Source organism: Thermus sp. (genome assembly GCF_039793865.1).
In the GTDB taxonomy this organism is placed as follows: domain Bacteria; phylum Deinococcota; class Deinococci; order Deinococcales; family Thermaceae; genus Thermus.
In genome coordinates, this window is record NZ_JBAMMI010000046.1 from 1 (window position 1) to 40,468 (window position 40,468).

The window sequence follows — 40,468 nt, forward strand, 5'->3', positions numbered from 1 at the left end:
GGCAAGCCCGGGGTTTCTTGACGCCTTCTGGGCCCTCTGGTATAGTGCTCTCTGCGGTCGGTCCGCGGTAGCTCAGCAGGTAGAGCGGCCGGCTGTTAACCGGTTGGTCGCAGGTTCGAGTCCTGCCCGCGGAGCCAGGCGGGGGCCCCTAGGGGCCCCTCGGGTCTTTTCTTTGACCAGGAAAGGGGGTATAATCTTCCCTCGTGCGGCCTGCCGGGCCCGGAAGGGAGGTGGAGATGCGCAAGTACGAGGTGAATATCGTCCTGAACCCCAACCTGGACCAGACCCAGCTCGCCTTGGAGAAGGAGATCATCGCCAAGGCCCTCGAGGCCCACGGGGCCAGGGTGGGGAAGGTGGAGGAGTGGGGGATGCGCCGCCTGGCCTACCCCATCGCCAAGGACGCCCAAGGCTACTTCCTCTTCTACCAGGTGGAGATGCCCGAGGACCGGGTGAACGACCTGGCCCGGGAGCTTCGCATCCGCGACAACGTGCGCCGGGTGATGGTGGTCAAGGCCGCCGAGCCCTTCCTCTCCAAGGCGTAGACTGTTCTCATGGCAAGAGGCCTGAACCAAGTATTCCTCATCGGCACCCTTACCGCCCGCCCGGACATGCGCTACACCCAGGGGGGACTGGCCGTATTGGACCTTAGCCTCGCGGGCCAGGACCTCCTCACCGACGAGTCTGGCCAGGAGAAGGAGGTGCCCTGGTACCACCGGGTGCGCCTCCTGGGCCGCCAGGCGGAGATGTGGGGGGATGTCCTGGAGAAGGGCCAGCCCCTCTTCGTCGAGGGGCGGCTGGAGTACCGCCAGTGGGAGAAGGACGGGGAGAAGCGGAGCGAGCTCCAGGTGCGGGGGGAGTTCATTGACCCCTTGGAGGCCCGGGGGCGGGAGACCCTCGAGGACGCCAAGGGCCAGCCCAGGCTCCGCCGGGCCCTGAACCAGGTTCTCCTCATGGGCAAGCTCACCCGCGACCCCGACCTCCGCTACACCCCTCAGGGGACGGCGGTGGTGCGGCTCGGCCTCGCGGTGAAGGAGCGCCGCTCCCGCACGGGGGAGGGGAAAACCCACTTCATAGAGGTTCAGGCCTGGAGGGACCTTGCCGAGTGGGCCGGGGAGCTCAGGAAGGGCGACGGGCTTTTGGTCATCGGCCGTTTGGTGAGCGACTCCTGGACGAGCTCCAGCGGGGAGAGGCGCTTCCAGACCCGCGTGGAAGCCCTCAGGCTGGAGCGACCCACCCGTGGGCCTGCCCAAGCCGGCGGAAGCAGGCCCCAACCTGTCCAGACGGGTGGGGTGGACATAGAAGAAGGGCTAGAGGACTTCCCGCCGGAGGAGGATTTGCCGTTTTGAGCGCGAAAGAGGCCAAACCCAAGAAGGAGGCGCAGAAGCGCCCCTCCAGGAGGGCCAAGGTGAAGGCCACCCTGGGGGAGTTTGACCTGAGGGACTACCGGAACGTGGAGGTGCTCAAGCGGTTCCTGTCGGAGACGGGGAAGATCCTTCCCCGCCGCCGCACGGGGCTTTCCGCCAAGGAGCAGCGCATCCTGGCCAAGACCATCAAGCGGGCCAGGATCCTGGGGCTTCTGCCCTTCACGGAGAAGCTGGTGCGCAAGTAGGGGGTGAACGGTGAAGGTCATCCTGCTAGAACCCCTGGAGAACCTGGGCGACGTGGGCCAGGTGGTGGACGTGAAGCCGGGCTACGCCAGGAACTACCTCCTGCCCCGGGGCCTCGCGGTCTTGGCCACCGAGAGCAACATGCGGGCCATGGAGGCCCGGATCCGCGCCCAGGCCAAGCGCCTGGCGGAAAGGAAGGCCGAGGCCGAGCGCCTCAAGGAGATCCTGGAGAACCTCACCCTCACCATCCCGGTGCGGGCGGGGGAGAACAAGATCTACGGCTCCGTCACCGCCAAGGACATCGCCGAGGCGCTTTCCCGCCAGCACGGCATCACCCTTGACCCCAAGCGCCTCCAGCTGGCCAAGCCCATCAAGGAGCTTGGGGAGTACGTGGTGCCCTACAAGCCCCACCCCGAGGTGCCCATCCAGCTCAAGGTGAGCGTGGTGGCCCAGTAGGAAGGGACCCGGCAGGCCGCTCCCCGCCCTCCTCGGGCGGGGCGTTTTCCTTCCCTCTCATAAAACGTAGGGCCGGCCTGGGAAAGGGGCTTTAGGGCAGCGAGGTTCCCGTTCAAGCTGGGAGCACCCCAGGGGGTAAACTGGGCCCCAATGGGAAGGGCGGTCCTGGTCACGGGGGCGGGGAGCGGCATCGGCCTGGCCACGGCCCGGCTCCTCGCGGCTAAGGGGTACCGGGTCTACGGGGGCGTGCGCCGGGAGGAGGACGCGGCGCGCCTGGCCCGAGAGGGGGTGGCGCCCCTCCTTCTGGACGTGACCCGGGAGGAGGACCTCCTCCGGGCCCGGGAGCGCCTGGAGGGGGAGGGCCTTTTTGGCCTGGTGGCCAACGCCGGCATCGCCGTGGCGGGGCCCTTGGAGCTCGTGCCGGTCCCGGCCTTCCGGGAGGCCTTGGAGGTGAACGTCCTGGGCACCTTCGCCGCGGTGAAGGCCTTCCTCCCCCTCCTTAGGGCCTCCCGGGGGCGGGTGGTCCTCATGGGCTCGGTCTCCGGCCTCCTCGCCCTTCCCCTTATGGAGCCCTATTCCGCGAGCAAGTTCGCCCTCGAGGCCCTGCCGGATGCCCTCCGGGTGGAGCTCCTCCCCTTCGGGGTCAGGGTGGCCCTGGTAGAGCCCGGCTCCGTGGCCACCCCCATCTGGGAGCGCTCCTTGCGGCGGGCCGAGGGCTACCTGGAACCCCCGCCCCCCGGGACCGAGGGGGTCTACGGTCGCTACCTGGAGGTGGCCCGGCGCTTGGCGGAGAGGAGCGCCAAGAGGGGCCTTCCCCCAAAGCGGGTGGCGGAGGCGGTCTACCGGGCCCTCACCGAGCCTAGGCCAAAGGCCCGCTACCTGGTGGCCCATCCCGCCAGGGCCCGGGAGACCCTCCTCCTCAGGCTTCTTCCCGCCCCCTTGCGGGACCGGCTCGTGGCCCGGTTCCTCACCTAGGGCCTTTGTGCCCTCGCCTTTGGACAGGGAGGCTTCGGGGGCGTATCCTTAGGGCGTGGAGTTCCTGGTGGAGGACCTCGGTCTTCTTCCCTACGGGGAAGCCTGGGCCTACCAGAAGCGGGTGCACCGGGAGGTGGTGGCGGGAAGCCGCCCTCCTACCCTCCTCCTCCTGGAGCACCCCAGGGTCATCACCCTGGGCCGCAAGGCCACGGGGGAGAACCTGCTCTTCCCCGAGAGCTGGTACCGGGAGCAGGGCTTTGAGCTCTACTGGGTGGAGCGGGGCGGGGACGTGACCTACCACGGCCCTGGGCAGCTCGTGGGCTACCCCATCTTCCCCGTGGGGCGGGAGGTGCGCCGCTTCCTGAGGCAGATTGAGGAGGCCATCGTCCGGGTGGCGGCGGGTTACGGGATTTCCGCCTACCCCACCCCGGGCTACGCCGGGGTCTGGGTGGGGGAGGACAAGCTCTGCGCCATCGGCGTGGCGGTGAAGGAGGGGGTGAGCTTCCACGGCTTCGCCCTGAACGTGAACACCGACCTCAACGACTTCTCCGTCATCGTCCCCTGCGGCCTCAAGGGGAAGGGGGTTACCTCCTTGGAGAAGCTTCTTGGCCGGAAGGTCCCCATGGAGGAGGTCAAGGACCGGGTGGTGCGGGCCTTCGCCGAGGTCTTCGGCCTTAGGCCCGTAGAGGGGAGTGCCCATGAAGCCCAAGTTTGAGACGGTGGAGCTCCTCTCCCCCACGGGGGAGGTCATTGAGCTCAAGGTGGTGAAGCGGGGCCTGGCCCAGGCCCGGCCCGAGCCCGTGGACCGGAACAAGCCCGCCTGGATCAAGGCCCCTTTGCCCAACGGCCCCAGATACCAGGCCCTGAAGGGGATGGTGCAGGAGCTTAGGCTCCACACCGTCTGCCAGGAGGCCCTTTGCCCCAACATCGGGGAGTGCTGGACCCACGGCACCCTCACGGTGATGCTCCTGGGGGACATCTGCACCCGGGCCTGCAAGTTCTGCGCCGTCCACACCGGAAACCCCCAGGGCCTCGTGGACCCGGAGGAGCCCAGGCGGGTGGCCGAGGCCATCGCCCGCATGGGGGTGCGGTACGTGGTCTTGACCAGCGTGGACCGGGATGACCTAGAGGATGGCGGCGCCTCCCACTTCGCCGCCACCATCCGGGCCATCAAGGAGAAGGCCCCCGGGGTCTTGGTGGAGGCCCTGACCCCCGACTTCCAGGGGGACCTTAAGGCGGTGGAGACGGTCCTCGCCGCGAACCCCGAGGTCTACGCCCAGAACCTGGAGACGGTGCGCCGCCTCACCCCCAAGGTCCGCGACCCCCGGGCGGGGTACGAGCAGACCCTGAGGGTCCTCGCCCACGCCAAGAGGGTGCGGCCGGATATCCTCACCAAGAGCAGCCTCATGCTGGGCCTGGGGGAGGCGGAGGAGGAGATCCTCGAGGCCATGCGGGACCTGCGGGAGGCCGGGGTGGACATCCTCACCCTGGGCCAGTACCTGAGGCCCACCCCCGCCCACCTCCCCGTGGCCCGCTACGTTCCCCCGGAGGACTTCCAGAAGTACGCGGCCTGGGGGTACGAGCTGGGCTTTAGGGAGGTCTTCGCCGGGCCCTTGGTGCGGAGCTCCTACCGGGCGGACCGGGTCTTCCTGGAGGCAACCCAAAGATGAGGCTTTTCCTCCCGGACCTCCTCGCCCTCCTCCTCTTCGCCGGGGCGGGGCTCCTTTCCCACGGCCAGCCCCTGAGCCTTGCGGGGCTCGCCCGGAACGTACTCCCCGTCCTCTTCGTCTGGCTCCTCCTGAGCCCCTTCCTCGGCACCTACCGCCGCCCCACCTGGAAAAACCTCCTCCTCACCTGGCTCTTCGCCTTCCCCGCGGGGCTATGGCTTCGGCAGATGGCCCTGGGCGGGAGCTTCGGGGCGGGGTTTTTCGTCTTTTTGGGGGTGGCCATGGGCTTCAGCCTCCTTTTCCTCCTTCTCCTAAGGGGCCTCGCCAAGGCCTTTCGCCTCTGGTAAAAAGGAGGCATGGAAAAGGTAGCCTTCCTCGGTCTTGGGGCCATGGGCTACCCCATGGCGGGGCACCTGGCGCGGCGCTTTCCCACCCTGGTCTGGAACCGGACCTTCGCCAAGGCCCTAAGGCACCAAGAGGAGTTCGGCTCCGAGGCCGTGCCCTTGGAGCGGGTGGCCGAGGCCCGGGTGGTCTTCACCTGCCTCCCCACCACCAAGGAGGTTTCCCAGGTGGCCGAGGCCCTCCTGCCCCACCTCCGGGAGGGCACCTACTGGGTGGACGCCACGAGCGGGGAGCCCGAGGCGAGCCGGAGGCTCGCCGAGCGCCTGAAGGAGAAGGGCGTCACCTACCTGGACGCCCCCGTCTCCGGGGGCACCTCGGGGGCCGAGGCGGGCACCCTCACGGTGATGCTGGGGGGCCCGGAGGAGGCGGTGGAGCGGGTCAGGCCCTTTCTCGCCTACGCCGAGAAGGTGGTCCACGTGGGCCCCGTGGGGGCGGGGCACGCGGTGAAGGCCATCAACAACGCCCTCCTCGCCGTGAACCTCTGGGCGGCGGGGGAGGGGCTTTTGGCCCTGGTGAAGCAGGGGGTTTCGGCGGAGAGGGCCCTCGAGGTCATCAACGCCTCCTCGGGCCGCTCCAACGCCACGGAGAACCTCATCCCCCAGAGGGTCCTCACCCGTGCCTTCCCCAAGACCTTCGCCCTGGGCCTTCTGGTGAAGGACCTGGGCATCGCCATGGGGGTTTTGGACGGGGAGAGGGCCCCAAGCCCCCTCCTCCGCCTCGCCCGGGAGGTGTATGAAATGGCCAAGCGGGAGCTGGGCCCGGATGCGGACCACGTGGAGGCCCTGAGGCTTTTGGAGCGCTGGGGCGGGGCGGAGATCCGCTAAACCTACCCCATCCCGGCTTAGGCCGGGATGGGGACCCCGGGTTAGCGGTTCAGGATGTGGATGGCCTGCTTGTGGAAGGCCTCCGCCGCCTCCATGAGGGTTTCGGAGAGGGTGGGGTGGGGGTGGACGGTGAGGGCGAGGTCGGTGAGCGTGGCCCCCATCTCCAGGGCCAGGGCGGCCTCGGCGATGAGCTCCCCCGCCTGGGGGCCTACGAGGAAGACCCCGAGGAGGAGGTCGGTTTCCTCGTCCCCCACCACCTTGACCATCCCCTCGGCCCCGCCCAGGGTGAGGGCCCGCCCCGAGGCGGCGAGGGGAAACTTCCCCACCTTCACCTTGTAGCCCGCCCGCCTCGCCTCCTCCTCGGTGAGGCCCACCCCGGCCCACTCGGGGGAGGTGTAGACCACGCTCGGGACCTGGTAGTCAAAGGCGCTGTCCCTGCCCGCGGCGTTCTCCGCCGCCACCAGGCCCTCCTTCATGGCCTTGTGGGCGAGGAGGGGGGGGCGGGCCACGTCGCCGATGGCGTAGACCCCGGGGGCGGTGGTCTCCATCTTCCGGTTCACCCGGACGAAGCCCTTCTCGTCCACCTGGACCCCGGCCCTTTCCAGGCCGAGGCCCTCCGTGCGGGGCCTGCGGCCCACGGCCACCAGGACCTTGTCCACCACCAGGGTCTCCGGCTCGCCCCCCTCGGCGGGCTCGAGGCGCACGTGGAGCCCGTCCCCTTTCTTCTCGTAGCCCACCGCCTTGGTCCGGGTGCGGACCCTTATCCCCTCCTTCTCCAGGGCGCGCCTGAGGAGGCCCGCGGTCTCGGGGTCCCCTTGGGGGAGGATCTCCGCCATGTACTCAATGAGGGTGACCTCCGCGCCCAGGCGGCGGTAGACCTGGCCGAGCTCCAGCCCCACCGCCCCGCCCCCGATGACGAGAAGCCTCTTCGGGACCCCCTCCTCCACCTTCAGGGCCCGGGTGGAGTCCCAGACGTCCTCGCCGAAGGGGAAGCCCTTGAGCTCTATGGGCTCGCTTCCCGTGGCGAGGATCAGGCTTTTCGCCCCGTAGCGCTCGCCCCCCACCTCCACCTCCTTTGGGCCCGCCAAGCGGGCGAAGCCCCGCACGAGTTCCACCCCGTTCCCCTTGAGGAGGGTGCCCACGCCCCCGGTGAGCTTTTTCACCACCTGGTCCCGCCAGGCGCCGAGCTTCTTCAGGTCCAGCTCGGGCTTGGCCTTCAGGCCGAAGCCCTCGGCCACCTTCAGGTGGTGGAGGGTCTCGGCGGCGTGGAGGAGGGCCTTGGTGGGGATGCAGCCCACGTTGAGGCAGACTCCCCCCACCTCGCCCGCCTCCACGGCCAGCACCCTGAGGCCGAGCTGGGCGGCCCTGATGGCGGCGTGGTAGCCGCCCGGGCCGGTGCCGATCACGATGAGGTCGTAGGTCTTCATAGGCGTCATCCTACATTTCCAGAAGGAGCAGGTCGGGGTTTTCCAGGAGCCTTATGACCTCCCGGGTGAACATGGCCGCCTCGGCCCCGTCCACCAGCCGGTGGTCAAAGGAGAGGGAGAGGAACATGATGTCCCGCGCCCTTATGGAGCCATCCGGCATGACCCAGGGGCGCTTCCTTATGGAGTGCACCCCGAGGATGGCCGCGTCCGGGAGGTGGATGATGGGGAAGCTCAAGGTGGCCCCCACGGAGCCGATGTTGGTGATGGTGAAGGTGGAGCCCGAGACCTCCTCCGGGGCGAGGCGGCCTTCCCGGGCCTTTTGGGAGAGCTCGGCGATCTCCTGGGCGAGCTCCAAGACGCTCTTCCGGTCGGCGTCCTTCAGCACGGGCACGATGAGGCCCCTTTCCGTGGCCACGGCGAGGCCGATGTGGTAGTAGCGCTTGTAGACGATTTCCTGCCTCTCCTCGTCCAGGCTGGTGTTCAGCATGGGGAACTTCTTCAGGGCCCGCACCACCGCCTTGACGATGAAGGGCAGGTAGGTGAGCCTGACCCCCTGGGCCTCGGCCTCGGGCTTGAGCCGTTCCCTAAGGGCCACGAGCTCCGTGAGGTCCGCCTCGTCCACGTTCAGGGTGCGCACGGTGTAGAGGTGGCTCTGCCAAAGCCCCTGGGCGATGCTGCGGCGGATGCCCCTAAGGGGCACCCGCTCCTCCAGGGCCTCGTACCCCTTGGGCGGGGCGTACCGGGGCGGGGGCGGGAAGCCGGGGGCCGGCGCCTCGGGCTCCCGGGTGGCCTCGGCGGGGGCGGGTGGGGCCTTCCTCCGCTCGGCGTAGGCCCGCACGTCCTCCACCCGGACCCTCCCCAAGGGCCCCGAGCCCGGCACCTCCTCAATGGGGATCCCGAGCTCCCGGGCGAGCTTCCGGGCGGCGGGCACCGCCAGGACCCGTCCCGGCCTCGCCCCCTCCTGGGGCTTTTCCCCGGAGAGGAAGGGGTTTTTCACCGCTACCTGGGTGGGGTCTGGCTTGAAGAGGGAGAGGTCCTCCTTCTCCTCCTTCGCGGGCAGGCCCGGCTCCACGATGGAGCGCTCCTCCACCGCCTGCACCGGGGGGGCCTCCTTCGCGCCCTCTACCGCCTCGCCAGGCTCGGCGAGGAGGGCGATGGGGGCGTGGACCTTCACCACCTCCCCCTCCTTGGCGAGCTTTTTCAGGAGCACCCCCTCGTAGGGCGAGGGTAGCTCCACCGTGACCTTGTCGGTCATGACCTCCACGAAGGGCTGGTCCTTCTTGAGGTAGTCCCCCTCCTCTACCAGCCACTTCAGGATCTCGCCTTCCACCACGCTTTCCGCGAGCTCGGGCATGAGGATTTCCTTGGGCATAGCTCTCCCTAGATCAAATCTAAAAACTGCTCGAGGGGAAGCTGAGCATCCTTAAGGATGTGGGCCAGGGTGGAGCGTTTGATGGGGGTATGCGCGGGCACAATGACGATGATCCGTTTTTCCCCCAGCCGTTTCTCCATCCGGATATGGCTTCCCCGTTGGCGCACCACTTGAAAACCTGCCCTTTCCGGCGCCCTGACCACCCGCTTGTAGGACAAGGAGGGCACCTTCAAACTTCTACCTCGGCCAGCTCGGCGTCCTCCGGGAGTTCCTCCTCTATGGGCTCCAGGTAGAGGGCTATAGCCTCGCGAATGTTGGCCAAAGCTTCTTCCAGAGTGTCCCCCTCGCTGATGCAACCGGGAAGGGCGGGTACGTAAACGGTATATCCTCCTTCTTCGCTTTTTTCCAGAACCACCTTTAGGCGCATACAGCCCCCTTTTGTTAGTAGTCTAGCGCCCGCTTGGCGGCGTTCAGGATGCGGGTGACGGTGGGCAGGTAGAGCTTGTCCTGGGCGTAGGGGTAGGGGGTGTCGAACCCCGCCACCCGGAGGGGCGGGGCGAGGAGGGTGTCCAGGATGTCCTCGGCGATGGTGGCCGCCACCTCGCTGATGAAGCTCGCGTGCTGGGGGGCGTCGGCCACCAGGACCACCCTCCCCGTCTTGGCCACGGAGTTCATCACCGCCTCGTGGTCCCAGGGCATGAGGCTCCTTAGGTCCAGGACCTCGGCGGAGACCCCGGCCTTCTCCAGTTCCTCCGACGCCTGCAAGACCTCGGGCATCACGGCGCCGTAGCCGATGAGGGTGAGGTCCTTCCCCTCGCGCCTTAGGGCCGCCTTGCCGATGGGAAGGGTGTAGTCCTCCTCGGGCACCTCCTCCTTCACCGAGCGGTAGAGCCTCTTGGGCTCCAGGAAGACCACGGGGTCCTCATCGCGGATGGCCGCCTTCAAAAGCCCCTTGGCGTCGTAGGGGGTGGAGACGGCCACCACCTTGAGCCCGGCGGTGTGGACGAAGTGGGCCTCGGGGCTTTGGGAGTGGTGGTGCCCGCCCTTAACCCCGCCCCCTGAGGGCATCCGCACCACCAAGGGGGCGGCGAACTGGCCCCCCGAGCGGTAGCGGAGCTTGGCCACCTGGCTTGCGAGCTGGTCAAAGCCCGGGAAGACGTAGTCGGCGAACTGGATCTCGGCCACGGGCCTCAGGCCGTGGACGGCCATGCCCAGGGCGGCCCCGATGATGGCCGCCTCGGAGAGGGGGGTGTCCAGGACCCGGTCGGGGCCGTACTTCTGGAGGAGCCCCTCGGTGACCAAGAAGACCCCGCCCCGCTTTCCCACGTCCTCCCCCAGGACCACCACCTTGGGGTCTTTGGCCATCTCCTCGTCCAGGGCCCGGTTCAGGGCCTGCACCATGGTCATGAGGGCCATACCCACCCCCTAGAGCTCCTCCCTGAGAAGGGCCTCCTGGCGAAGGAGGTGCCAGGGCTTCTCGGCGAGGACATCGTCAAACATCCACTCGGGGGGCACGGGCCCGGCCTCCTCCGCCTCCTTGAGGCCCCGTTCCAGCTCGGCCCGGATCTCCGCCTTGAGGTCCTCCTCCCACTCCTCGTTCCAGAGGCCCCTGGCCTCGAGGAAGCGGCGGAAGCGGGGGATGGGGTCCTTCTTCCGCCAGGCCTCCACCTCCTCCTTGGGCCGGTAGCGGCTGTCGTCGTCGGCGGAGGAGTGGGGGCCGTAGCGGTAGACCCGTAGCTCCAAGAGGCTCGGCCCTTCCCCCATCCTGGCCCGCTCCACCGCCTCCTTGACCACGTAGTAGCTCGCCAGCACGTCCATCCCGTCCACCAGGTAGCCGGGGATGCCGAAGGCGCGGGCCTTGTCGGCGAGGGTGGGGCTGTGGGTCTGGCGGCGGTAGTCCACGCTGATGGCGTAGAAGTTGTTCTCGGCGATGAAGACCGCGGGTGCGCCCTGCACGGCGGCGAAGTTGATCCCGGCGTACCAGTCCCCTTCGCTGGTGGCCCCGTCCCCGAAGGTGCAGACCGCCACCTGCCCCGTGCGGAGGAGTTTCATGCTGATGGCGGCCCCCGCGGCCGGGGGCACGTGGGAGGCGATGGGGCTCGCCACGGTGAAGTAGTTGAGGCGCTTGGAGCCGGGGTGCTCGGGCATCTGGCGGCCCTTGTTGGGGTCGGCCTGGGTGGCGAGCATCTGGCCGAAGAGCTCCTTGAGGGGGATCCCCAGGGCCAGGGCCAGGCCGTGGTCGCGGTAGTAGGGGAAGACCCAGTCAAAGCCCGGCCTTATGGCGTGGGCGATGGCCACCTGGGCGGCCTCGTGCCCCGCGGCGGGGGCGATGAAGCTGGTCTTGCCCGTGCGGATGAGGATGGTGTAGCGCTCGTCCAGCATCCGGGCCGCCAGCATGTCCCGGTAGAGCCTCCTTAGCTTGGCCTCCTCGAGGTCCAAGGGGAAGTCCCCGAGCCACTCCCCTTCCTCCCCGATGAGCCTTATGGGCTCCTCGGTGAAGGGTCGGAACCGATGGGTTTCCTTGACCATGACGCCCTCCTTCTTGGCGCTTGTGGCGCCGGGAAGCCCGCCCTGGGTAAGGGCCTCGGGCCTCCTTTTCGGGGGTGGGGCTGGATCCCACTTTCCCTTCGCCCCGAGTATACCCCTTCCGCGATAGCATGGGCCTGTGCGCCTTAGGGTGGTGGCGGTGGGCAGGCCCCGGCTGGCCTACGCCCGGCTCGGGGTGGAGGAGTACAGGAAGCGCATCCAGAGGTACGCCCCCCTGGAGCTGGTTTTCGTGCGGGAGGAAAAGGAACTCCTCCCCAAGGCGGGAGGGCACCGGAAGGTGGTCCTGGACGAGCGGGGGAAGCTTTTGACCACCGAGGAGCTCTACCGGAGGCTCCTTTCCTTGGAGGGGGAGCGGGTGGCCTTTTTGGTGGGGGGAGCGGAGGGGCACCCGGAGGCGGTGCGGGAGGAGGCGGACCTCCTCCTTTCCCTCTCCCCCCTAACCCTCCAGCACGAGCTCGCCCTCCTGGTCCTCATGGAGCAGCTCTACCGGGTCCTCACCCTGAGGGCGGGCCACCCCTACCACCGGCCATGACCTACGAGGCCTTCGTGAAGCTGGTGGAGAGGCTTTGGGAGGAGATCCCCGAGGACTTCAAAAGGGGCCTCCAGGGGGTGCACGTCTTCCCCGAGGCCAGGCCGGAGCCGGGGCTTGAGGGCGTCTGGCGCCTCGGGGAGTACCTGGACCCCGGGCCACCCTCGGCCTTCGGGGGGTTTGAGGGCCTGGGGCGGCACATCGCCCTCTACTACGGCTCTTTCCAAAAGGTGGCGGGGGAGGGGTTGGACTGGGAGGCCGAGGTGTGGGAGACCCTCCTCCACGAGCTCAGGCACCACCTGGAGTCCCTGGCGGGGCGGGACGACCTAGTACGGGAGGACCTCAGGCGCCTGGCCGCCTTTCGCCGGGGCGGGCCTCCGGGGGAAGGGTAGGGCCTTCCCCATAGAGGGGCCTCCTCTCCGCGAAGCCCCCGGAGAGGGGGTGGTAGTGGGCCACCTCGGGCTCCCCCTCCTGCCAGCAGAGGAAGACCACCTCGCCCCCTACCCGGCCGGGGAAGTCCACCAGGCCCCGGTCCAGGTCCTTGAGGAGGACCCCCAGGGAGGCCAGGTAGCGGGCATCGGCCTCGAGGGTGCCGAGGAGGAAGCGGGCCTCCTCCTCGAGGGCCCTTCGCTCAAGCCCCCGGGCCTCGGGAAGGCGCCTCTGCGCCTCCTTAAGCTCCTCCCGGGCCTGGCGCATCTCCGCCAGCACCCGCCTGACTTCGGGAAGGAGGGCATCGGCCTCTTCCTTGGTGAAGATCCGCGCGAACATACCCACCCTCATCCTAGCAGAGGCGCTGAGGAAAATCTAAGCCCAGCTCACTCAAGAAGGGGCAGGAGCTCCACCTCCCCCGCCCCCACCCGCACCCCCCCCACCAGGAGGCTCCCGTCGGGAAGCACCTCCTCGGCGGGGCCCTCCACCACCCCCCTTGGGGTGCGCACCCGCACCCTTCGGCCCAGGGTGCAGGAGGCCTTTCGGTAGCGCTCCAGGAGGGCCTCGGGGGTTTGCAGGAGGGGGAGGAGGGCCTCCAGCCTCAGGAGGAACCCCTCCAGCACCTCCCGCCGGGAGAGGGGGACGAACTCCCCTAGGAAGGCCGCCCCTTCCGGGGCCCAGGCCACGTTCACCCCCACGCCGAGGAGGGCGTAGCTCACCTCCTCCCCCTCGGCCTTGGCCTCCAGGAGCACCCCGGCGAGCTTCCTCCCGTCTTCGGTGAGGAGGTCGTTGGGCCACTTGAGCCCCCCCACCCCCACGGCTTCCCGGAGGGCGAGGCCCGCGAGGAGGGGGAGGAGGCTTAAGGAGGGGAGGGGGAGGTGGGGCCTAAGGAGGAGGGAGAAGGTGAGGCTCGCCCCGGGACGGCTCTCCCAGGGCCTTCCCCGGCGGCCCCGCCCCCTTTCTTGCCCCTCGGCGAGGACCAGAGCCCCCTCGGGGGCCCCTTCTTCCGCCCAGGCCCTCAGGACGTCCTGGGTGCTCCCCACCCGGCCCAGGTAGCGGTAGGGCCTCCCTAAGCGCCCCGGGGGTCGGAAGAGGTGGGGGAGGGGGGTCCCGGGGAGGATGCGGTAGCCCTGGCGGGAGACCTCCACGGGGTAGCCCTCCGTCAAAAGCCTCCGCGCCTCCTTGGAGACGGCGGCCCGGCTCACCCCGAGGGCCCTCGCCAGGGCCTCGCCGCTTTGCCAGGACTCCGTGAGGAGGTCCAAAAGCCTGGGCATCCCTCAGGCCAGCTCCACCTGGGAGAGGTCCCCGAGGACCAGGCGGTGGGCCCGGGGGAGGCCGTTTCGGCTCTTCACCTCCGCCCCCACCCCCAGGATGCTCTCCTGGAGGCGCAGGGCCACGTCCTCGAGGACGGCCTGGTCCTCGAGGATGGAGTACTCCACCTCCGAGCGCACCACCCGCGCCCCCGGCCCCAAGGAGGTGAAGGGACCGATGTAGGCTCCTTCCACCACCGCCCCCTCCCCGATGAAGGCCGGGCCGATCACCGTGCTTCCCACCACCCTGGCCCCCCTCGCCACCACCACCCGGCCCGTGAGCTGGCTCTCCTCCACCTCCCCTTCCACCCGGGGAGAAAGCTCCTCCAGGAGGAGGCGGTTGGCGTCCAGGAGGTCGGCGGGGCGGCCCGTGTCCTTCCACCAGCCCTCCACCTCCACCCCCACCACCTTCTTCCCCCGGTCAATGAGGCCCTGGATGGCGTCGGTGATCTCGTACTCCCCCCGGGCGGAGGGCTTCAGGTCCTGGATCACCTCCAACACCTCCGGGGTGAACACGTACACCCCCGCCACCGCCAGGTCCGAGGGGGGGTCCTTGGGCTTTTCCAACAGGTGCACGATCCGCTCCCCTTCCATCACCGCCACCCCGAACTGCCGCGGGTTTCCCACCCGTACCAGGGCCAAAACGGCGCTCACCCCCTCCCGGAAAGCCTCCAGGTAGGGCCGGATCCCCCGCTGGAAGAGGTTGTCCCCCAGGTAGAGGACAAAGGGGCTTTCCTTGAGGAAATCCCCGGCCACCGCCACCGCGTGGGCCAGGCCCTGGGGCTCCTCCTGGAGGATGTAGCGCACCGGGTAGCCGGAGAGGGCCTCGCGGAGGTCCTTTTCCGTCTCCGGGGAGACCACCACCCCGATCTCCTCCACCCCGGCAGCCAGAAGGTTGTCCAGGGCGTAGTGGATGATGGGTCGGCCCGCCACCCGGATCACCGGCTTGGGCCGGGTGTGGGTAAGGGGGCGAAGCCGGGTGCCGCGGCCTGCGGCCAGGATGAGACCCTTCATGCCTGGGAGTATACCCCTTAAAATGAGGGGGGAGATGTCCAGCGCCCTCACCCGGGTGGCCTACGCCTACGACCGCCTCCGGACCTACCCGCCGGAGGTGGCGGGGCGCATCGCCACGGCCATGGGGAACGCCCTCCAGACCCGGGGAGAGGAGCCCGTCCTCTTGGAGCTTGGCGTGGGCACGGGGCGCATCGCCCTTCCCCTCATCGCCCGGGGCTACCGCTACCTGGCCCTGGACCACGACCCCGCCATGCTGGAGGTCTTTCGGCAGAAGGCGGCCGGGGTCATGCGCAAGGTGCGCCTCCTGCTCGCGGACGCCCGGGAGATTCCCCTGCCTGAAGGGAGCGTCCACGCCGTGATCGTGGTCCACCTGTGGCACCTCCTCCCCGACTGGCCCAGGGCCCTGGCCGAGGCCCTGCGGGTCCTGAAGCCCGGGGGGGTCCTCCTGGAGGGGTGGGACCGGGTGAAGGCCGAGGCCGAGTGCCGCCTCCAAGAGCGGTGGCAGGCCCTGGTGGCCGAGGAAGGCTTCCCCGTGGAGCGGGGAACCCACAGCAGGCGGCTTAAGGAGGTGGAGGAGGCCCTGAGGCGCCTCGGCCTCAGGCCCAAGACCCGGGAGGTGGTGGCCTGGCGGGAGGAGCGCACCCCCCGGGAGGCCCTCGAGGCCCTGCAGGAGAGGCTTTACTCCTTCACCCGCGCCGTGCCCCAGGAGGTGCACGAGCGGGCCATGTCCAGGCTCCTTGCCTGGGCCGAGGCCGAGTTCGGCGACCTGGACCGCCCCTTCCCGGTGGAAAAGCGCTTTTTCCTGCGCACCTCCCGCCTTTCCTGATGAAGAAGCTCTATGTCCGCACCCCCGAAGAAGGCCTGGTGAACATCACCCGGGCGGTGGAAGGGATTCTGGAAGGGCACACGGGCCTGGTCTACCTCTTCGTGCCCCACACCACCTGCGGCCTCACGGTGCAGGAGGGGGCCGACCCCGACGTGGCCCACGACCTCCTGGCCCGGCTTGCCGAGCTCGCTCCCCGTTTCCACCCTGAGGACCGCCACGCCGAGGGCAACACCCACGCCCACCTCAAAAGCCTCCTCACCGGGGTCTTCCTCCTCTTGCCCGCGGAGAGGGGGCGCCTCCTGCTTGGGCGGTGGCAACAGGTCTTCCTGGCGGAGTACGATGGCCCCAGGGAGCGGGAGGTCTGGGTGCGCCTCCTCTAGACCCAGCGCACCTCCTGGACGCTCCGCACCCCCTTCAGGGCCTCCACCAGGGCCTCCCGCTCCCCGTCCTGCACCGAAAGGCGGAGGCGGATGCGGGCCATGGGGCCCAGGATGCGGGTCTCGGAGCCCAGGGCGCTCTTCCCCGCCTCGGCCACCACCTGCATCACGTCCCGGAGGAGCCCGGCCCGGTCCTGGGCCAGGACCTCCAGGGTGGCCACCTTCCCCCCCACCCCCTCCCAGTAGGCCCCGATGACCCGGTCGGCCTCGGGGCCCTGGAGGAGGCGGCGGAGGTTGGGGCAGTCGGCCTTGTGCACCGTGACGCCCCGGCCCCGGGTGACGAAGCCCAGGATACTGTCCCCCTTCATGGGCTCGCAGCAGGAGGCCAGGCGGATGGGGGCCTCGAGGTCCTGCTCTAGCCGGATGCCCCAGGCGTTTTTCGGGGGGGGCTTGGGCTTTTCCGGCTTCAGGAGGGCCTTGGGGTAGAGCTTTTCCGCCACCTGCTTGGGGGTGAGGCGGTTCAGGGCCAAGGCCAGGTAGAGCTCCTCGGGGGAAGGGGTGAGGCCCAGGCGCTTGGCCGCCTCCTCCAGCTGGCTCTCCGCGGGCTTGGGAAGGCCCTTGCGCTTGAGGTAGCGCTCCAAAAGCCCTTGGCCCCTTTCCAGGGTCTCTTGGCGCTCCTGGGCGCGGAAGTACTGGCGGATCTTGCTCTTGGCGCTCCGGGTCTTGGCGAACTCCAGCCAGCCCTTGGAGGGGTGGGCGTTTTTGGCGGTGAGGATCTCCACGATCTCCCCGTTTTGGAGCTCGTAGGAGAGGGGGACGATGCGCCCGTTCACCTTGGCCCCCACCATGCGGTGCCCCACCTCGGTGTGGATGTGGTAGGCGAAGTCCACGGGGGTGGCCCCCTTGGGCAGGTTGATGATCCGGCCCTTGGGGGTGAAGACGAAGACCCTCCCCCCGAGGAGGTCCCGGGTCACCGCCTCCACGAACTCCCGGGAGCTACTGAACTCCTGCTGCCACTCCTGGATGTTCTTGAGCCAGGAGACCCGCCTTTTGAGCTCCTCGGGGTCGGTGAGCCCCTCCTTGTAGAGCCAGTGGGCGGCGATGCCGTACTCCGCCACCCGGTGCATCTTCTGGGTGCGGATCTGCACCTCCAAGGGCAGACCCTCCAGGGCGATGACCGTGGTGTGGAGGCTCTGGTAGCCGTTGGGCTTGGGCACGGCGATGTAGTCCTTCACCCGGCCGGGGATGGGCTGCCAGAGGGCGTGGACCAGGCCCAGGACGTGGTAGCAGACCTGCTTTTCCCTCACGTCCTCCTCCTTGGGGCTTGGCCTCGGGTCCAGGACCACCCGCACCGCCAGGAGGTCGTAGATCTGCTCCAGGGCCTTGCCCTCCCGTTCCATCTTCTTCCAGATGGAGTAGAGGTGCTTGGGGCGGCCCGTGACCTCAAAGCCCCTGAGCTGGGCCTGCAAGAGCTCGTCCCGCCTCAGGGCCTCCTCCAGGATGGCCGTGGCCCGCTTCACCAGGCGCTCCCTGGCCTCCTGGGTTTCCCGTAGGCGGGAAAGCAGCCCCTGGTAAGCCTCCGGGTAGAGGTAGCGGAAGGAGAGGTCCTCCAGCTCCCACTTGATCTGGCCCATCCCCAGGCGGTGGGCCAGGGGGGCGTAGATCTCCAGGGTTTCCTGGGCGATCCGCTTCTGCTTCTCGGGGGGCATGTGCTCCAGGGTGCGGAGGTTGTGCAGGCGGTCCGCCAACTTGACGATGATGATGCGCACGTCCTCCGCCATGGCGATGAACATCTGGCGGAGGTCCTCGGCCCGTTTCTCCTCGCCCTCGAGGTTGGCCAGCTTGTAGAGCTTGCTGACCTTGGTCTCCCCCTCCACCAGGCGGCGCACGGTGGGGCCGAAGCGCCGTTCCAGCTCCTCCCCGGAAACCCCGCAGTCCTCCATGGTGTCGTGGAGGAGGCCCGCGGCCAAGGTATCGGCGTCCATGCGCAAGGAGGCCAGGATCTCCGCCACGGCCACGGGGTGGGTGATGTAGGGCTCCCCGCTTCTTCGCAGCTGGCCCCGGTGGGCCTCCTCGGCGAAGAGGTAGGCCCTGTGGACCCTCTCCCGTTCCTCGGGGGAGAGGTAGGCCAGGCGCCCCGCCAGGTTTTCCCAAAGGGCTTCGCGGACGACCACTGCCTTTAGTGTAGCACCCGCCCCGGCTCCTTTAGGAGAGTTCCAGGAGGAAGGCCGAGAGGGCCGACCGTTCCAGGAGGGCCACCAGGGTCTTCCCCCTATGGGGGGCGAGAACCAGGGCCTTTTCCCCGAAGACCAGGGCCGCGGGGCCCCGCCTTTGGGCGAGGGCCTCGTCCAGGCGGTCCAGGGCCTCCTTGAGCCGGAGGAGGGGCTCCTTGGGGAGGGGGGGGGTTTCTTCCAGGTGGCCTAGGGCCTCCACCCCGGGCAGGCGGAAGCGCGCCAGGTCCTGGTCGGGGGCGCTCACCTCCAGGACCTCCAGGAGGGCCTCCAGGTCCGTGCCCCGGAGCTCCTGGAGCACGGCTTTGGCCGCCTCAGCCTCTTTCTCAAGCTCCCGGAGGAGGCCTTCCGCCTGGGCCAGGGTGCCTTCCACCTGGAGAAGCCCTTTGGGTCCCAGGCGGGGAAGCTTTTCCTTGGCGCTCTCCAGCACGGAAAGAAGGGGCTTGAGGCGGCGGGCGGTCTCGCTCTGGAAGCCCTGGAGGCGGGCATGGGTCTGGAAAAAGGCGGTGAGGCGGGTGAGGAGTTCCTCCCGCTTGGCCTCCAGCCGCCGCTTAAGGGCCTGGAGAGCCCGGGCGATGGGGGCGGGGTCGGGCTCGGGCTTGGCCTTCTCCTCCTCAATGGCCTTTAGGAGGCTCTCTCCCCCGAAGCCCCGGAAGCGTTCCGCCAGGGCCTGGAGGCGGGCGAGCTCCTCCAGGGCGGTCTGCCTGGCCCGGGCCCGGGCTTCCCCCAGGGCCTTCCGCAGGGCCTCGAGGCCCTGGGGGTTCCCCTCTTCTAGGGCCCTTTTCGCCTCGGCCCAGAGCCCCTCCAGGCCGAGGCTTTGGGCTTTCTCCCGGAGGGCCTCCAGGGCCCGGGCCGCCTCCTCCAGCTTGGCCTTGAGGGCGGCCTCCTCTCCTTGGGCCTTGAGGAGGGCGGCGTAGCGGGCCTTGAGCTCGGGAAGCCTTTCGGGAAGGGCCTCCGGGGGAAGGGCTTGGAGCTCGCGCAGGAGAGGGAGGAAGGCCTCGCCCTTCCCGGAAAGCTCCCGCATGAGGGCCTGCCGCTCTTCCTCCAGGCGCTTGGCCTCTTCCTCCCGGCGCCTGGCCTCCTCCTCCAGGCGCCGGAGCTCCCCTTCCAGGGAAAGGAGGTCGGGGAGGCCGCCCTCCCTCAGGGTTTCCTCCGCCAGCGCCAGGGCGCTTTCCAGGGGGGCCTTGGCCTCCGCGGCGAGGGGGAGGGTTCTCAGGGCCTCCTGGAGCTGGATGAGCCTGGCCCGCCTTTCCGCCCTCAGGTTGGCCTCGGCTTCCTGGAAGGCCTTCTCCAGGAGGAGAAGCTTTTCCCCGGCGGGGGTTCCCGCCTCCAGGAGGGCCTGGACCTCGGCGAGGAGGGGGCTCACCGTGGCCCGCTCCAGGAGGGGGGCGTAGCGGGCGAGGAGGGCTTCCAGCTTCCGCCTTTCCTCCTCCACCTCCAGGGCCTGGAGCCGCTTTGCCGCCTCCTCGGGCAGGTCCCCCAGGTCTATGACCAGCTCCTCTTCCAGGTCCCGCGCCTCCTCCACGGTGAGGAAGACCCCCGTGGGGTGCTTTGGGGTTTCCTCCGCCGTTTCAAAGACGATCTCCGGCAAGCTGGGGGCCCGGGCCACGCTGGACTCCAGGAGCTTCCTTAGCTCCAGGGCCAGCTTCCTCGCCCGCTCCACCTCCGCCTGGACCAGGAGGCCCTCGGCCTGGGCCTTGCGCACCATCTCCACCAGGCTCTCTAGCTTGCGCACCTTGGGCCCGCCCAGGTGCCGGACCCTTTCCAGGCTTTCCTCCAGGTGGGCCAGGTCCTTGGCCTGGCGCAAAAGGGCCTCCTCCAGCTTCTCCTCCAGGGCCTCCAGGAGCTCCTGGGCCTCGCGGAAGAGCCTGGGGTCGGGTTCCTGGCGGAGGCGGTTTGAAAGGGCCCGGAGGCGGGCCACCTCGGGCCAGTCCAGGTAGAGGCCGAAGCGCTTGAGGGCCTCCTCCAGGGCCTTGGGGCTTAGGGCTTCCTCCTTGAGGCGAAGGAGGACCTCCTCCACCACCCGCCTGGCCTCCTCTGGGCGCAGGCGGGCCTGGAGCTCGCGGAAGACGAGGCCCTTGAGCAGGACCTCCCCGTCTTTAGGGGTGAGCTCGGAGGGGCGCTTTCCCAGGCGCTTCAGCCCCTCTTCCAAAACCGCCTCCGCCCGGGGCCCGAGGTGGGGGCGGAGGGCCTCCAGGATCTCCCCGTGGATGTCCCGCATCCCCTTTAGCCTACCCCTTTTCCAGCCGGAGCGCCTCCCCCAGGTAGAGCTTGAGGTGGGGGTAGGGGATCTCTATGCCCTCTTGGTCCAGCCGGTTCTTGATGCGGCGGCGGAACTCCCGGGCGATGGCCCACTGCTCGGCGGGCTTGGTGTTGAAGAGGACCCGGATGACCACGGCGGAGTCGGCCAGGTTCTGCACCCCCAGGACCTCCGGGGCGTCGGCGAAGCGCTCCCGCCAGAGGGGGTCTTCGTAGAAGCGCGCCGCCTCGTCCCGGAAGACCGCCAGGACCCGGTCCAGGTCCTCCTTGTAGGCCACCCCCACGTCCACCACCGCCCGGCTCCACTCCTGGGTGAGGACGGTCACCTGCCGCACCTCGGAGTTGGGGATGAAGTGGACCCGGCCCTCGAGGTCCCGGAGCACCGTGAGCCTCAGGGTGAAGCGCTCCACCTGCCCCCCCACCCCGCCTATCTGGACGATGTCCCCCACCCCGTACTGGTCCTCCAGGAGGATGAAGAAGCCGTTGATGAAGTCCCGGATGAGGTTTTGCGCGGCGAGGCTCAGGGCGAGGCCCGCCACCCCCGCCCCGGCCAGGAGGGCGGCGACGTTCAGGCCCAGGTTGGAGAGGAGGAGAAGCCCCCCGAAGAGGAGGACCGCTCCCTTGAGCACCGACTCGGACACCACCTTCAGGGTGCGCCGCCGCACCGCCTCCCGGGAGTGGGTTCCCTCGGGAGAGGGAAGCTTCCTTAGGAGGAGGGGGACGAGGCGGTACCCCAGGAAGGTGAGGGCCAGGATGGATAGGGCCGAAAGCCCCCTTGCTCCCAGCCAGGAGGCGAGTCCTTGCCCCCAGGGGCGGAAGGGCTCGTGGGGCAGGTCCAGGGCGTGAGCCAGGTAGCTTCCCAAGAGGAGGAGAACCGCCCCCCACCAGAGGAGGCCCAGGAGGCGGAAGAAGCGGTCGTCCCTTTCCGTGGGGGTGAGGCGGCCCAAGGCGGCGAGGAGCCTGGCCCCGTACCGGCCCAAAAGCCAGGCCACCAGGAGGGCGAGGAGAGCGTGAAGCCAAGGCGCCACGGGAGCACTATACCCAAGGGCCCCCGGCCTTATAGTGAGGGGCATGGAAGGTTACCTGCCCGAGCCCACCCACACCCTCGAGGGCTGGCACATGCTCCACGACTTCCGCCTTTTGGACTTCCCCCGCTGGCGCAAGGCCTCCCCGGAGGAGCGAAGGGCCGCGTGGGAGGAGCTTTGGGGCCTCCTCTCCGCCTGGCGGCGGGCGGAGGAGGAGGGGCGGGGGTCTTTCGGGGTGTACCAGGTGATCACCCAGAAGGCGGACCTCCTCTTCCTCAACCTCCGGGAGAGCCTGGACGAGCTTTTAGAGCTGGAAAGGGCCCTGAACCGGAGCCTCTTCGCCGAGTACCTCCTCCCCGCCTACGGCTTTTACTCCGTGGTGGAGCTCGGAAGCCAGGAGAAGCCCCTGGACCCCGAGGCCCCCTACGTGAAGCCCCGCCTCACCCCTAAGGTGCCCAAGGGGGGGTACGTCTGCTTCTACCCCATGAACAAGCGCCGCCAGGCGGAGGACAACTGGTACCTCCTCCCCGCCAAGGAGCGGGCCCGGCTCATGAAGGCCCACGGGGAGACGGGCAGAAAGTATCAGGGGAAGGTCCTCCAGGTCATCAGCGGGGCCCAGGGCCTGGACGACTGGGAGTGGGGGGTGAACCTCTTCAGCGAGGACCCCGTCCAGTTCAAGAAGATCGTCTACGAGATGCGCTTTGACGAGGTCTCGGCCCGCTACGGGGAGTTCGGGCCCTTCTTCGTGGGCCGGTACCTGGACGATGGGGGCCTCGCCCGCTTCCTGGGCGTAAGCTAGGGGCATGGAACTCTTCTGGGCCCTTGGCCTTTTTCGCCTCCTCCCCGAGTTCCGCCGCCTCGAGGCCGAGCACCAGGAGCACCTCAAGGAGGAGCTCGCCCTCCTCCTTTCCCGCTGGCGGGCCAAGGGGGGGTTTCTTTCCGCCTACAGCCTGGTGGGCCTCTCCCCCGAGGCGGACCTCCTCCTGTGGCAGGGGGCGGAGGACCCAAAGGCCCTCCAGGCCCTGCGCCGGGAGATGCACCGGGCCCGGATGCTGGGCTTCTTGGAGCCCCTGGGCCTCTTCCTGGACCGGGGGGAGGGGGGGCCGGGGGAGGGGGCTTTGGCCCTCTTCCCCTATGGCCTGGAGGCCCCTTCTCCTGAGGGGGCCCGCCTCCTTTTGGGGCGGCAGGTGGCCCTGTTGGAAGGCCCCCTCGAGGCCCTCTTCCCCCTGGCCGTGGCGGAGGGAGGGTACCTGGGGGTGCCCCGGGGCTTCCGGGAGGCCCTGGACGACCTGGGCTAAGTACCCCACCGCGGCAAAAGCCGCGGTGGGGGCCCCAAAAGCGTTTTCCCATAGCCCCAGCTCGGGTATCCCATGTTGCGAAGCCAACGCGCGGGCACTTAGCGGAGGCGCTTCAGGGCCTCCTTGATGAGGTCCTGGGCCTTGGCCTTGGGGTTTTGGCGCAAGATCTCCAGGACCACCGCCCGGGCCTGCCCCTCCTTGAACCCTAAGGCGGCGAGGGCCAGGACCGCTTCCTCGGCGGCCTCGCTTTCCACCTTCTCCCCGGTGAGGAGGTGGGGGGGCACCTTCCCCTTGAGCTCCAGGGCCATCCTTTCGGCGAGCCTTTTCCCCACCCCGCTCGCCGAGGTAAGGAGCCTCAGGTCCCCCTCCACCAAAGCCCGGGCGAGGAGCCTAGGGGGGAGGGCGGAGAGGAGGGCGAGGGCCACCTTGGGCCCCACCCCGCTCACGGAGAGGAGGAGCTCAAAGAGGAGGAGGCTTTCCTCCTCGGGAAAGCCGTAGAGGAAAAGCCCGTCTTCCCGCACCTGGAGGTGGGTGTGGACCCCCACTTCCTCCCCCTCCTTCAAGGCCTGGAGGAAGGGCCCGGGGGCCTGGACCAGGAAGCCCACCCCGCCCACCAGGAGGAGGAAGCCCCCCTCCTCCTTCTTGAGGACCTTCCCCTGGAGGTAGCGGATCATCGCCCTTGGAAGCGGGGCGGGCGCTTTTCGCGGAAGGCCCTAACCCCCTCCTCGTGGTCCAGGGTGCGCCCCGCCTCCCCTTGCAGGATGGCCTCGAGGGCCAGGGCCTCGGTGAGGGAGAGGCGGTAGGTCTCCAGGAGGAGCTTCTTGGTGAGGGCGTAGGCCCGGGTGGGGCCCTGGGCGAGCTCCTTGGCCAGGGCGAGGGCCTCCTCCATGAGCCTTTCCGCGGGCACCACCCGGTGCACGAGCCCGAGGGCCAGGGCCTCCTCGGCGGAGAGCCTCGGGGAGAGGAAGAGGAGCTCCTGGGCCTTGGCCAGGCCCACCAGCCGGGGGAGGAGGAAGCTCAGCCCGGAGTCCGGCACCAGGCCGATCCTGGCGAAGGCCGTGGTGAAGCTCGCCCCCACGGCGGCGAGGCGGAGGTCCCCCCAGAGGGCGAGGCTCATCCCGGCCCCCGCCGCCGCCCCGTTCACCGCCACCACCAGGGGCTTCTCCAGGCCGCTCAAGGCCTCCACCACCCGGTTGTAGCGGCGCAGGTGGGCCTCGTAGTCGGGCTTTTGGTCGCCGAACTCCGTGAGGTCCTGCCCGGCGGAGAAGGCCCGGCCCGCCCCCGTGAGGAGGAGGGCGCGCACCTCCCGGTCCTCCTCCCCCTCCTTGAGGGCATCGTAGAGGGCGTCTAAGAGCTCGCCGGTGAGGGCGTTGAGCCTTTCGGGCCGGTTCAGGGTGAGGACCAGCACCGCGCCTTGGCGCTCCTTCAGGACCATGGCCCCATTGTAAAGGGGAGGGGCGCTCCCGCCGCCTTTTGGTGTAGCGTAGTGGAGGGGGTATGCCCCCCTTTGGAGGCGAGGCATGGAGCTCACGCTGGAAAGCCAAGGCTACCTGGAGGCCCTCTACCGCACCTACCTGGAGGACCCCTTTGCCCTGCCCGAGGACTGGCGGCGCTACTTCTCCGCCCTCTCCCTCGAGGACGGGCGACGAGAACCGCCCCCTTCCCCGGCCGAGGCGCCGGATGCGGCCTTTCTCCTTAAGGTGGAAGCCTTGCGCCAGGCCTACCGGGAGCTCGGGCACCTCGCGGCCCGGACCGACCCCCTGGGCCGGGAAAGGCCGAGGCCCAAGGCCCTTGCCCTCGAGGCCCACGGCCTCTCCCCCGAGGACCTAAGGAAGCCTCTTCCCCCCCTCTTCGGCGCCCCCACCCTGGGGGCCCTCCTTGAGCGCCTGGAGGCCACCTACCTGGGCCCCGTGGGGTGGGAGCTTGCCCACGTGGAGCCCGAGGAGAGGGAATGGCTCCTTTCCCGGATTGAGGCCCCCTGGCCCAAGCCCGCCCTCGAGGTGCGGAGGCGGGTTTTGGAAAGCCTCATGCAGGCGAACCTCTTTGAGGCCTTCCTCCAGCGCAAGTACCTGGGGGCCAAGACCTTCAGCGTGGAGGGCCTGGAAAGCCTCATCCCCCTGCTTAAGGAGGCCGTCTGGGAGGCGGCTAGGCACGGGGTGCGGGAGGTGGTGCTGGGCATGGCCCACAGGGGGCGGCTCAACGTTCTGGCCCACGTGGTGGGAAAGCCCTTTGAGCGCATCTTCCGCGAGTTTGAGGAGATCTTCCCCGAGGGCTACGCGGGGGACGTGAAGTACCACCTGGGCTTTTCCAGCGACCAGGAGACCCCCTTCGGCTCGGTCCACGTCTCCCTGAACTTCAACCCGAGCCACCTGGAGTTCGTGAACCCCGTGGCCCTGGGGAGGCTCCGGGCCAAGCAGGACCGCTTCGGCGACCAAAAGAGGAAGCGGGGCCTCGCCATCCTGGTCCACGGGGACTCGGCCTTCATCGGCGAGGGCATCGTCCAGGAGACCCTGAACCTCTCCGGGCTTCCCGGCTACCGGGTGGGGGGCACCCTCCACGTGGTGGCCAACAACCAGCTGGGCTTCACCACCCTGCCTTCCGAGTACACCTCCTGCCGCTACCCCACGGACATCGCCAAGATGGTGGGGGCGCCCGTCTTCCACGTGAACGCCGAGGCCCTGGACGAGCTCCTCTTCGTCCTCGCCCTCGCCCTGGAGTACCGGAGCCGCTACGGCAAGGACGTGGTCATAGACCTCGTGGGCTACCGCCGCCGGGGGCACAACGAGACGGACGAGCCCACCTTCACCCAGGCCCCCATGTACGCCCTCATCGCTAGGCGCCCCGAGCCCTGGCGGGTCTACGCCGAGAGACTGAAGGCGGAGGGGGTGGTCTCGGAGGCGGAGCTTAGGGCCTGGCAGGACGCCTACCTGGAGCGGCTGGAGAGCGCCTTCGCCCGGGTGAAGGCCGAGCCCGGACCCGTGGTGCCCCACGGGCTTTCCGGCCTCTGGCAGGGGTACGTGGGCGGGCCCGACCACCTGGTGCCCGAGGCGGATACCCGGGTCCCCAAGGAGGCCCTGAAGAACCTCTTGGTGCGCCTCGCCACCCTCCCTGAGGGCTTCCAGGTCCACCCCAAGCTCAAGCGCTTCCTCGAGGCCCGCCTGGAGATGGCCGAGGAGAAGCGCCCCGTGGACTGGGCCACCGCCGAGGCCCTGGCTTTCGCCACCTTGGCCGTGGAGGGGCACAGGGTGCGCCTCACGGGCCAGGACGCCCTCCGGGGCACCTTCACCCAGCGCCACGCCGCCCTTTACGATTACCGCACCGGGGAGCGCTACATCCCCCTCCAGCACCTGGCCGAAGGGCAGGCGGAGGTGGAGGTCTGGAACTCCCCCCTCTCCGAGGCCGGGGTCTTAGGCTTTGAGTACGGCTACAGCCTGGACTACCCCGAGGGCCTCGTCCTCTGGGAGGCCCAGTTCGGGGACTTCGCCAACGTGGCCCAGGTCTACATAGACCAGTTCCTGGCCAGCGCCGAGGCCAAGTGGAACCGCCTCTCGGGCCTCGTCCTCCTCCTGCCCCACGGGCTCGAGGGCCAAGGCCCCGAGCACTCCTCGGCCCGCCCCGAGCGCTTCCTGCAGCTTGGCGCCAAGGACAACCTCCAGGTGGCCTACCCCACCACCCCCGCCCAGTTCTTCCACCTCCTCCGCCGCCAGGTGAAGCGCAAGATCCGCAAGCCCCTGGTGGTCATGACCCCCAAGAGCCTCCTCCGCCACCCCGAGGTGGTCTCCCCCCTGGAGGAGCTCGCGGAAGGGCGCTTCCACAAGGTGATCCCCGAAAGGGTCAAGGGGGCGCGGAAGGTTCTCCTCACCTCGGGCAAGGTCTACTACGACCTCCTGCAGAAGCGGAGGGAGCTTCGGGCCGAGGACGTGGCCCTCCTCAGGCTGGAGCTCCTCTATCCCTTCCCCGAGGCCGAGCTTCATGAGGCCCTCTCCTTCTACCCCGAGGAGACCCCGGTGGTCTTCGTGCAGGAGGAGCCGGTGAACCAGGGGGCCTGGTGGTACCTCTCCGCCCGCTTCTGCGGGGAGATCTACGGCCACCCCTTCTCCGTGGTGGCCCGGCCCGAGTCCCCAAGCCCCGCCGTGGGCTCCTCCAAGGTGCACAGGCTGGAGCAGGAGGAGCTGCTTGAGGAGGCGTTTAGGTGAGGAGGTAGCCGTGCGGGAACTCAAGGTGCCCTCCGTGGGCGAAAGCATCGTGGAAGTGGAGGTCGGCGCCTGGCTCAAGCGGGAAGGGGAGGCCTTCCAGGCCGACGAGCCCTTGGTGGAGCTCATCACCGACAAGGCCACCCTGGAGCTTCCCGCCCCCTTCCCCGGGACCCTGAAGCAGATCCTGAAGAAGACCGGGGGGACCGCCCGGGTGGGGGAGGCCATCGCCCTCCTGGAGGAAGGGGGGGCGGAGGCCAGGCCTGAGCCGCCCGCTGAGGCCCCCCTGGAGCCCTTGGCCATGCCCGCCGCGGAGCGCCTCATGCGGGAAAGGGGCCTCTCCCCGGCGGAGGTAGAGGGGACGGGCCTTGGCGGGCGCATCCTCAAGGAGGACGTGATGCGCCACCTGGAGGAGAGGGCCCCCGCCAAGCCTGAGGAAGCCCCGCCTCCACCCCCTTCCCGCCCCGCGCCCCCGCCGCCCACCCCCGCGCAAGCCCCCGCCGACAAGCCCTGGCGGGTGAGCGAGGCCGTGCCCATGACGCCCTTGCGCCGCCGCATCGCCGAGCGGCTCCTCATGGTCCGCCAGACCACGGCCATGCTCACCACCTTCAACGAGGCGGACATGTCGGCGGTGATCGCCCTGAGGAAGGAGCTCGGGGAGGCCTTCCAGAAGAAGCACGGGGTCAAGCTCGGCTTCATGAGCTTCTTCGTCAAGGCCGTGGTCCAGGCCCTCAAGGAGATCCCCGAGCTCAACGCCGAGATCCGCGGGGACCACATCGTCTACCACCGCTACTACGACATCGGCATCGCCGTGGGCGGGGGGGAGGGGCTGGTGGTGCCGGTGATCCGGGACGCCGACCGCCTCTCCTTCGCCGAGATCGAGCGGCAGATCGCCGACTTCGCCGAAAGGGCCCGCGCCAAGAAGCTCAAGCCCGAGGAGCTCATGGGGGGCACCTTCACCATCACCAACGGGGGGATCTACGGCTCTTTAAACTCCACCCCCCTCCTCAACCCGCCCCAGGTGGGGATCCTGGGCATGCACGCCATCCAGGAGCGCCCCGTGGCCCGGGAGGGCCAGGTGGTGGTCCGGCCCATGATGTACCTGGCCCTCTCCTACGACCACCGCATCGTGGACGGGCGGGAGGCGGTGACCTTCCTCCGCCGGGTGAAGGAGCTCGTGGAGAACCCGGCCAGGCTCCTTCTGGAGGTGTAACGTGTACGACCTCCTGGTGATCGGGGCCGGGCCCGGGGGGTACGTGGCGGCCATCCGGGCGGCCCAGCTCGGGATGCGGGTGGGGGTGGTGGAGAAGGAGAAGGCCCTGGGGGGGACCTGCCTCAGGGTGGGGTGCATCCCCTCCAAGGCCCTCCTGGAGACCACGGAGCGCATCTACGAGGCCAAGAAGGGCCTCGTGGGGGCCAAGGTGAAGGGGGTGGAGCTGGACCTAAGGGCCCTCATGGCCCACAAGGACAAGGTGGTCCAGGCCAACACCCAGGGGGTGGAGTTCCTCTTTAAAAAGAACCGCATCGCCCGCCACCTGGGCACGGCCCGCTTCCTCTCCGAGCGCAAGGTCCTGGTGGAGGAGACGGGGGAGGAGCTCGAGGCCCGCTTCATCCTCATCGCCACGGGAAGCGCCCCCCTCATCCCCCCCTGGGCCCAGGTGGACTACGAGCGGGTGGTGACCTCCACCGAGGCCCTTTCCTTCCCCGAGGTGCCGGGGAGGCTCATCGTGGTGGGGGGCGGGGTGGTGGGCCTGGAGCTCGGGGTGGTCTGGCACCGCCTGGGGGCGGAGGTCATCGTCCTGGAGTACCTGGACCGCATCCTCCCCACCATGGACCTCGATGTTTCCCGGGCGGCGGAGAGGGTCTTCAAGAAGCAGGGCCTCGCCATCCGCACCGGGGTGCGGGTCGCCGCCGTCTTTCCCCAGGGAAAGGGGGCCCGGGTGGAGCTGGAAGGGGGCGAGGTCCTGGAGGCGGACCGGGTGCTTGTGGCCGTGGGCCGGAGGCCCTACACCGAGGGGCTTTCCCTGGAGAACGCCGGGCTTTCCACGGACGAGCGGGGCCGGATCCCCGTGGACGAGCACCTGAGGACCCGCATCCCCCACATCTACGCCATCGGGGACGTGGTGCGGGGGCCCATGCTGGCCCACAAGGCCAGCGAGGAGGGGATCGCCGCCGTGGAGCACATGGCGCGGGGCTTCGGCCACGTGGACTACCAGGCCATCCCCAGCGTGGTCTACACCCACCCCGAGGTGGCCGCCGTGGGCCATACCGAGGAGGAGCTCAAGGAGAAGGGCATCCCCTACAAGGTGGGGAAGTTCCCCTACTCCGCCTCGGGGCGGGCCCGGGCCATGGGGGAGACGGAAGGCTTTATCAAGGTCCTGGCCCACGCCAAGACCGACCGGATCCTGGGGGTCCACGGGATCGGGGCCCGGGTGGGGGACATCCTGGCCGAGGCCGCCTTGGCCCTCTTCTTCAAGGCGAGCGCCGAGGACGTGGGCCGCGCCCCCCACCACCACCCCTCCCTCTCGGAGATCCTCAAGGAGGCCGCCCTGGCGGCGTGGGAGCGGCCGATTCACCTTTAGACAAAACTTGACCACCCCCCGGGCCTCCTTCCGGGGGGTGGGCGTTTACGGGCCTAGTTGGTCTTCCGGAGCTCGAGGCGGTACTTGTTGAAGGGGCTGTTGTCGCTTCCGCCGTTGGCGATGGTGTAGCTGGTCACCACCAGGTAGTAAGTGCCGTCCTGGGGCAAGGTGAAGGTGATCTCCGAGTCGGTGGTCTGGCCGGAGACGAGGTCATCGTTTTTCTCCAGGACCTGGCCGTTTGCGTCCAGGAGGTAGAGGTAGGAGTCCAAGGTGCCCCCGATGCTGGAGCGGGCGTACACCCTGGCCCGAATCGTGTCCCCCGCCGTCCCTGTGAACTTGAAGTGGTCCTTGTCCTGGGGTTGGCCGAAGATGTAGGCGAGCTGGGTGGTCTGGCCGTAGGCGATGGGGGTGGCCTGGGCCAGGGTGTCGTTGGGCTCGTAGGGGTCTGTGGGGTTCAGGTTGACCTCGCTCGCCAGCAGGCGCACGAGCTTGGCGTCGGGGTTGAAAGCGTTGGACCCAGGGGTAGCCACCAGGGTCCCCACGAAGGTGCCCCGCTCCTCAGGGAGGCCCCCCGTGAGGGCGAGGTCGGCCCCGGCCACGTAGATCTCGTACTCCCCGGGGGCGATCTCGTAGAACCAGGCCTCGCCGTTTTGGTCCGTGCGCGCCCAGTACACGGGGGTGGGGTCGGTGGGGTCCCCCGGCCTAAGCCCCTTGCCCCGGAGGATCACGTCGGCGAGAAGGCCAGGGAAGGTGCCGTTTTCGTTGAAGTACTCCACCTTGACCCGCACCACGGACCCCTTCCCGGGGAGGGCGGCGCACCCCCGGGCCAGGAGCTGGGAGAGTTTGTCGGCGTTCAGGTGGCCCCAGCCTTTCTCCCGCCTGAAGCTGGTTTCCCAGGTGGTGGTCTCCAGGGCGCGGCGCACCTGGTAGGGGGTGGCCCCGGGGCAGGCGGCCTTCACCAGGGCGGCCGCCGCGGCCGTGTAGGGGCCGGAGAAGGAGGTGCCGGAGATGAGGCGGTAGCCGCCCCCAAGCCAGGTGGGTTTGGCGAGGAGCACGTCTAGGCCCGGCGCGGTGCTGGAGATGTGGCGGCCGTAGGTGGAGAAGTCGGTCTTGTTGCGGTTGCCGTCCGCGGCGGCCGAGGCGATGATCCCAGGGTAGCCCGCGGGGGTGCGCACCTCGTCTTTGTAGGAGTTCCCGGCGCTGGCCACCACCACTACCCCATTGGCCAGGGCGTAATCAAAGGCCTCCTTCACCAGATTTCCGTAGCCGAGCCCGCCCCAGGAGTTGTTGAGGACCTGGGCCCCGTTGTTCACCGCCCAGACGATGCCCCGGGCCACGTAGAAGTCCCCCACGTAGTCGGGCTGGAAGATGGCCACGGGGAGGAACTTGGCCCTGGGGGCGAGGCCGGCGATGCCTTGGCCATCCCTTGGGGCGCTCACCGTGGAGGCCACGAAGGTGCCGTGGTAGAGGTCCGCCTGGCCGCCGAGGTTTTGGATAAAGTTCAACCAATCGCTGGCGCTGGTGTAGGTGGTGTTGGTGACCGGGTCGTAGGCCTTGCCCGCCCAGTTGGCGGCGAGGTCGGGATGGGTCACGTCGGCGGGGTCGTCAATGATGGCCACCACCACCCCCTCGCCCTCAAACCCCTGGTCCCAGGCGGCCTTGGCGGCTAGGTGCCGGGGGTCTAGGGCGTACTGGGGAAGCTCGTCCAGGATTTGGTCGCTGGGGTTGCCCAGGGGGATAAGGCCACGCTCCTGGCTCCTCGGGAGTTCCACGGGGTCGTCCTTGGGCGGGGTCACCTGGGCCAGGTGGGGCTCGGCGTAGCGGAGGCCAGGGAGGCCCTTCAGGGCCCGGCTCGCCTTCACCGCGTCCCCGGGCACCTCGAGGAGGGCGGCCTTGAGCTCGGGGATGCGGGCGATCTCCTTGGCCCCCAGCTTACGGATGGCTTCCTGAAGGCCAGACTCGTCCTCGTAGCCCACCACCACCTGCCCCTGGTAGTGGCGGACCCCTTCGGAGGTGGTCAAGAGGCCAGGGCTCTGGGAGCGGCCGGACTGGGTGGGGGTCTGGGAGCAGGCCGCAAGCAGGGCCAAAGCGGCCAGGGCGATCAGGGCAAAAGGCTTCTTCATGGCGCCTCCTTACTCTCCCGTGGTGAAGTCAAAGACCTGGGTTCCCGGGCGGCTTATGCGGATGAAGAGGGTACAGCTGGGCCAGGTCTGGACGCTGTAGGCAGCGATGCGATTGCCCTCGTATTTGTAGGCGTAGCTCACGTAGAGCTGCCAGGCGTAGGTGCGAAGGGCTTGGAGCTCGGGGAGCTGGGCCAGGCCGTCAAAGTTGTAGGGGAGGGTGACCTGGCCTTGGGCCACGTCCACGGGGACCCGGTTGGGCCTATTGGGGTCCAAGAGGCCGGCTGTGTCCGTAAAGATCACAACATTGCCTGTGCCAGGATGGTACCCGTAGACCTTGGCCTCGCCTTGGGGGATGCCGTTGTCCTCGGTCCCGAACTCCACCAGGAGGCCGTAGCCCCCAAGCGTCTGCCAGGCCACGCCGTCCCCGGTCAGGGTGTCCCAGAGGACCAGGTTGTAGGCGGCGCCGTCGGCCCCGATCTGGAGCTGGGGATGGCCGATGGTGAAGTTCGGAGTCTTGGACACGCCCACGCTCTCGTCGGCGGGGGAGAGGAGGGGGGCGAAGAAGGGGGGCAGGGGGGTGGTGGAGCTGGGCTCGCTTTCGGCACGGTTAGTTCCCCGGGCCACCACCCGGTACTGGTAGGTCTGGCCGGGGGTGAGGTCGGGGGAGGCGTCCCGGAAGTAGAAGGGCCGGTCAAAGGGGTTGGTGGGACAACTGGCGCTGGCCCCACCGCCCACGGTGCCCACCCGGGTCCAGTTCGTGCCGTCGGTGGAGCGCTCAATGTCAAAGGCGAAGGGACGGGCGGAGGCGTTGGTGTCCGTGTAGCACCAGCGCACCTCCACGTAGAGGTTGCTCCCCTCGGGGACCGCCAGGGGGTCCAGGGTGAGCTCCCCCATCTCCCCCTTGGCCACGGGCACCTGGACCTTGGCCGGGGCCTTCGTGCTGTAGAAGCCCACGGCCTGGGTAAGGGTGATGGCGGTGGCGGCCACCTGGGTGGGGGCCTGGACGGTGTTCCCTTGGGCGGTGTTGGTGTTGATGAAGTTGACGGGCAGGATGTAGTGGCTTCGGTTCTGGTTGAAGTCGTAGGCCACCACCTCCAGGTAGACCCTTTCCCCCTGAGCGCTGCCGAAGCCGGCCACGTAGGAGCCGCTTAGGGTCTGGTTGCCCGTGTCCTCGGTGTCGGTGAAGATGGGGCGGTTCCAGGTGGCGGAGGCGGTGATGAAGGTGGCGCCCGGGGTGCGGCCCAGGGCCACGTAGATGTAGCGCATCGGCCTCACGTAGTCCTTGGTGGCGTCCACCTGGACGCGGAAGGGGATGGTGTTGGTGAAGGTCCTTTCCTCTAGGGGTTGGGTTCCGTCCTGGGTGATGAGGAGGGTGGGCGGGGTGGTGGTGGCGGTGGCGTCAAAGGCGGGCTTCTGGATGAGGGTGATGGAGGCCATCTCCGGGACCCGGATGCCTTCTACAAAGCTCCCCGCCATCCCGGGTTTCTGGGCCTCGAGGCGGTAGACTCCGGGAGCCAGCTTGGTGAAGGTGAAGGAGCCGTCGCTTGCCGTGGTGGTGGCGGCGACGAGGGTGCTTCCCCGGTAAAGCTTGAGGGCGCTCGAGGCCACAGGCCCGCCAGCGTTTTCGCTCACCACGTATCCGGAGAGGGTGTGGATGGTCTGGGGGTTGTAGGTTACCCGGAGGGTGGCGTTTCCCTTGTTTCCGGAGGGGTCATAGGCGTTGACGACGAGGGTGTTTTCCCCTTCCTGGAGGGTGAGGGAGAAGGAGAAGTTCACGGAGGGGCCTGGGGTGATGGAGACGTTTTGCTCCGTGCCGCCGTTGAGCTGGTAGGTGAGCCTGGCCACGCGGACGTTGTCCTGGGCGGTGCCCTGGACGGTTATGGAAGCCTGGTTGACGGTGGCGCCGTCCTGGGGAGAGGCGATGGACACCTTGGGCTTCACGGCGTCCTGGGAGCACGCGGCGAGGAGCAGGGCACCTAGAAGAAACCCCATCGCGCCCAGTCGGTTCCTCATAAAGCACCTCCTTGCTCCAGCTTGCCTTGGACTTGCCTAGACCTGGGAAGATAGGGTTTCGGCATAGGGAAACCTCCCTCTTGCGGCTGGTCCGCAAGGCCAATGCTACCCTTACCTTGGGATGGGCGTCAACCGGGTGCAAATCATTGCAAGAGGTTGGTGTATACTTATGCACACCCCCTCGAGGGGGTAGACTGGGAGGGACATGAAGATCGTCTTGGCCTACTCCGGCGGACTGGACACCAGCATCATCCTCAAGTGGCTTAAGGAAACCTATGGGGCCGAGGTCATCGCCTTCACCGCGGACATCGGCCAGGGGGAGGAGGTGGAGGAGGCCCGGGAGAAGGCCTTGAGGACCGGGGCCTCCAAGGCCATCGCCTTGGACCTCAAGGAGGAGTTCGTCCGGGACTTCGTCTTCCCCATGATGCGGGCTGGCGCGGTGTACGAGGGCTACTACCTCCTCGGCACGGCCATCGCCCGCCCCCTCATCGCCAAGTACCTGGTGAAGATTGCCGAGGAGGAGGGGGCCGAGGCCGTCGCCCACGGGGCCACGGGTAAGGGGAACGACCAGGTGCGCTTTGAGCTCACCGCCTACGCCCTGAAGCCCGATATCCGGGTCATCGCCCCCTGGCGGGAGTGGCGCTTCCAGGGACGCCAGGAGATGATCGCCTACGCCGAGGCCCACGGCATCCCCGTCCCCGTGACCCAGGAGAGCCCCTACTCCATGGACGCCAACCTCCTGCATATCTCCTACGAGGGAGGGGTCCTCGAGGACCCCTGGGCCGAGCCCCCCAAGGGCATGTTCCGCATGACCCAAGACCCCGAGGAGGCCCCCGACGCCCCGGAGTACGTGGAGGTGGAGTTTTTCCAGGGCGACCCCGTGGCGGTGAACGGGGAGAGGCTTTCCCCGGCGGCTCTCTTGCAAAGGCTTAACGAGATCGGGGGGCGGCACGGGGTGGGCCGGGTGGACATCGTGGAGAACCGCTTCGTGGGCATGAAGTCGCGGGGGGTCTACGAGACCCCGGGGGGGACGATCCTCTACCACGCCCGGCGGGCGGTGGAAAGCCTCACCCTGGACCGGGAGGTCCTCCACCAGCGGGACCTGCTTTCCCCCAAGTACGCCGAGCTCGTCTACTACGGCTTCTGGTACGCTCCCGAAAGGGAGGCCCTCCAGGCCTACGTTGACCACGTGGCGAAGGCGGTCACCGGGGTGGCCCGGCTCAAGCTTTACAAAGGCAATGTCTACGTGGTGGGGAGGAAGGCGCCAAAGAGCCTCTACCGGAAGGACCTGGTCTCCTTTGACGAGGCGGGCGGGTACGACCAGAAGGACGCCGAGGGCTTCATCAAGATCCAGGCCCTGCGCCTCCGGGTGCGGGCCCTTCTGGAGAGGGAGGGCCATGGCGCATAGGACCTGGGGGGGGCGCTTCGGGGAGGGGCCCCATGCCCTCGCGGCCCGCTTCAACGCCTCCCTCCCCTTTGACCGGGCGCTTTGGCGGGAGGACCTCTGGCAGAACCGGGTCCACGCCCGCATGCTCCACGCCGTGGGCCTGATCACCGGGGAGGAGCTTGAGGCGATTCTAAAGGGGTTGGACCGGATTGAGGAGGAGATAGAGGCGGGCACCTTCCCCTGGCGGGAGGAGCTGGAGGACGTGCACATGAACCTCGAGGCCCGCCTCACCGAGCTTATTGGCCCCCCGGGGGGCAAGCTCCACACCGCCCGGAGCCGCAACGACCAGGTGGCCACCGACCTCAGGCTCTTCCTGCGGGCCGCCCTAGACGAGCTCCTCGCCCTCCTTCTAGAGCTCCGCCGGGTCCTGGTGCGGGAGGCGGAAAGGCACCTAAACCCCCCCTACGTCCTCCCCGGCTACACCCACCTGCAGCGGGCCCAGCCCGTGCTCCTTTCCCACTGGTTCCTCGCCTACTACGAGATGCTCGGGCGGGATGCGGGGAGGCTAAGGGACGCCAGGGAGCGCCTCAACGAAAGCCCCCTGGGGGCGGCCGCCCTCGCGGGGACGGGCTTTCCCATAGACCGCCACTTCACCGCGAGGGAGCTCGGCTTTAAGGCCCCCATGCGGAACTCCCTGGACGCGGTGGCCTCCCGGGACTTCGCCCTCGAGGTCCTCTCCGCCCTGAATATCGGCCAGCTCCACCTCTCCCGCCTCGCCGAGGAGCTCATCCTCTACAGCACCGAGGAGTTCGGCTTCGTGGAGATTCCCGACGCCTTCGCCACCGGGTCTTCCATCATGCCCCAGAAGAAGAACCCCGATGTCCTTGAGCTCATCCGGGCCAAGGCGGGGAGGGTCCTCGGGGCCCTGGTGGGGCTTTCTTCGGTGGTGAAGGGCCTCCCCCTCGCCTACAACAAGGACCTCCAGGAGGACAAGGAGCCCCTTCTGGACGCCCTCGCCACCTACCGGGATAGCCTCAGGCTCCTCTCCGCCCTGCTTCCCGGGCTTAAGTGGAACCGGGAGAGGATGTGGCGGGCGGCGGAGGGGGGCTACGCCCTGGCCACGGAGCTCGCCGACTACCTGGCGGAGAAGGGCCTTCCCTTCCGGGAGGCCCACCACGTGGTGGGGAGGCTCGTGCGCAGGCTTTCCGAGGAGGGGCGGGCCCTCAAGGACCTCACCCTGGAGGAGCTTAGGGCCCACCACCCCCTCTTCGCCGAGGACGCCCTCCCCCTCCTCCGGCTGGAGACGGCCATCCACCGCCGCCGCTCCTATGGCGGCACGGCCCCCGAGGCGGTGCGGGAGAGGCTTTTGGAGGCCAAGAAGGAGGTGGGCCTTGACTGAGATCACCGTTCCCCTGGCCCAGGTGGCCTTGCCCGAGGTGCGCCTCGAGGCGGCCCTGGAGCTCAGGAGGGCGAGGCTAGGCGACGTGGACGCCATCTACTGGCTCATCCGTTACTGGGCGGAGAAGGGCCTGATGCTGGTGCGGAGCCACAGCCACCTCTACGAGAACATCCGGGACTTCCTGGTCCTCGAGGACGAGGACGGCCAGATCGTGGGCACCGTGGCCCTCCACGTCCTCTGGCGGGACCTCGCCGAGATAAGGGGCCTTGCCGTCCACCCAAGCCGCCAGGGGCAGGGCCTCGGCCGCTGGCTCGTCCTGGGGGCGGAGAGGGAGGCCCGCGACCTCGGGCTTCCCCGGGTCTTCGCCTGGACCCTCCAGGTGAACTTCTTCCGCAAGCTCGGCTACCGGGTCACGAGCCGGGAGGCCCTTCCCCCCAAGGTCTGGAGCGAGTGCAACGCCTGCCCCTTCTACGAGAACTGCCGGGAGATCGCCGTCATCAAGGAGTTTTCCCCAGGGGCCTCCGGGGGCTAGAATGGGCGGGATGGGCACCCTGACCCGCTACCTGGAGGAGGAATGGCTGGACTGAAGGAGCGCGCCGTTTTGGTCCTGGAGGACGGCACCGTCTACCACGGCTACGCCTTCGGCGCCCGGGGGAAAACGGTGGGGGAGGTGGTCTTCAACACCGCCCAGACCGGCTACCAGGAGATCATGACCGACCCGAGCTACCACGGCCAGATCGTGGTCATGACCTACCCCCACCAGGGCAACTACGGGGTGAACGTCTACGACATGCAGTCCAACCGCCCCTGGGTGAAGGGCTTCGTGGCCAAGGAGTTCAGCCGCGTGGCCTCCAACCCCCGGGCCCAGCAGACCCTCGGGGAGTTCATGGAGTTCTACGGGGTGGTGGGGATTGAGGGCATAGACACGCGGGCCCTGGTGCGGAAGATCCGGGAAGGGGGGGTCCTGAAGGGGGCCATCGCCCACGCCAGCCTCTTCGGCGCCCCCAACCACGCCTTCACCCAGGAGGAGCTCGAGGCCCTGCGCCGCGAGGCCCAGGCCTGGACGGACATTGACGGGCGGGACATGACCCCCGAGGTCTCCACCCCCTTGCCCTACGCCTGGCCCACCTTGAGGTCGGGGCGGCGCATCGTGGTCATGGACTTCGGCATCAAGCACGCCATCGTGGAGAACCTGGCCGCCCTCGGCTTTGAGGTCATCGTGGTCCCCGGGAAGACCCCGGCCCACCAGATCATGGCCCTGGAGCCCCACGGCCTCCTCATCTCCAACGGCCCCGGGGACCCCGCCATGCCCCGCTACGCCCACGAGACCATCTGGAAGCTCATGGGGCTTCTGCCCACCTTCGGCATCTGCCTGGGGCACCAGCTCTTGGCCCTGGCGGCGGGGGGGCGGACCTTCAAGATGAAGTTCGGCCACCGGGGCGCGAACCACCCGGTGAAGAACCTGAAGACGGGCAAGGTGGAGATCACCAGCCAGAACCACGGCTACGCGGTGGACATAGACTCCCTCAAGGACTTCCGCCCCACCCACGTGAACCTGAACGACGGGACCCTCGAGGGCATGGCCCACGCCCGCTACCCCGTCTTCTCCGTCCAGTACCACCCCGAGGCCGCCCCGGGTCCCCACGATGCCCTCTACCTCTTCCGCCGCTTTTTGGAGGAGGTGGAGGCCTTCCACGGGGCCACCGGGCTTCCCGTGGAGAAGCAACGGGCGGACCAGCACGGGATTTAAGTACCCCACCGCGGCGGGGGCCTTCAGTAGTCCATCCCCCGGATGTTGCCCTCCTCGTCCACGTCAATCTGGAGGGCCTGGGGGGACTTGGGCAGGCCCGGAAGGGTCTCTATCCCCCCCATGTAGACCACCACGAACCCCGCCCCGAGGCGGCAGCGGAGGTCCGTGACCCGCACGGTGAAGCCTTGGGGGCGGCCCCGGAGCCTGGGGTTGTCGGAGAGGGAGGTGGCGGCCTTGGCCATGACCACGGGCAGGGCCTCGCACCCCTCCTTCTTCGCGGCCTTGAGGGCGCGCTTCGCCTCCTCGCTCCACTCCACCCTTTCCGCCCCGTAGACCTTCCTGGCGATGGCCTCCACCTTCTCCTCCAGGGGGGCCTCGAGGGGGTAGAGGGGCCGGTAGGCGTGGGGAAGGGCGAGGGCCTCCAAGACCTTCTCGGCGAGCTCCAGACCCCCCTCGCCCCCCTTGGCGTAGACCTCGCTCGGGGCGAGGGGGAGGCCCCTTTCCTCGGCGAAGGCCCGCACCAGGGCGATCTCCTCCGGGGTATCGCCGGGGAAGCGGTTTAGGGCGATCACGGGGGTGTAGCCGAAAAGCTCCACGTTCTCCACGTGCTTTTCCAGGTTGGCGAGGCCCTCCTTCACGGCCTTTAGGTCCGGCATCCCGTAGGCGTCCTGCCCCCCGTGGTAGCGGAGGGCCCTTATGGTGGCCACCAGGACCACCGCCTCGGGGACGAGGCCCGTGGTGCGGGCCACCACGTTCATGAACTTCTCCATCCCCAGGTCCGTGGCGAAGCCCGCCTCCTGCACCACGAAGTCCGCGAGGCCCAGGGCGAAGAGGCTCGCCCTCAGGGAGTTGGTGCCGTGGGCGATGTTGCCGAAGGGCCCCATGTGAATGAAGGCGGGGTTCCCCTCGGCGGTCTGCGCCAGGTTGGGGAGGAAGGCCTGCCGGAGGAGGGCGGCCATGGCCCCCACCGCCTGGAGGTCTGCGGCGTACACCGGCTTGCCCTCGCGGGTGAAGGCCACCCGCATCCGGCCGAGGCGCCGCTTCAGGTCCTGAAAGTCCCGGGCCAGGCTCATGAGGGCCATGACCTCGCTGGCCACGGTGAGCTCAAACCCCCCTTCCCGGGGCACCCCGTGGGCCTTGCCCCCAAGGCCCAGGACGATGTGCCTAAGGGCCCGGTCGTTCATGTCTATGGCCCGCTTGAGCTCCACGCGCCTCGGGTCAATGCCGAGCTCGTTTCCCTGGTGCAGGTGGTTGTCCAGGAGGGCGTTCAGGAGGTTCACGGCGCTGGTCACCGCGTGGAAGTCCCCGGTGAAGTGGAGGTTGATCTCGTGGCGGGGCTCCACGCGGGCCTTCCCGCCCCCCGTGGCCCCGCCCTTCACCCCGAAGACGGGGCCCAAGGAGGGCTCCCTCAGGGCCAGGGCCGCCCGCTTCCCCAGGCGCCACAGGGCGTCCACCAGGCCGATGGCCGTGGTGGTCTTGCCTTCCCCGGCCGGGGTGGGGGTGATGGCGGTGACCAGGATGAGCCTCCCCTTGGCCTTTGGGGGCTCGCCCAGGACCTTGGCCATGTGGGGGCCGTAGAGGTAGAGCCTCTCCCGGCTTAAGCCCAGTTTGGCCGCCACCTCCTCAATGGGTAGAAGCGCTTCGTGTACGATCACGCTTAGAGCCTACACCCACCCCCTAGGGAGAGAAGTCCCGGTTCCCCCCGGAGAGGAGGAGGGCGAGGGTCTTGGGAAGGCCCGCCCCGTGCTCCAGCACCGCGGCCAGGGGGAGGGCGCCCGTGGGCTCCACCACCTGCTTGGTGCGGGTGAAGAGGAGGCGCTCGGCCTCCAAGATGGCCTCCTCGCTCACGGCGAGGACCCCGTCCGCCTTTTCCTTGAGGATGGGGAAGGTGTGCTTCCCCAGGCTTAGCGTGCGCACCCCGTCGGCTCGGGTCTTGGGAGGGGCTTCCAGGCGGAGGATCCTTCCCGCCTCGAGGCTCCTCCTGGCGTCGTCCGCGGCCTCGGGCTCCACCCCGAGGACCAGGGTGCTTGGGGAGAGGGCCTTCACCGCCACGGCCACCCCGGCGAGGAGCCCCCCGCCCCCCACGGGGGCGAGGACGGCCTCGGGGAAGACCCCCATCCGCCCCGCCTGGGCCAGGAGCTCAAGCCCCGCCGTAGCTTGCCCGGCGATGACCAGGGGGTCGTCAAAGGGGTGGACGAGGGCGTAGCCCGTCTCCTTGAGGAGGGCCTCGGCCACCTCCTCCCGGTTCTTGGCCGTCACCCCTTGGTCCACCACCTCGGCCCCGTAGGCCCGGGCGCAGGCCTTCTTGTAGGGGCTCGCGTCCTCGGGCATGACCACGAGGGCCCTCACCCCGAGCACCCTGGCGGCGTAGGCCACCCCTTGGGCGTGGTTCCCGCTGGAAACGGCGAGGAGCCCCTTGGGGTTTTCCAGGGTGAGGGCCTTGGAA

At 68.9% G+C, this 40,468-nt stretch carries 40 protein-coding genes and 1 tRNA gene; 23 read left to right on the top strand and 18 right to left on the bottom strand.

Going from position 1 to position 40,468, the window contains the following annotated elements; genetic code table 11:
* Positions 1–61: 61 nt before the first annotated feature.
* The 10 genes from ABJK26_RS04435 (at position 62) to ABJK26_RS04480 (ending at position 5,931) form a co-directional block, all read left to right on the top strand.
* Positions 62–137: transfer RNA gene (locus ABJK26_RS04435), tRNA-Asn, on the top strand.
* Positions 138–236: 99 nt separating this feature from the next.
* Positions 237–542, top strand: coding sequence for a 30S ribosomal protein S6 (gene rpsF / locus ABJK26_RS04440; RefSeq protein ID WP_347241079.1), 306 nt, complete (start codon positions 237–239; stop codon positions 540–542).
* 9 nt (positions 543–551) lie between these two features.
* A complete protein-coding gene (locus ABJK26_RS04445) occupies positions 552–1,346 on the top strand; it encodes a single-stranded DNA-binding protein (RefSeq protein ID WP_347241038.1) in 795 nt (264 codons plus the stop codon).
* Positions 1,343–1,609 carry a 30S ribosomal protein S18 gene (gene rpsR, locus ABJK26_RS04450; RefSeq protein ID WP_347241039.1) on the top strand — a complete coding sequence of 89 codons (267 nt, stop codon included), beginning with the start codon at positions 1,343–1,345 and terminating at the stop codon, positions 1,607–1,609. Before ABJK26_RS04445 ends, rpsR begins: the two co-directional genes overlap by 4 nt.
* 10 nt (positions 1,610–1,619) lie before the next feature.
* Entirely contained in the window at positions 1,620–2,063 is a 444-nt protein-coding gene (rplI, locus tag ABJK26_RS04455) for a 50S ribosomal protein L9 (protein WP_347241040.1), read from the top strand.
* 150 nt (positions 2,064–2,213) lie between these two features.
* Positions 2,214–3,038 carry an SDR family NAD(P)-dependent oxidoreductase gene (locus ABJK26_RS04460; RefSeq protein WP_347241041.1) on the top strand — a complete coding sequence of 275 codons (825 nt, stop codon included), beginning with the start codon at positions 2,214–2,216 and terminating at the stop codon, positions 3,036–3,038.
* Between the two features lie 55 nt (positions 3,039–3,093).
* Complete coding sequence (gene lipB / locus ABJK26_RS04465) at positions 3,094–3,753, top strand: lipoyl(octanoyl) transferase LipB (protein ID WP_347241042.1); 660 nt, start codon at positions 3,094–3,096, stop codon at positions 3,751–3,753.
* Positions 3,737–4,708, top strand: a complete 972-nt coding sequence (gene lipA / locus ABJK26_RS04470; protein WP_347241044.1) for a lipoyl synthase — start codon at positions 3,737–3,739, stop codon at positions 4,706–4,708. The genes lipB and lipA overlap by 17 nt, the downstream gene beginning before the upstream one ends.
* On the top strand, positions 4,705–5,052 hold the full coding sequence (locus tag ABJK26_RS04475; RefSeq protein WP_347241045.1) for a DUF3054 domain-containing protein: 348 nt from the start codon (positions 4,705–4,707) through the stop codon (positions 5,050–5,052). The genes lipA and ABJK26_RS04475 overlap by 4 nt, the downstream gene beginning before the upstream one ends.
* Before the next feature lie 9 nt (positions 5,053–5,061).
* Positions 5,062–5,931, top strand: coding sequence for an NAD(P)-dependent oxidoreductase (locus ABJK26_RS04480; protein ID WP_347241046.1), 870 nt, complete (start codon positions 5,062–5,064; stop codon positions 5,929–5,931).
* A 41-nt stretch (positions 5,932–5,972) separates the two neighbouring features.
* Here the strand turns inward: ABJK26_RS04480 and lpdA (ABJK26_RS04485) are convergent, their stop codons facing one another.
* The 6 genes from lpdA (ABJK26_RS04485) to ABJK26_RS04510 are packed head-to-tail and all read right to left on the bottom strand — an operon-like array spanning position 5,973 to position 11,259.
* Positions 5,973–7,358: a dihydrolipoyl dehydrogenase gene (gene lpdA, locus ABJK26_RS04485; RefSeq protein ID WP_347241047.1), complete on the bottom strand. Its 1,386-nt coding sequence runs from the start codon at positions 7,356–7,358 to the stop codon at positions 5,973–5,975.
* A gap of 10 nt (positions 7,359–7,368) precedes the next feature.
* A complete protein-coding gene (locus tag ABJK26_RS04490) occupies positions 7,369–8,730 on the bottom strand; it encodes a dihydrolipoamide acetyltransferase family protein (RefSeq protein WP_347241048.1) in 1,362 nt (453 codons plus the stop codon).
* Positions 8,731–8,738: 8 nt separating this feature from the next.
* Positions 8,739–8,957, bottom strand: coding sequence for a type II toxin-antitoxin system HicA family toxin (locus tag ABJK26_RS04495; protein ID WP_347241049.1), 219 nt, complete (start codon positions 8,955–8,957; stop codon positions 8,739–8,741).
* Positions 8,958–8,959: 2 nt separating this feature from the next.
* A complete protein-coding gene (locus ABJK26_RS04500; protein ID WP_347241050.1) occupies positions 8,960–9,157 on the bottom strand; it encodes a type II toxin-antitoxin system HicB family antitoxin in 198 nt (65 codons plus the stop codon).
* Positions 9,158–9,171: 14 nt separating this feature from the next.
* Complete coding sequence (locus ABJK26_RS04505; protein WP_347241051.1) at positions 9,172–10,146, bottom strand: alpha-ketoacid dehydrogenase subunit beta; 975 nt, start codon at positions 10,144–10,146, stop codon at positions 9,172–9,174.
* Between the two features lie 9 nt (positions 10,147–10,155).
* Positions 10,156–11,259, bottom strand: coding sequence for a thiamine pyrophosphate-dependent dehydrogenase E1 component subunit alpha (locus ABJK26_RS04510; protein WP_347241053.1), 1,104 nt, complete (start codon positions 11,257–11,259; stop codon positions 10,156–10,158).
* A gap of 136 nt (positions 11,260–11,395) precedes the next feature.
* Between ABJK26_RS04510 and ABJK26_RS04515 the strand changes: the two genes are divergently transcribed.
* Both ABJK26_RS04515 and ABJK26_RS04520 read left to right on the top strand, forming a co-directional pair.
* Complete coding sequence (locus ABJK26_RS04515) at positions 11,396–11,809, top strand: 23S rRNA (pseudouridine(1915)-N(3))-methyltransferase RlmH (protein WP_347241054.1); 414 nt, start codon at positions 11,396–11,398, stop codon at positions 11,807–11,809.
* Positions 11,806–12,198 carry a metallopeptidase family protein gene (locus tag ABJK26_RS04520; RefSeq protein WP_347241055.1) on the top strand — a complete coding sequence of 131 codons (393 nt, stop codon included), beginning with the start codon at positions 11,806–11,808 and terminating at the stop codon, positions 12,196–12,198. The genes ABJK26_RS04515 and ABJK26_RS04520 overlap by 4 nt, the downstream gene beginning before the upstream one ends.
* On the opposite strand, the gene ABJK26_RS04525 is transcribed toward ABJK26_RS04520, so the two are convergent.
* Genes ABJK26_RS04525 through ABJK26_RS04535 form a run of 3 tightly spaced genes read right to left on the bottom strand, consistent with a single transcriptional unit; the run spans position 12,149 to position 14,559 of the window.
* On the bottom strand, positions 12,149–12,574 hold the full coding sequence (locus ABJK26_RS04525) for a DUF2203 domain-containing protein (RefSeq protein WP_347241056.1): 426 nt from the start codon (positions 12,572–12,574) through the stop codon (positions 12,149–12,151). The genes ABJK26_RS04520 and ABJK26_RS04525 overlap by 50 nt on opposite strands.
* A 47-nt stretch (positions 12,575–12,621) precedes the next feature.
* Positions 12,622–13,509: a biotin--[acetyl-CoA-carboxylase] ligase gene (locus tag ABJK26_RS04530; RefSeq protein ID WP_347241057.1), complete on the bottom strand. Its 888-nt coding sequence runs from the start codon at positions 13,507–13,509 to the stop codon at positions 12,622–12,624.
* A 3-nt stretch (positions 13,510–13,512) separates the two neighbouring features.
* Positions 13,513–14,559 carry a glucose-1-phosphate thymidylyltransferase gene (locus ABJK26_RS04535; RefSeq protein WP_347241058.1) on the bottom strand — a complete coding sequence of 349 codons (1,047 nt, stop codon included), beginning with the start codon at positions 14,557–14,559 and terminating at the stop codon, positions 13,513–13,515.
* A 34-nt stretch (positions 14,560–14,593) separates the two neighbouring features.
* Here ABJK26_RS04535 and ABJK26_RS04540 point away from each other — a divergent pair, with 34 nt between their 5' ends.
* Together ABJK26_RS04540 and ABJK26_RS04545 are read left to right on the top strand one after the other, a co-directional pair.
* Positions 14,594–15,385: a methyltransferase domain-containing protein gene (locus ABJK26_RS04540; RefSeq protein WP_347241080.1), complete on the top strand. Its 792-nt coding sequence runs from the start codon at positions 14,594–14,596 to the stop codon at positions 15,383–15,385.
* Complete coding sequence (locus ABJK26_RS04545) at positions 15,385–15,765, top strand: secondary thiamine-phosphate synthase enzyme YjbQ (protein WP_347241059.1); 381 nt, start codon at positions 15,385–15,387, stop codon at positions 15,763–15,765. The genes ABJK26_RS04540 and ABJK26_RS04545 overlap by 1 nt, the downstream gene beginning before the upstream one ends.
* On the opposite strand, the gene ABJK26_RS04550 is transcribed toward ABJK26_RS04545, so the two are convergent.
* From ABJK26_RS04550 to ABJK26_RS04560, 3 genes are read right to left on the bottom strand one after another with little or no spacing between them, the layout of a single operon-like run.
* The gene (locus ABJK26_RS04550) at positions 15,762–17,936 is read right to left on the bottom strand and encodes a bifunctional (p)ppGpp synthetase/guanosine-3',5'-bis(diphosphate) 3'-pyrophosphohydrolase (RefSeq protein ID WP_347241060.1); all 2,175 of its coding nucleotides are present in this window, start codon (positions 17,934–17,936) and stop codon (positions 15,762–15,764) included. The two genes, ABJK26_RS04545 and ABJK26_RS04550, sit on opposite strands and share 4 nt — an antisense overlap.
* Before the next feature lie 31 nt (positions 17,937–17,967).
* Positions 17,968–20,214, bottom strand: coding sequence for a hypothetical protein (locus ABJK26_RS04555; RefSeq protein WP_347241061.1), 2,247 nt, complete (start codon positions 20,212–20,214; stop codon positions 17,968–17,970).
* 10 nt (positions 20,215–20,224) lie between these two features.
* Positions 20,225–21,280 carry a mechanosensitive ion channel family protein gene (locus ABJK26_RS04560; protein WP_347241062.1) on the bottom strand — a complete coding sequence of 352 codons (1,056 nt, stop codon included), beginning with the start codon at positions 21,278–21,280 and terminating at the stop codon, positions 20,225–20,227.
* A gap of 43 nt (positions 21,281–21,323) precedes the next feature.
* Between ABJK26_RS04560 and hemQ the strand changes: the two genes are divergently transcribed.
* The gene (gene hemQ / locus ABJK26_RS04565; RefSeq protein ID WP_347241063.1) at positions 21,324–22,076 is read left to right on the top strand and encodes a hydrogen peroxide-dependent heme synthase; all 753 of its coding nucleotides are present in this window, start codon (positions 21,324–21,326) and stop codon (positions 22,074–22,076) included.
* 4 nt (positions 22,077–22,080) lie between these two features.
* Positions 22,081–22,575 carry a chlorite dismutase family protein gene (locus ABJK26_RS04570; RefSeq protein ID WP_347241064.1) on the top strand — a complete coding sequence of 165 codons (495 nt, stop codon included), beginning with the start codon at positions 22,081–22,083 and terminating at the stop codon, positions 22,573–22,575.
* Positions 22,576–22,673: 98 nt separating this feature from the next.
* Here ABJK26_RS04570 and ruvA read toward each other — a convergent pair whose 3' ends face one another.
* Both ruvA and ABJK26_RS04580 read right to left on the bottom strand, forming a co-directional pair.
* Positions 22,674–23,249 carry a Holliday junction branch migration protein RuvA gene (ruvA, locus tag ABJK26_RS04575; RefSeq protein ID WP_347241065.1) on the bottom strand — a complete coding sequence of 192 codons (576 nt, stop codon included), beginning with the start codon at positions 23,247–23,249 and terminating at the stop codon, positions 22,674–22,676.
* Entirely contained in the window at positions 23,246–24,010 is a 765-nt protein-coding gene (locus ABJK26_RS04580) for an enoyl-CoA hydratase-related protein (RefSeq protein WP_347241067.1), read from the bottom strand. Before ABJK26_RS04580 ends, ruvA begins: the two co-directional genes overlap by 4 nt.
* Positions 24,011–24,095: 85 nt before the next feature.
* On the opposite strand from ABJK26_RS04580, the gene ABJK26_RS04585 reads away from it, so the two are divergent.
* Genes ABJK26_RS04585 through lpdA (ABJK26_RS04595) form a run of 3 tightly spaced genes read left to right on the top strand, consistent with a single transcriptional unit; the run spans position 24,096 to position 29,350 of the window.
* Positions 24,096–26,771 (top strand): 2-oxoglutarate dehydrogenase E1 component, encoded by a 2,676-nt coding sequence (locus ABJK26_RS04585; RefSeq protein WP_347241068.1) that lies wholly within the window; start codon positions 24,096–24,098, stop codon positions 26,769–26,771.
* A 10-nt stretch (positions 26,772–26,781) separates the two neighbouring features.
* Entirely contained in the window at positions 26,782–27,981 is a 1,200-nt protein-coding gene (gene odhB, locus ABJK26_RS04590) for a 2-oxoglutarate dehydrogenase complex dihydrolipoyllysine-residue succinyltransferase (RefSeq protein ID WP_347241069.1), read from the top strand.
* A gap of 1 nt (position 27,982) precedes the next feature.
* A complete protein-coding gene (gene lpdA, locus ABJK26_RS04595; RefSeq protein ID WP_347241070.1) occupies positions 27,983–29,350 on the top strand; it encodes a dihydrolipoyl dehydrogenase in 1,368 nt (455 codons plus the stop codon).
* 53 nt (positions 29,351–29,403) lie between these two features.
* Here the strand turns inward: lpdA (ABJK26_RS04595) and ABJK26_RS04600 are convergent, their stop codons facing one another.
* Positions 29,404–31,473 (bottom strand): S8 family serine peptidase, encoded by a 2,070-nt coding sequence (locus ABJK26_RS04600; RefSeq protein WP_347241071.1) that lies wholly within the window; start codon positions 31,471–31,473, stop codon positions 29,404–29,406.
* 9 nt (positions 31,474–31,482) lie between these two features.
* Complete coding sequence (locus ABJK26_RS04605; protein ID WP_347241072.1) at positions 31,483–33,486, bottom strand: Ig-like domain-containing protein; 2,004 nt, start codon at positions 33,484–33,486, stop codon at positions 31,483–31,485.
* Positions 33,487–33,691: 205 nt separating this feature from the next.
* Here ABJK26_RS04605 and ABJK26_RS04610 point away from each other — a divergent pair, with 205 nt between their 5' ends.
* Genes ABJK26_RS04610 through carA form a run of 4 tightly spaced genes read left to right on the top strand, consistent with a single transcriptional unit; the run spans position 33,692 to position 38,022 of the window.
* Entirely contained in the window at positions 33,692–34,894 is a 1,203-nt protein-coding gene (locus tag ABJK26_RS04610) for an argininosuccinate synthase (RefSeq protein WP_347241073.1), read from the top strand.
* Positions 34,884–36,272, top strand: coding sequence for an argininosuccinate lyase (gene argH / locus ABJK26_RS04615; RefSeq protein ID WP_347241074.1), 1,389 nt, complete (start codon positions 34,884–34,886; stop codon positions 36,270–36,272). Before ABJK26_RS04610 ends, argH begins: the two co-directional genes overlap by 11 nt.
* Positions 36,265–36,804: an N-acetyltransferase gene (locus tag ABJK26_RS04620; RefSeq protein ID WP_347241075.1), complete on the top strand. Its 540-nt coding sequence runs from the start codon at positions 36,265–36,267 to the stop codon at positions 36,802–36,804. The genes argH and ABJK26_RS04620 overlap by 8 nt, the downstream gene beginning before the upstream one ends.
* Before the next feature lie 42 nt (positions 36,805–36,846).
* Complete coding sequence (gene carA, locus ABJK26_RS04625) at positions 36,847–38,022, top strand: glutamine-hydrolyzing carbamoyl-phosphate synthase small subunit (RefSeq protein ID WP_347241076.1); 1,176 nt, start codon at positions 36,847–36,849, stop codon at positions 38,020–38,022.
* Positions 38,023–38,045: 23 nt separating this feature from the next.
* Here the strand turns inward: carA and ABJK26_RS04630 are convergent, their stop codons facing one another.
* Positions 38,046–39,677: a formate--tetrahydrofolate ligase gene (locus tag ABJK26_RS04630; RefSeq protein ID WP_347241077.1), complete on the bottom strand. Its 1,632-nt coding sequence runs from the start codon at positions 39,675–39,677 to the stop codon at positions 38,046–38,048.
* Positions 39,678–39,699: 22 nt separating this feature from the next.
* On the bottom strand, positions 39,700–40,468 hold a 769-nt coding region (locus tag ABJK26_RS04635), incomplete at its 5' end, for a pyridoxal-phosphate dependent enzyme (protein WP_347241078.1).

What these genes read in the sequence shown, in the direction of transcription:
- rpsF (WP_347241079.1), top strand. Translation starts at nt 237, where the DNA reads ATGCGCAAGTACGAGGTGAATATCGTCCTGAACCCCAACCTGGACCAG.
- ABJK26_RS04445 (WP_347241038.1), top strand. Translation starts at nt 552, where the DNA reads ATGGCAAGAGGCCTGAACCAAGTATTCCTCATCGGCACCCTTACCGCC.
- ABJK26_RS04460 (WP_347241041.1), top strand. Translation starts at nt 2,214, where the DNA reads ATGGGAAGGGCGGTCCTGGTCACGGGGGCGGGGAGCGGCATCGGCCTG.
- lipA (WP_347241044.1), top strand. Translation starts at nt 3,737, where the DNA reads ATGAAGCCCAAGTTTGAGACGGTGGAGCTCCTCTCCCCCACGGGGGAG.
- ABJK26_RS04475 (WP_347241045.1), top strand. Translation starts at nt 4,705, where the DNA reads ATGAGGCTTTTCCTCCCGGACCTCCTCGCCCTCCTCCTCTTCGCCGGG.
- ABJK26_RS04480 (WP_347241046.1), top strand. Translation starts at nt 5,062, where the DNA reads ATGGAAAAGGTAGCCTTCCTCGGTCTTGGGGCCATGGGCTACCCCATG.
- lpdA (WP_347241047.1), bottom strand. Translation starts at nt 7,358, where the DNA reads ATGAAGACCTACGACCTCATCGTGATCGGCACCGGCCCGGGCGGCTAC.
- ABJK26_RS04490 (WP_347241048.1), bottom strand. Translation starts at nt 8,730, where the DNA reads ATGCCCAAGGAAATCCTCATGCCCGAGCTCGCGGAAAGCGTGGTGGAA.
- ABJK26_RS04500 (WP_347241050.1), bottom strand. Translation starts at nt 9,157, where the DNA reads ATGCGCCTAAAGGTGGTTCTGGAAAAAAGCGAAGAAGGAGGATATACC.
- ABJK26_RS04505 (WP_347241051.1), bottom strand. Translation starts at nt 10,146, where the DNA reads ATGGCCCTCATGACCATGGTGCAGGCCCTGAACCGGGCCCTGGACGAG.
- ABJK26_RS04510 (WP_347241053.1), bottom strand. Translation starts at nt 11,259, where the DNA reads ATGGTCAAGGAAACCCATCGGTTCCGACCCTTCACCGAGGAGCCCATA.
- ABJK26_RS04520 (WP_347241055.1), top strand. Translation starts at nt 11,806, where the DNA reads ATGACCTACGAGGCCTTCGTGAAGCTGGTGGAGAGGCTTTGGGAGGAG.
- ABJK26_RS04525 (WP_347241056.1), bottom strand. Translation starts at nt 12,574, where the DNA reads ATGTTCGCGCGGATCTTCACCAAGGAAGAGGCCGATGCCCTCCTTCCC.
- ABJK26_RS04530 (WP_347241057.1), bottom strand. Translation starts at nt 13,509, where the DNA reads ATGCCCAGGCTTTTGGACCTCCTCACGGAGTCCTGGCAAAGCGGCGAG.
- ABJK26_RS04535 (WP_347241058.1), bottom strand. Translation starts at nt 14,559, where the DNA reads ATGAAGGGTCTCATCCTGGCCGCAGGCCGCGGCACCCGGCTTCGCCCC.
- ABJK26_RS04540 (WP_347241080.1), top strand. Translation starts at nt 14,594, where the DNA reads ATGTCCAGCGCCCTCACCCGGGTGGCCTACGCCTACGACCGCCTCCGG.
- ABJK26_RS04545 (WP_347241059.1), top strand. Translation starts at nt 15,385, where the DNA reads ATGAAGAAGCTCTATGTCCGCACCCCCGAAGAAGGCCTGGTGAACATC.
- ABJK26_RS04555 (WP_347241061.1), bottom strand. Translation starts at nt 20,214, where the DNA reads ATGCGGGACATCCACGGGGAGATCCTGGAGGCCCTCCGCCCCCACCTC.
- hemQ (WP_347241063.1), top strand. Translation starts at nt 21,324, where the DNA reads ATGGAAGGTTACCTGCCCGAGCCCACCCACACCCTCGAGGGCTGGCAC.
- ABJK26_RS04570 (WP_347241064.1), top strand. Translation starts at nt 22,081, where the DNA reads ATGGAACTCTTCTGGGCCCTTGGCCTTTTTCGCCTCCTCCCCGAGTTC.
- ruvA (WP_347241065.1), bottom strand. Translation starts at nt 23,249, where the DNA reads ATGATCCGCTACCTCCAGGGGAAGGTCCTCAAGAAGGAGGAGGGGGGC.
- ABJK26_RS04580 (WP_347241067.1), bottom strand. Translation starts at nt 24,010, where the DNA reads ATGGTCCTGAAGGAGCGCCAAGGCGCGGTGCTGGTCCTCACCCTGAAC.
- ABJK26_RS04585 (WP_347241068.1), top strand. Translation starts at nt 24,096, where the DNA reads ATGGAGCTCACGCTGGAAAGCCAAGGCTACCTGGAGGCCCTCTACCGC.
- ABJK26_RS04600 (WP_347241071.1), bottom strand. Translation starts at nt 31,473, where the DNA reads ATGAAGAAGCCTTTTGCCCTGATCGCCCTGGCCGCTTTGGCCCTGCTT.
- ABJK26_RS04605 (WP_347241072.1), bottom strand. Translation starts at nt 33,486, where the DNA reads ATGAGGAACCGACTGGGCGCGATGGGGTTTCTTCTAGGTGCCCTGCTC.
- ABJK26_RS04610 (WP_347241073.1), top strand. Translation starts at nt 33,692, where the DNA reads ATGAAGATCGTCTTGGCCTACTCCGGCGGACTGGACACCAGCATCATC.
- argH (WP_347241074.1), top strand. Translation starts at nt 34,884, where the DNA reads ATGGCGCATAGGACCTGGGGGGGGCGCTTCGGGGAGGGGCCCCATGCC.
- carA (WP_347241076.1), top strand. Translation starts at nt 36,847, where the DNA reads ATGGCTGGACTGAAGGAGCGCGCCGTTTTGGTCCTGGAGGACGGCACC.